55 protein-coding genes, 1 tRNA gene and 1 pseudogene (1 of these 57 running past the window's edge) are annotated in these 57671 nt (G+C 46.7%); 27 read left to right on the top strand and 30 right to left on the bottom strand.

The window, feature by feature from the left end; translation table 11 throughout:
* Positions 1-168: 168 nt before the first annotated feature.
* The 4 genes from treP to Q0757_RS13485 all read left to right on the top strand — a co-directional run bounded on the left by treP (position 169) and on the right by Q0757_RS13485 (position 5094).
* Positions 169-1620 (top strand): PTS system trehalose-specific EIIBC component, encoded by a 1452-nt coding sequence (gene treP, locus Q0757_RS13470; RefSeq protein ID WP_298788204.1) that lies wholly within the window; start codon positions 169-171, stop codon positions 1618-1620.
* Between the two features lie 80 nt (positions 1621-1700).
* Positions 1701-3380, top strand: coding sequence for an alpha,alpha-phosphotrehalase (gene treC / locus Q0757_RS13475; protein WP_298788205.1), 1680 nt, complete (start codon positions 1701-1703; stop codon positions 3378-3380).
* Positions 3381-3385: 5 nt separating this feature from the next.
* Complete coding sequence (gene treR / locus Q0757_RS13480; RefSeq protein WP_298788207.1) at positions 3386-4105, top strand: trehalose operon repressor; 720 nt, start codon at positions 3386-3388, stop codon at positions 4103-4105.
* 86 nt (positions 4106-4191) lie between these two features.
* Positions 4192-5094, top strand: coding sequence for a PD-(D/E)XK nuclease family protein (locus Q0757_RS13485; protein ID WP_298788466.1), 903 nt, complete (start codon positions 4192-4194; stop codon positions 5092-5094).
* Positions 5095-5162: 68 nt separating this feature from the next.
* On the opposite strand, the gene Q0757_RS13490 is transcribed toward Q0757_RS13485, so the two are convergent.
* On the bottom strand, positions 5163-5930 hold the full coding sequence (locus Q0757_RS13490; protein ID WP_298788209.1) for a 3-hydroxyacyl-CoA dehydrogenase: 768 nt from the start codon (positions 5928-5930) through the stop codon (positions 5163-5165).
* 209 nt (positions 5931-6139) lie between these two features.
* On the opposite strand from Q0757_RS13490, the gene ytvI reads away from it, so the two are divergent.
* The 3 genes from ytvI to Q0757_RS13505 all read left to right on the top strand — a co-directional run bounded on the left by ytvI (position 6140) and on the right by Q0757_RS13505 (position 9345).
* Positions 6140-7252 carry a sporulation integral membrane protein YtvI gene (gene ytvI / locus Q0757_RS13495; protein WP_298788211.1) on the top strand — a complete coding sequence of 371 codons (1113 nt, stop codon included), beginning with the start codon at positions 6140-6142 and terminating at the stop codon, positions 7250-7252.
* Positions 7253-7391: 139 nt separating this feature from the next.
* Positions 7392-8879 (top strand): aldehyde dehydrogenase family protein, encoded by a 1488-nt coding sequence (locus Q0757_RS13500; protein ID WP_298788213.1) that lies wholly within the window; start codon positions 7392-7394, stop codon positions 8877-8879.
* Between the two features lie 37 nt (positions 8880-8916).
* Entirely contained in the window at positions 8917-9345 is a 429-nt protein-coding gene (locus Q0757_RS13505; protein WP_298788215.1) for a hypothetical protein, read from the top strand.
* Between the two features lie 10 nt (positions 9346-9355).
* On the opposite strand, the gene Q0757_RS13510 is transcribed toward Q0757_RS13505, so the two are convergent.
* Both Q0757_RS13510 and Q0757_RS13515 read right to left on the bottom strand, forming a co-directional pair.
* Entirely contained in the window at positions 9356-9775 is a 420-nt protein-coding gene (locus tag Q0757_RS13510) for a nucleoside deaminase (RefSeq protein WP_298788218.1), read from the bottom strand.
* An 11-nt stretch (positions 9776-9786) separates the two neighbouring features.
* Positions 9787-10458, bottom strand: a complete 672-nt coding sequence (locus Q0757_RS13515) for an MBL fold metallo-hydrolase (RefSeq protein ID WP_298788220.1) — start codon at positions 10456-10458, stop codon at positions 9787-9789.
* 163 nt (positions 10459-10621) lie between these two features.
* On the opposite strand from Q0757_RS13515, the gene Q0757_RS13520 reads away from it, so the two are divergent.
* The 3 genes from Q0757_RS13520 to Q0757_RS13530 all read left to right on the top strand — a co-directional run bounded on the left by Q0757_RS13520 (position 10622) and on the right by Q0757_RS13530 (position 14138).
* Positions 10622-10981: a DUF1499 domain-containing protein gene (locus Q0757_RS13520; protein ID WP_298788469.1), complete on the top strand. Its 360-nt coding sequence runs from the start codon at positions 10622-10624 to the stop codon at positions 10979-10981.
* A gap of 101 nt (positions 10982-11082) precedes the next feature.
* The gene (locus Q0757_RS13525) at positions 11083-12105 is read left to right on the top strand and encodes an ABC transporter substrate-binding protein (RefSeq protein WP_298788222.1); all 1023 of its coding nucleotides are present in this window, start codon (positions 11083-11085) and stop codon (positions 12103-12105) included.
* 2 nt (positions 12106-12107) lie between these two features.
* Entirely contained in the window at positions 12108-14138 is a 2031-nt protein-coding gene (locus tag Q0757_RS13530) for an iron ABC transporter permease (RefSeq protein WP_298788225.1), read from the top strand.
* Positions 14139-14196: 58 nt separating this feature from the next.
* Here the strand turns inward: Q0757_RS13530 and Q0757_RS13535 are convergent, their stop codons facing one another.
* Positions 14197-15021, bottom strand: coding sequence for an ABC transporter ATP-binding protein (locus tag Q0757_RS13535; RefSeq protein WP_298788227.1), 825 nt, complete (start codon positions 15019-15021; stop codon positions 14197-14199).
* Between the two features lie 112 nt (positions 15022-15133).
* Between Q0757_RS13535 and Q0757_RS13540 the strand changes: the two genes are divergently transcribed.
* Positions 15134-15349 carry an SE1832 family protein gene (locus Q0757_RS13540; protein ID WP_298788229.1) on the top strand — a complete coding sequence of 72 codons (216 nt, stop codon included), beginning with the start codon at positions 15134-15136 and terminating at the stop codon, positions 15347-15349.
* Between the two features lie 37 nt (positions 15350-15386).
* Here the strand turns inward: Q0757_RS13540 and Q0757_RS13545 are convergent.
* A pseudogene (locus Q0757_RS13545) lies at positions 15387-15527 on the bottom strand (NlpC/P60 family protein); the annotation flags it as partial.
* Between the two features lie 119 nt (positions 15528-15646).
* On the opposite strand from Q0757_RS13545, the gene Q0757_RS13550 reads away from it, so the two are divergent.
* Complete coding sequence (locus Q0757_RS13550) at positions 15647-16765, top strand: NADH:flavin oxidoreductase (protein ID WP_298788231.1); 1119 nt, start codon at positions 15647-15649, stop codon at positions 16763-16765.
* A gap of 27 nt (positions 16766-16792) precedes the next feature.
* Here Q0757_RS13550 and Q0757_RS13555 read toward each other — a convergent pair whose 3' ends face one another.
* The 3 genes from Q0757_RS13555 to Q0757_RS13565 form a co-directional block, all read right to left on the bottom strand.
* Positions 16793-17692, bottom strand: a complete 900-nt coding sequence (locus Q0757_RS13555; protein WP_298788233.1) for a diacylglycerol kinase family protein — start codon at positions 17690-17692, stop codon at positions 16793-16795.
* A gap of 101 nt (positions 17693-17793) precedes the next feature.
* Positions 17794-18246 carry a hypothetical protein gene (locus Q0757_RS13560; RefSeq protein WP_298788235.1) on the bottom strand — a complete coding sequence of 151 codons (453 nt, stop codon included), beginning with the start codon at positions 18244-18246 and terminating at the stop codon, positions 17794-17796.
* Between the two features lie 18 nt (positions 18247-18264).
* Positions 18265-18585: a DUF2325 domain-containing protein gene (locus Q0757_RS13565; protein WP_298788237.1), complete on the bottom strand. Its 321-nt coding sequence runs from the start codon at positions 18583-18585 to the stop codon at positions 18265-18267.
* Positions 18586-18754: 169 nt separating this feature from the next.
* Between Q0757_RS13565 and Q0757_RS13570 the strand changes: the two genes are divergently transcribed.
* Both Q0757_RS13570 and Q0757_RS13575 read left to right on the top strand, forming a co-directional pair.
* A complete protein-coding gene (locus tag Q0757_RS13570; protein ID WP_298788239.1) occupies positions 18755-19270 on the top strand; it encodes a cupin domain-containing protein in 516 nt (171 codons plus the stop codon).
* 22 nt (positions 19271-19292) lie between these two features.
* On the top strand, positions 19293-20294 hold the full coding sequence (locus Q0757_RS13575) for an NADP-dependent oxidoreductase (RefSeq protein WP_298788241.1): 1002 nt from the start codon (positions 19293-19295) through the stop codon (positions 20292-20294).
* 74 nt (positions 20295-20368) lie between these two features.
* Here Q0757_RS13575 and Q0757_RS13580 read toward each other — a convergent pair whose 3' ends face one another.
* From Q0757_RS13580 to Q0757_RS13600, 5 genes are all read right to left on the bottom strand, one after another.
* Positions 20369-22249 carry a sodium:proton antiporter gene (locus Q0757_RS13580; RefSeq protein WP_298788243.1) on the bottom strand — a complete coding sequence of 627 codons (1881 nt, stop codon included), beginning with the start codon at positions 22247-22249 and terminating at the stop codon, positions 20369-20371.
* Between the two features lie 193 nt (positions 22250-22442).
* Complete coding sequence (locus Q0757_RS13585) at positions 22443-22997, bottom strand: 3-dehydroquinate synthase II (protein WP_298788245.1); 555 nt, start codon at positions 22995-22997, stop codon at positions 22443-22445.
* On the bottom strand, positions 22997-23350 hold the full coding sequence (locus Q0757_RS13590; RefSeq protein WP_298788247.1) for a helix-turn-helix domain-containing protein: 354 nt from the start codon (positions 23348-23350) through the stop codon (positions 22997-22999). Before Q0757_RS13590 ends, Q0757_RS13585 begins: the two co-directional genes overlap by 1 nt.
* Positions 23351-23514: 164 nt before the next feature.
* Entirely contained in the window at positions 23515-25404 is a 1890-nt protein-coding gene (locus Q0757_RS13595) for an ABC-F family ATP-binding cassette domain-containing protein (RefSeq protein WP_298788249.1), read from the bottom strand.
* Between the two features lie 142 nt (positions 25405-25546).
* Complete coding sequence (locus tag Q0757_RS13600) at positions 25547-26998, bottom strand: DEAD/DEAH box helicase (RefSeq protein WP_298788251.1); 1452 nt, start codon at positions 26996-26998, stop codon at positions 25547-25549.
* A gap of 247 nt (positions 26999-27245) precedes the next feature.
* Here Q0757_RS13600 and Q0757_RS13605 point away from each other — a divergent pair, with 247 nt between their 5' ends.
* Positions 27246-27470, top strand: a complete 225-nt coding sequence (locus Q0757_RS13605) for a hypothetical protein (RefSeq protein ID WP_298788253.1) — start codon at positions 27246-27248, stop codon at positions 27468-27470.
* A 79-nt stretch (positions 27471-27549) separates the two neighbouring features.
* On the opposite strand, the gene Q0757_RS13610 is transcribed toward Q0757_RS13605, so the two are convergent.
* Positions 27550-27969, bottom strand: coding sequence for an organic hydroperoxide resistance protein (locus Q0757_RS13610; RefSeq protein ID WP_298788255.1), 420 nt, complete (start codon positions 27967-27969; stop codon positions 27550-27552).
* Between the two features lie 251 nt (positions 27970-28220).
* Between Q0757_RS13610 and Q0757_RS13615 the strand changes: the two genes are divergently transcribed.
* The 3 genes from Q0757_RS13615 (at position 28221) to Q0757_RS13625 (ending at position 29843) form a co-directional block, all read left to right on the top strand.
* Positions 28221-29012 (top strand): PAS domain-containing protein, encoded by a 792-nt coding sequence (locus Q0757_RS13615; protein WP_298788256.1) that lies wholly within the window; start codon positions 28221-28223, stop codon positions 29010-29012.
* A 185-nt stretch (positions 29013-29197) separates the two neighbouring features.
* Positions 29198-29398, top strand: coding sequence for a cold-shock protein (locus Q0757_RS13620; protein ID WP_027847408.1), 201 nt, complete (start codon positions 29198-29200; stop codon positions 29396-29398).
* A 244-nt stretch (positions 29399-29642) separates the two neighbouring features.
* Complete coding sequence (locus Q0757_RS13625) at positions 29643-29843, top strand: cold-shock protein (protein WP_027847408.1); 201 nt, start codon at positions 29643-29645, stop codon at positions 29841-29843.
* 123 nt (positions 29844-29966) lie between these two features.
* Here the strand turns inward: Q0757_RS13625 and Q0757_RS13630 are convergent, their stop codons facing one another.
* Together Q0757_RS13630 and Q0757_RS13635 are read right to left on the bottom strand one after the other, a co-directional pair.
* Positions 29967-30101 carry a hypothetical protein gene (locus Q0757_RS13630; RefSeq protein ID WP_298788261.1) on the bottom strand — a complete coding sequence of 45 codons (135 nt, stop codon included), beginning with the start codon at positions 30099-30101 and terminating at the stop codon, positions 29967-29969.
* A gap of 130 nt (positions 30102-30231) precedes the next feature.
* Positions 30232-30870, bottom strand: coding sequence for a hypothetical protein (locus tag Q0757_RS13635; RefSeq protein ID WP_298788262.1), 639 nt, complete (start codon positions 30868-30870; stop codon positions 30232-30234).
* 113 nt (positions 30871-30983) lie between these two features.
* On the opposite strand from Q0757_RS13635, the gene Q0757_RS13640 reads away from it, so the two are divergent.
* The 3 genes from Q0757_RS13640 to Q0757_RS13650 all read left to right on the top strand — a co-directional run bounded on the left by Q0757_RS13640 (position 30984) and on the right by Q0757_RS13650 (position 32706).
* A tRNA-Leu gene (locus tag Q0757_RS13640) sits at positions 30984-31070 on the top strand.
* A 180-nt stretch (positions 31071-31250) separates the two neighbouring features.
* Positions 31251-31970 carry an NAD-dependent deacylase gene (locus Q0757_RS13645; RefSeq protein WP_298788264.1) on the top strand — a complete coding sequence of 240 codons (720 nt, stop codon included), beginning with the start codon at positions 31251-31253 and terminating at the stop codon, positions 31968-31970.
* Between the two features lie 175 nt (positions 31971-32145).
* A complete protein-coding gene (locus tag Q0757_RS13650) occupies positions 32146-32706 on the top strand; it encodes a nitroreductase (protein WP_298788266.1) in 561 nt (186 codons plus the stop codon).
* 54 nt (positions 32707-32760) lie between these two features.
* Here the strand turns inward: Q0757_RS13650 and Q0757_RS13655 are convergent, their stop codons facing one another.
* Positions 32761-34011, bottom strand: a complete 1251-nt coding sequence (locus Q0757_RS13655; RefSeq protein WP_298788268.1) for a YeeE/YedE family protein — start codon at positions 34009-34011, stop codon at positions 32761-32763.
* A gap of 165 nt (positions 34012-34176) precedes the next feature.
* Between Q0757_RS13655 and Q0757_RS13660 the strand changes: the two genes are divergently transcribed.
* The 4 genes from Q0757_RS13660 to Q0757_RS13675 all read left to right on the top strand — a co-directional run bounded on the left by Q0757_RS13660 (position 34177) and on the right by Q0757_RS13675 (position 39728).
* Positions 34177-35052, top strand: a complete 876-nt coding sequence (locus Q0757_RS13660; RefSeq protein WP_298788270.1) for a TetR/AcrR family transcriptional regulator — start codon at positions 34177-34179, stop codon at positions 35050-35052.
* 247 nt (positions 35053-35299) lie between these two features.
* The gene (locus Q0757_RS13665) at positions 35300-36775 is read left to right on the top strand and encodes an MDR family MFS transporter (RefSeq protein WP_298788272.1); all 1476 of its coding nucleotides are present in this window, start codon (positions 35300-35302) and stop codon (positions 36773-36775) included.
* Positions 36776-36966: 191 nt separating this feature from the next.
* Entirely contained in the window at positions 36967-39243 is a 2277-nt protein-coding gene (gene metE, locus Q0757_RS13670; protein WP_298788274.1) for a 5-methyltetrahydropteroyltriglutamate--homocysteine S-methyltransferase, read from the top strand.
* 65 nt (positions 39244-39308) lie between these two features.
* On the top strand, positions 39309-39728 hold the full coding sequence (locus tag Q0757_RS13675; RefSeq protein ID WP_298788276.1) for a GNAT family N-acetyltransferase: 420 nt from the start codon (positions 39309-39311) through the stop codon (positions 39726-39728).
* Between the two features lie 40 nt (positions 39729-39768).
* Here Q0757_RS13675 and Q0757_RS13680 read toward each other — a convergent pair whose 3' ends face one another.
* From Q0757_RS13680 to Q0757_RS13690, 3 genes are all read right to left on the bottom strand, one after another.
* Complete coding sequence (locus Q0757_RS13680; RefSeq protein ID WP_298788278.1) at positions 39769-42432, bottom strand: MMPL family transporter; 2664 nt, start codon at positions 42430-42432, stop codon at positions 39769-39771.
* Positions 42429-42881 (bottom strand): MarR family winged helix-turn-helix transcriptional regulator, encoded by a 453-nt coding sequence (locus Q0757_RS13685; RefSeq protein ID WP_298788280.1) that lies wholly within the window; start codon positions 42879-42881, stop codon positions 42429-42431. Before Q0757_RS13685 ends, Q0757_RS13680 begins: the two co-directional genes overlap by 4 nt.
* Before the next feature lie 117 nt (positions 42882-42998).
* Complete coding sequence (locus Q0757_RS13690) at positions 42999-43772, bottom strand: FadR/GntR family transcriptional regulator (protein ID WP_366139539.1); 774 nt, start codon at positions 43770-43772, stop codon at positions 42999-43001.
* A gap of 210 nt (positions 43773-43982) precedes the next feature.
* Between Q0757_RS13690 and Q0757_RS13695 the strand changes: the two genes are divergently transcribed.
* Together Q0757_RS13695 and Q0757_RS13700 are read left to right on the top strand one after the other, a co-directional pair.
* Complete coding sequence (locus Q0757_RS13695) at positions 43983-45419, top strand: carbon starvation protein A (protein WP_298788282.1); 1437 nt, start codon at positions 43983-43985, stop codon at positions 45417-45419.
* Positions 45420-45542: 123 nt separating this feature from the next.
* A complete protein-coding gene (locus Q0757_RS13700; protein ID WP_298788285.1) occupies positions 45543-46616 on the top strand; it encodes an aromatic acid exporter family protein in 1074 nt (357 codons plus the stop codon).
* Positions 46617-46648: 32 nt separating this feature from the next.
* Here the strand turns inward: Q0757_RS13700 and Q0757_RS13705 are convergent, their stop codons facing one another.
* The 10 genes from Q0757_RS13705 to Q0757_RS13750 form a co-directional block, all read right to left on the bottom strand.
* Positions 46649-48289: a thiamine pyrophosphate-binding protein gene (locus Q0757_RS13705; RefSeq protein WP_298788287.1), complete on the bottom strand. Its 1641-nt coding sequence runs from the start codon at positions 48287-48289 to the stop codon at positions 46649-46651.
* Positions 48290-48317: 28 nt separating this feature from the next.
* On the bottom strand, positions 48318-51122 hold the full coding sequence (locus Q0757_RS13710) for an EAL domain-containing protein (RefSeq protein WP_298788288.1): 2805 nt from the start codon (positions 51120-51122) through the stop codon (positions 48318-48320).
* A gap of 170 nt (positions 51123-51292) precedes the next feature.
* On the bottom strand, positions 51293-52228 hold the full coding sequence (locus Q0757_RS13715; protein WP_298788290.1) for an NADP-dependent oxidoreductase: 936 nt from the start codon (positions 52226-52228) through the stop codon (positions 51293-51295).
* Positions 52229-52343: 115 nt separating this feature from the next.
* Complete coding sequence (locus tag Q0757_RS13720) at positions 52344-52868, bottom strand: excalibur calcium-binding domain-containing protein (protein ID WP_298788292.1); 525 nt, start codon at positions 52866-52868, stop codon at positions 52344-52346.
* 170 nt (positions 52869-53038) lie between these two features.
* Positions 53039-53974 (bottom strand): alpha/beta hydrolase, encoded by a 936-nt coding sequence (locus Q0757_RS13725; RefSeq protein ID WP_298788294.1) that lies wholly within the window; start codon positions 53972-53974, stop codon positions 53039-53041.
* Between the two features lie 14 nt (positions 53975-53988).
* Complete coding sequence (locus Q0757_RS13730) at positions 53989-54420, bottom strand: UPF0158 family protein (RefSeq protein ID WP_298788296.1); 432 nt, start codon at positions 54418-54420, stop codon at positions 53989-53991.
* 1 nt (position 54421) lies between these two features.
* Complete coding sequence (locus tag Q0757_RS13735) at positions 54422-55009, bottom strand: GNAT family N-acetyltransferase (RefSeq protein ID WP_298788299.1); 588 nt, start codon at positions 55007-55009, stop codon at positions 54422-54424.
* Positions 55010-55101: 92 nt separating this feature from the next.
* A complete protein-coding gene (tagH, locus tag Q0757_RS13740; protein WP_298788301.1) occupies positions 55102-55908 on the bottom strand; it encodes a teichoic acids export ABC transporter ATP-binding subunit TagH in 807 nt (268 codons plus the stop codon).
* Positions 55909-55967: 59 nt separating this feature from the next.
* Positions 55968-56777 (bottom strand): ABC transporter permease, encoded by an 810-nt coding sequence (locus Q0757_RS13745; RefSeq protein ID WP_298788303.1) that lies wholly within the window; start codon positions 56775-56777, stop codon positions 55968-55970.
* A 33-nt stretch (positions 56778-56810) separates the two neighbouring features.
* Positions 56811-57671 carry the 3' portion of a CDP-glycerol glycerophosphotransferase family protein gene (locus Q0757_RS13750; protein WP_298788305.1) on the bottom strand. 402 nt of this gene lie beyond the right edge of the window, so 861 of the gene's 1263 nt are visible here — the last part of the coding sequence; its start codon lies beyond the right edge, outside the window; it ends in the stop codon at positions 56811-56813.

A 57671-nucleotide genomic window follows, 5' to 3' on the forward strand; every position in this document is an offset into this window, starting at 1 on the left:
AAGATATGTTTCAACGGCAGGGTTAACTTCAAGGCTGGAAGAGGACAGCCGTTTACACAAAATTATTGACGGTCCCGATAATTATATTGACTAATTTGTATATACAAGTTAAAGTAAATTTATAAATTGGTATCGTTTTCAAATGCATTCATTTAAGGAGGAACCATAATGGCGAAAATTACAAAGGAAGCCGTGGAGACGATTGTAGAAGCCGTGGGAGGCAACGAAAACATAGAAACAGTCACCCACTGCGTGACAAGGCTGCGATTTGTTTTATACGATGAAGAAAAAGTAGACAAAGAAAAGCTTACCAGCCTCGATCTTGTCCGGGGAGCCTTTGCTTCCGGCGGCCAGTACCAGGTTGTAATCGGCCAGGGCACTGTGGACAAGGTTTATAAAGAGCTAATGAGCGTCACGGGTCGTTCCGAAGAAACCGGTGGGCGTGCAGGTGAGGAAGATTCTGAAAGCGATACCAGCGAAAAGCAGAAATCCACTAAAAAGCAGAATGGGTTTCAACGGTTTATCCGTCTGCTCGCTGACATTTTTATTCCGATTCTCCCTGCCATTATCACAGCAGGTCTCCTGCTTGGTTTAAACAACCTGTTAACCGGCCCCGGCATATTTTTCGACGGCGCTGTAATAGAAGTATATCCACAGTGGACCAGCTTTTCTGAAATTATTTTCATCATTGCAAACGCTTCATTTAACTTTCTGCCTGTTCTCATAGGGTGGTCGGCGGTCAGACGGTTTGGCGGCAGCCCCCTCCTCGGCATTGTGCTTGGGCTGATTTTTGTGCACCCGCAGCTTTTAAGCGCATATGCTTACGGCGATGCAAGTGCAAATAACGAAGTGCCAACCTGGGATCTATTCGGATGGAACGTTGAGCAGGTCGGCTATCAGGGGCAGGTGCTTCCAGTGCTTGTAGCCTCCTATGTTTTAGCGCAGATTGAAATTTTCCTCCGTAAACGTATTGCAGATTCCATTCAGGTGCTGCTGGTTGCACCGATTGCTCTGCTTGTTACCGGGTTCTTCACCTTTATTATTATCGGACCGGTTACCTTTGGCCTTGGGAACGCAATTACCGACTTCTTCCTTTGGACATTCGATCAATATGCATGGCTCGGCGGCCTGCTTTATGGCCTCCTTTATGCACCGCTCGTTATTACCGGGCTCCACCATACATTCCTGGCGGTGGACCTGCAGCTTACCGCTTCGACCGATGGCACCTTTTTATGGCCGATTCTCGCTCTTTCCAACATTGCTCAGGGCTCTGCTGCAGTCGGCATAATGATTTTAGCCTGGAGAGATCAGAACATGCGTGGGCTCGCTGGTTCAGCCGGTCTTTCTGCTTATCTTGGTGTTACCGAGCCGGCATTGTTCGGGGTGAACCTGCAGTACCGGTTCCCGTTCTTTTGTGCCCTCATCAGCTCTGCCATCGCAGCAACGTTTATCAGTATTAATAACGTGCTGGCCTTTGCTGTCGGCGTCGGCGGTATCCCCGGCATCTTTTCTATCCGTCCACCGGACTGGGGAGCATTCTTTATCGGAATGCTGATTGTCATTATCCTCCCGATTGTATTAACCTATCTCTATGGGCGTATTCGTAAAGTAGAACTTTAACCAATGAATTACAGGCGTCTGCTGGGATTGTCAGCAGGCGCCTTTGCTCCATACAGCATATATGCGAAAGGATGATCACCATGGAACCTTGGTGGAAACGGGCAGTTATTTACCAGATTTACCCTAAAAGCTTTAAGGATACGACCGGCAACGGAGTCGGCGATATTCCCGGTATTATCGAAAAGCTTGATTACCTGCAGGATCTCGGAATCGATGTTTTGTGGCTCAATCCTGTGTACCCTTCTCCTCAAAAGGATAACGGATACGATATCAGCGATTATTATAATATTTATGATGTCTACGGAACGATGGAGGACTTCGAACGTCTGCTGACGGAGGCCCATGCAAGGGGTATGAAAATTATTATGGATATCGTTATTAATCATACCTCCACCGATCATGCCTGGTTTCAGGCTGCTTCGTCAGATGTCTCCAGTCCTTACCGCGACTACTATATCTGGAGGGATCCCGTGAACGGCGCTGAACCAAATAATTGGGTGTCTAAATTTGGGGGCTCCGCCTGGCAGTGGCACAAACCAACAAACCAGTACTACCTGCATCTATTTGATGTGAGCCAGGCGGATTTAAACTGGGAAAACGAAGAACTGCGCCGACAGCTGTACGACATGATGCATTACTGGTTTGATAAGGGCATCGATGGGTTCCGGCTCGATGTTATCAATTTAATTTCAAAGGACCAGCGGTTTCCAAATGACGATATCGGCGACGGCCGCCGGTTTTATACTGACGGGCCGAGAGTGCACGAGTGGATGCATGAAATGAATCAAAACGTATTTGGCCCGCACGGAGCTATGACAGTAGGGGAAATGTCCTCCACGACGATCGACCACTGCATTAAATATACCCGCCCGGACCGGGAAGAACTGAGCATGACCTTTAATTTTCATCATCTAAAAGCAGATTACCCCGGAGGAGAAAAATGGACCCTGCCAGAATTCGATTTTGTGCAGCTAAAAGAAACGCTATCAGACTGGCAGAGCGGTATGTATGAAGGCGGCGGCTGGAACGCGCTGTTCTGGTGCAACCATGACCAGCCCCGCATTGTAAGCAGATATGCCGATGACGGTAAGTACCGCGCAGAATCAGCGAAGATGCTTGCAGCAACCATGCACTGCATGCGCGGCACTCCCTATATTTATCAGGGTGAAGAGCTCGGCATGACGAACCCTTCCTACAGCTCCATCAACGACTACCGTGACGTGGAAACCATCAATTATTATGATATTATGCAAAAGCAGGGAAAAAGTCCGGAGGAAGCATTCGCTGTCATTCAGGCCCGCTCCCGGGACAACGCCCGTACACCGATGCAGTGGGACAGTTCGAAAAATGCCGGCTTCAGTGAAGCCGAGCCATGGCTGCCGGTTCCGGAAAATCATACGTCTATTAATGCCAAAGAAGCGGTAAGCGATCCGGCATCTGTGTATCATTTTTACAAACAATTAATTCAGCTTCGCAAGGATTATAAAATCCTGACAACTGGAGATTATCAGCTTTATCTCCCGGACCATCCTTCTCTTTTCGTCTACACACGCGAGGACGAAGATGAAGCCTTACTCATCATAAGTAATTTCTCGTCTGATATAATTAAAGCCGGCAGTCTGGATCTTCCGCGGAAAGAAGACGCAGGCAATGTCTTTGTCACCAACTACAGCCGGGAAAGCTTTTCTCTCGAAGCTGACAGCCTGCAGCCGTACGAAACAATCGTTCTGCATTACCAAAAACAGCTCCCTGGGGTGTAACGAGCATGAGTACAAAAAGAAAATATTTAGACATCTATGAAGAAATAGCGCGCGGTATCCGCAATGAGCAGTTTCAGCCTCATGCTCTGCTTCCTTCGGAGCATGAGCTCACTTCTATGTACGAAACGTCACGGGAAACCATCCGCAAAGCGCTGAATCTTCTCTCCGAACACGGATACATTCAAAAAATTCAGGGTAAAGGCTCCGTCGTGCTTGAAACCGGCCGGTTTGATTTTCCCGTTTCCGGGCTCGTCAGCTTCAAAGAGCTCGCGGAGCAGACCGGCAGCAACAGTAAAACCCATGTGCATTCCTTAATCCTCTCTCCTGTGCCCCCAGCCCTTCAGCATGCGCTCGAGGTCCAGGAAACGGAACAGGTCTGGGAAGTAAAACGGCAGCGGAAAATGGACGGCGAAAACATTGTGCTCGACATCGACTACCTGCTTGAGCGCTGGGTGCCCGGTCTCACCGAAGACATTTGTGCTGATTCCATTTATGACTACGTGGAGAATAAACTGAAGCTTGTAATCAGCTTTGCGCGCAAAGAAATTACTATTGAAAAGCCGACGGAAGAAGATAAGCAGCTTCTTGACCTTTATCCGGATTCGAGTATTGCAGTTGTCCGAAACTATGTGTATCTCGATAATGCAGAATTATTTCAATACACTGAGTCCAGACACCGTTCGGATAAGTTTCGTTTCATCGACTTTGCCCGCCGTCACCGTTAAAATGGTATCAGAAGCAAGGTAAAGACAAATCGAAGGAGTGATTTCTCCTGTTTACTATACGGGACTATCCGGAGTTTTCCTGGTCACTGTCGAGACATAAAACGCTGCTTCAATGCGAGCGGCAGTATGCCCACCAGTACTACTCCTCACACAACGGCTGGCTGCGGAACGCAGACCCTTTTCCGCGCCACGTCTACCGGTTGAAAAATTTGACCAATCTTGAAATGCTGTTTGGGTCTATTGTGCACGATCTAGTAGAGGAAACGCTGAAAAAATATTTAAATGATGGCAATCTCCCGACAAAAGATACGCTGAAAGAAACGATCCGAACCCGTCTGAATGCAGGCTTTATCGATTCTACGCAAAACGTGGAACAGTGGCGCAAAAAACCGAAACATACGACCATGCTCCATGAAATTTACTACGGCGAAGAGAAAAAGCTTCCCGCAGAGAAAATTAAAAAGATCCAGGACCGGCTTGAGGCCGTAGTGGAACATATTCTGACCTGTGATACCGTTTCGGAGCTTACTTCGGAACGGCCGACGTATTATCTCGAATCAGAGGAACTCCGCACGATGAACCTTGAAAACACCAAGGTGTTTGCCGTGCTCGACTTTCTTTATAAAGACGAAGAAAACAATAAATGGGTCATCGTGGACTGGAAAACCGGCCTGCAGACAGAGGAGGATCCGTACCAGCTGGCTTTGTATGCGCAGTATGTCCTTGACTACTACCCGGAAGCATCGCTCGAGGACATCGTCGTGCGGAATGAATATCTGCTCGAAGGTAAAAGTGTCGAACACAAGCTTGATCACTCCACCCTCCGGGAAGTCAGAGATCTGCTCGTCCAGAGCGTGGAACGTATGGCAGGCTTTCTCGAGGATAAGGAAACCAACAAGCCTCTTCCACTCGAATATTTCAAAAAAACGACCAACACCTTCGCCTGTAAGCGGTGCAACTTTTATGAGCTCTGCTTCCCGCAGCAGTAAATAAGCTTTGCACTGATGCTAAACATAAAAAAAGTACCAGAGTCCACAATACAGACTCTGGTGCTTTTTTATTTGGGAGGCATACGGAGCGCGCCGTCCAAACGAATCGTTTCCCCGTTTAACATTGTGTTATGGATAATTTCTTTTACAAGCGAGGCATACTCATTCGGAAATCCGAGCCTTCTTGGAAAAGGAACGTTCTGTCCCAGCGTCTGCCTTGCTTTTTCCGGAAAGGACATATAAAAAGGAGTTTCGAATAAACCCGGAGCGATAGCCATAACGCGTATACCAAAGTCCGAAAGCTCCCTGGCGGCCGGTGCCGTAAGGCTCCAGATGCCCCCTTTAGAAGCGCTGTAGGCAGCCTGGCCGACCTGGCCTTCATAGGCAGCAATCGAAGATGTATTAATAATGATTCCTCTTTCTCCCTGTTCGTTTGGTTCATTATGTCTCATCGCATCTGCACCGAGCCGGAGCATGTTAAACGTTCCAACCAGATTCGTCTGGATAACACGAGTGAAATGCTCGAGGGAGTGCGAATCCTTTTTATTCAGAATCTTCTCTGCAAGCCCGAGTGCCGCGCAGTTGACCACCCCGTCGATACGCCCGAACGTTTCTATTGTTTTATCAATAGTTGCTTTTCCTTTTTCGTCCGAAGTGACGTCCATTTCAATAAAAATGGCACTGTCTCCAAGCTCTTTTGCTCTTTTTCTTCCGGGTCTCACCTCAAAATCGGCGATAACCACCTTCGCACCGTTTTCTACAAGCATATTCGCCGTAGCACCACCAAGTCCGGATGCACCGCCTGGCAGTAAAAAAACTTTTCCGTTGATATCCATACTGCTTCCTCCCCTGTCTGTTCCTAAAGTATAAGCCACTACTGCCATTCTACCTTATAATTACCCTAAAGAACTATTCATAAAAAGTATATATCCCCCTGTTTTCGGGAATATTTAAAAAAAACGTGTAGATTCTTTTTTACAGCGGGAAGGTTATAATAAGAAAAGATGGATAGCATGTCCGCCAAAGGAAAGGAATGGAATGGACCATGAAACAAACAACCGGCTGGATGATTCTGCGGTTTGTTATCGTTATAATAGCCACTTTCGCTCTTGCATGGGCGCTTGGCAAGATTTTTTCCTATACGTATCCGTTTTGGATCGCCGCTTTTTTCGCGTGGATGCTTATGCCGCTTACGAAGTGGCTTCATTATAAACTGCGTATGCCAAATGGGATCGCAGCTCTTGTTGGCCTTCTGCTTACTTTAAGTATCATTGGAGGCATTATTACCGGCCTGATCTTTCTTTCAATTGAATTATTCAATGTGATCGCTGAGAAGGGGCCGGCCTGGATGGAGAGCACCTTTTTGCAAATGCAGAATTTTTACAATGAAAATATCCTTCCCTTCTGGGAAAGAGCTACAGGAGCCGCCTCCGGGATTGGCGGTCAGTCCTCTGTAGATCAGGGGATAGCTCAGCTTGGAAGTCAGCTTGGCTCCGGGCTTGGCTCAGTCGCTCAGACTACTGCCGACGCTTTAACCCAATTAATTTTAGGCATTCCGACGCTTTTGATCGTCCTGTTATTCATTGTATTAGCCATTTATTTTATCGGAAAAGACTGGAACCGATATGCCGGGAAAATGAAATTGGCTCTCCCCCCCTTTGTCATCGAGCGGTTAAAGGCTTTTTACCAGGCCATGTGGGCAAGAGTTTTCGGCTACATTCGGGCGCAGCTGATCCTTATGCTTGTGACAGGCGTTATTGTGTTAATCGGCCTGCTTATCATGAGGGTCGAAGGAGCCTACTGGCTTGCAGCCGTCGTTGGTGTCGCTGAATTTCTTCCTTACCTGGGCACCGGCACTATTTTAATTCCGTGGGGAGTGTATCTGATCATTACAGGCAACTTCGGCCTTGGACTTGGCCTTTTGATCCTTTATACGATTACCATGATTGTCCGGCAGATTATCGAGCCAAAGGTGCTCTCTTCGAGCATGAATCTGAACCCGCTCGCCGTGCTGATTTCCCTGTTTGCCGGCCTGCAGATGTTTGGAGCCGTCGGTCTGTTGGCGGGGCCCGCCATTTTGGTTCTATTTATTATTCTTTGGGATATCGGTGTTGCGAAAGATATCTCCCGTTTTATCCGGTACGGCTTCGATAAATAAAGTAGCCTTCACTACGGAAAAGACGCCTGGCGCCTTTTGGAACTGCCGCGGTTTCTTTTCCGTAACTTCTGTTATGATTACTTCCAATTAGGGAACGGAGTACTATACTTATTATTATGATTCAGAAAGGGTGTCAATATTGGAATCAACAACCGTTCATTCATCTAATGAAGAAGAAATACAGGCTGCCTGGCAAAAGGCCGATGATGCTTTCACTCCCTGGGCTTCTCTGCCCATAGAGAAACGGCTTAGCTACATACAGCTGCTTCGCTTTACTATCAGCGAGCTCCGGGAAGAAATTGCGGACATTATTTCCTCCGCTACAGGAAAACCTCCTATTGAAGCGCTGGGGTCTGAGGTCATCCCGGTTCTTGAAGCTCTGCGCCACATTGAAAAAGAAGCTCCCGGTCTTTTTAACCGGGAGCGTGTCAGAACTCCAATGATCTTTATGGGAAAAAATTCGTCAATCATTCGCAAACCACGCGGAAAAATTGCTGTTATCTCTCCCTGGAATTTTCCTTTTCAGCTTTCTCTTATCCCTGTTGTTGAAGCGCTGACTGCAGGAAACTGCGTGCTTTTAAAGCCTTCCGCAGAGACGCCGCTCGCCAGTCTTCTTCTTGAAAAAATTTCGGGACTTTTTCCTGACGGTGTGTTTCAGGTTCTTCATGGCGGAGCTGAAACCGGACGCTTACTAGTTGAACAGCAGCCGGACTATATTCATTTTACGGGATCAGTCGCAACAGGAAAGGTTATTCAGAAGCAGGCCGCCGAGCATCTGATTCCCACCACCCTCGAACTGGGCGGAAAGGATGCTATGGTCGTTCACAAAGATGCGAACGTCGAACGGGCGGCGAATGCTGCTTCCTGGGGAGCCTTCATGAACAGCGGCCAGGTCTGTTTATCTGTCGAGCGCGTAATTGTGCATGAAGAGGTTCAGGAGGAATTTTTGAATAGTGTACGCAGAACCATCGCCGGTCTGCGCCGGGATGGCGAAAAAGAATATGAAATCGGTCGGATGACGACGAAAAAGCAGTGGGATACGGTTTACAATCAGGTTCAGGAGGCGATTGACCAGGGCGCCGAACAGATAGCCGGAAAACCACCCGAACGCTGGGACGATCAAACTCTGTCAATCGAACCGGTTGTTTTGACTGGAGTAACCGGAGAAATGCGGGTATGGAAGGAAGAGACTTTCGGTCCTGTATTTTCAGTACGGACTTATTCTACAATAGACGGGGCGCTCGAGTTGTTCAACGATACAATTTACGGTCTGAGCGGATCTATTTTCACTGCCGATCAGGAGCTTGCGGCAAACTTTACTGCAAAGGTCCGCACGGGCAACTTCATGATCAATGATGTAATCTCCCACGCTGCCAATCACTACCTTCCTTATGGAGGCACTAAACAGAGCGGCATTGGATCCTATCACTCCACCGCAGGCATGCGTTCATTCAGTATTGAAACATCCGTTATGAGCGCAAGGGGGAGTATGAACAGCGAAATTTTATGGTATCCTTATGAAGGAAAGTTCGAATCACTTTCGCAGATCATCGACTATTACTATGGCAGAAACCGTAACTGGAAATCATTTTTGCAAACGTTTATGGGCCTCACACGCCGGCCGTAATGCTGATGTTTTCCGCCTGCCTTTAGGAGCATGAAAAATGGGAAGTTCATCAAATTGGAACCGATTCTCCCCGAAGCAGCTGTGGGACCGTGTTAAGCAGACACTGCAGCCTGCTTCCGCGAACGGGGAAAAATCAAACAGCAGGCTGGACCGGCGGCGGCAGCATAAAGAGCGTCAAAAGGACACACGCCTGTATAAAACATCGCTTTATGCGTTTTATACAATGTGTGTACTTCTGATGCTTATGCCCTTTGTTTATTTTCTTCCGTGGCCGTCCATTGCCACCTGGCTGGTGGTGCTGATTCTGCTTACGCTCGGAACAACAACGACCCTCGCTGCAATTACAATAAAAAAGCAGTCACATCACGTGCCGCTTTTATACATGTGGTTTATTCTGCTCATGTCTGCAGTATTATTAATTATCTACCTGGGCATACTTATTTATTTCCGTTTTTTTCTGCTTTAACCATTCCGGTCTACTGTTCATCAAGGTATGGATCGAGTGTTTTGTCCCGAAGTGGTTTATACTGCAGCTCGTAGGTTGTTTCGGGCACTGGAAGGAGGCCGGCATTTTCGGCCTCCTTTGCTGTTTTCGCCGTGTATACTACCGGAATACCGCTCCAATTGATGGCAGCTTCACACATCGGACAGGGCTCACCGCTCGTATACAGCTCACAGTCACTTAAGTCCTGGGTTTTTAAGAACCGTGAAGCGGTCCTTACTGCTTCCAGTTCGGCATGAGTCGTCGGGTCAAAGGTTTTAAAACCTTTATTCCCCTCCTCTGCCACTACTTCACCGTTCCGGACAATGATACACCCAAAAGGATCCCCTTCTCCTTCTTTTTTTACCTTCTGTGCCAGCTGAACCGCCCGTTTCATCAAAGCTTCATTATACATAACCGTGCTCCTTATACTTTAGACTGGTATTCATTTACGAAGGCGCTGTACAGATGCTGCGAATACTCCAGATCCTCTCCATGACAGATGGATAGTTTCCCGGGAGCTACTTTCTGTATGGTTTTCGTGCTTCGCATCGCCCGGTCCATATTAGCAGTAAACTGTTTCATCGGAGGAGCTATACGCCCGTTTTTAGAAGTAATCATGTCGCCAGTGATCAGAACGTCATCTTTTTTATGATAATAAGCGGTATGACCCGGCGAATGACCCGGCGTAAAATACGGGTCCAGTCCCATCATAGAATGAAAAACGCCACGGCTGTCTCCCGGCAGCTGCTTTACAGAAAATCCTTTAGTATAATTTGTCGGTTTTTTTCGGTTAGGATAAGGTTTTTCCCCCGTTATGTAAGGAATCTCGAGCCCATGGATGTAAACAGGTGCATTTACTTTGTCTTGAATATAAGCGAGTCCGCCTACATGATCCGGATGACCGTGGGTTAATAAAATCATTTGAACCCGTCCAAAACGCGCTGCTTCTTTTAAAATTCTAGGCGCCATTGGCCGGATGCCCGTATCAATAATAATAGCCCCGTTCTCATGCTTGACGACCCAGGCACTAATAGTAATGCCTACCTTCATGTGCACCTTAATAATATTTTCACTCACCTGGCTGACTTTCACCATCTGCGATCCACTCCTTTCTTCCTTTCCCTTTCCCCTTCCCTTCCTGCTTCCGGTTAACGCTTTATTTTTTCGGGAAAGAGAGTAACGCTGATATAATTCTAATCATCTGCTTACAGTGTACACAATATTGTATATAAAATTCTACCGCGAAAGGATGTTATTTATGCTTTCTCCCTGCCCTAACAGCCCAAATTGTGTTTCTACCATGAGTTCCCCCGAAGATAAACGTCATTACATGGAGCCCATACAATACTCAGGCAGCCCGGAAACAGCGAAAAGTACTATCCGTCATATCATTCAGCAGCAGAAGCATGCGGAAATCGTTCATGAAGATGATAACTATATTTCAACTGTGTTTACGACACCGTTGCTTAAATTCAAGGATGACGTTGTTTTTTATTTCGGTGATCATGGGCACGTTCATTTTCGATCGGCTTCAAGGATCGGCAAGGGGGATATGGGAAAGAACAAAAACAGAATGAAAGAAATTACTGCCCATTTTTATGACCAGTATAACGAATAATAAATAAGAAAAATTTTTATATTTATTGAATTGTCCCCCTTTTTATAGTAAAGTCGGATTTGTTGATATTGATAATCTTTTTCAATTAGGGGGATATACATATGCGTAAAAGGATTTTTTTAACATTTTTAACGGTACCCGCTTTATCACTTTCACTTGCTGCATGCAGTTCTTCAGAAGACAGCGGCAGTTCGGAGGAGTCCGGCAGCAATGAGGGATCTTCTGAAAACAGCGAATCTGTAACGGTAACAGACGGGTATGACAATGAAGTAACCCTTGAGGAAACACCCGAAAACGTCGTCGCTCTCGAATGGGTGTATGCTGAAGATCTTCTTGCATTAGGCATGCAGCCTGCCGGTATCGCTGATCTCGATGGATATAACGATTATCTTGCTGATATCGAACCGGCCCCTTCTGAAGACGTCCAGGACGTTGGCACGAGACAGGAGCCAAGCCTCGAACGTATTGCCGAGCTGGAGCCCGATTTAATCATTACCGCTGGCTACCGCCATGAAGACATTAAAGAAGAGCTTGAAGAAATTGCCCCGACGCTGATGTATAATCCATACCCTGCCGAGGGCGAGGGCAATCAGTACGAAGAAATGGAGTCCACCTTCGAAAGCATTGCTACGGCTGTAGGCGAAGAAGACCAGGCGGAGCAGGTTTTAAATGATCTGGATGACACCTACAATGAACTGTCGACTGAAATCGAAGATGCCGGACGCACTGACGAGGAAGTGCTGCTTTCACTTTCCTATCTCGCTAATGAAAATGTAGCCTTCCGGCTGTTTGCCGACAATTCTCTTGCCGCCCAGACGATGGAACAGATCGGTGTCGATAATGCGTATGAGTCTGAGCAGTTTGAAGAGTACGGCTATACAGAAACGAGCGTCGATGCACTGGAAAATTATCAGGACCAGACATTTATAGATATCCCCACACCGGAAGGCGATCGTGATACGATTGAACAAACACTGAATAACAATGAAGTATGGAATAGCTTATCCTTTGTTCAAAACGATAATGTTCATCGTCTTCCGAGCTCTACATGGCCATACGGCGGCCCGCTTTCATCTGAGGTGTTCGCCGAAGAGGTGGCTGACACTTTAACAAATGAGGAGTAACTATGAATTCATTCCCGTTCGTTTCAAGAGCTGTTCTGCTGTATACTGGCGGAGCAGCTCTTCTCTTGGTGCTGATATATCTGCATCTTGTGCAGAGCACCGGTACTTTTTCGGTGCGCTCCTGGTGGGAGCTTATGCAGCATACCGACTCTACGGAAAGCAGTATTTTCCGGACTGTATATCTCCCGAGAATTGTTATTGGTATTCTCTCAGGTATAGCTTTGGCTGCTTCCGGGGTTATTTTTCAAACGATCACAAAAAATCCGCTGGCAGCCCCTAGCACATTAGGAGTTCATGCCGGTGCCTATTTCTTTATTGTAGCTTTTGCCACCATACTGCCGGACTGGCTGGGTCTGAGCGGGTTTATCGCTGCGTTTGTCGGCGGATGCCTGGCCGCCTTAATGGTGTTTACAATGGCCGGCGGCCTTGAAGCTACGCCAGTGCGGATGGCTTTGGCCGGTCTCGTACTGTCTATTGCTTTTTCATCATTTACAGCTGTTCTTCAGATATTTTTTGAAGTACAGACCGCCGGCTTGTTTCTATGGGGTAACGGCACCCTTGTACAGCAGGATTGGAGCGGTGTCCGCTTTGTCTTCCCTGTACTGATCGTGCTTTTGTTCCTCGTGTTCTTTTACGCTCCCCGTCTCGATATTCTTTTGCTTGGCAAAAATCAGGCAGCTACACTTGGAGAAAACGTACGGGCTACGCAGGCATTTATGTTTTTCCTTGCCGTAGGTCTGACTGCCATCGTTGTAAGCGTTGTTGGCCCCATCGGCTTTATTGGCCTGGTGGCCCCCCATTTGACACGCTTAATGGGCTATCAGCTTCACTCCACTCTTTTGTTTGGGTCCATGCTTTGGGGTGCTGTGCTTCTGATCGGGGCGGACGTACTGGGAAGGGCCGTCGACCCTTCCCTCAGTGAGCTTCCTGTCGGCGCTGTCACATCGATAGTCGGCGCTCCGTTTCTTGTATGGCTCATTTTAAAGCACCGGGGCTCTTTTTTTGGCACAGAGCAGCAAAGTGCTATTGGAGGTGGACGTAAAAGACGTGAACTGAAGTATCCTGTTGTTTTAACAGGTGCTGTTATGTTTACGGCCCTCGTGTTCTTTGTGGGGCTTGCCGGTGGGTCCACAGGCTTCAGCTTTGTTGACACCTGGCAGGCCCTGTTTACAGAGGAAAGCAGCGGCCAGCGGTTTATCATATTCGATTTGAGGCTCGGGCGGCTTTTGACGGCGCTTACAGCTGGAATGCTGCTTGCACTAAGCGGCATGCTGTATCAGGGCATTCTGCGAAATCCCCTCGCAGATCCTTCAGTGCTCGGGGTGACCTCAGGAGCAGGCGCGGGCGCCCTGTTTGTACTGTTTCTTTTCAGGGATATTCCCACGGCCTTTATTCCAATTGGAGCCATTGCCGGAGCTTTTGCAGCGGTAGGCGTAATTCTGTTTTTCTCCTGGAAAACTAAATTTCATCCCGCTGTCCTGGCCCTTCTCGGAATCGCCCTGTCAGCTGTAGGCGGCGCTCTGTCACAAATTATGATCACCCGTTTTAACTTAAATGCTGCCGCCGCATTAACCTGGCTGTCCGGCAGCACATATGCCACCGGCTACGAAGAGCTTCAGCAGTTTCTGCTCCTCCCGCTTGCTATAAGTATACCGCTTGCCTGGTTTTTAGCCCCTTCCTTAAACGTGCTTTCGCTTGGCGACCAGACAGCGATCGCTCTTGGAGAGCGGTTAACCTTTGCCCGCTGGGCCGCAGTGCTGCTTGCCACCTTTTGTGCTGCCATGGCAGTAGCCGCCGTGGGCACGATTGGCTTTATCGGGCTTGTCGCACCTCACTTAGCCCGTATGCTTGTGGGACAGGACTACATGCGCATTTTTCCTGTAGCCCTATTTATCGGCGGCTCTCTTCTCGTGTTTTCCGATACGATCGGACGCACCGTACTAGCCCCTGACGAAATCCCCTCGGGGCTGGTGGCTGCTGTAATTGGCACACCCTTCTTTTTATGGCTGATGCACAGAAGCTCTAAATCATAGTAATTCTTCAGAAAGAAAGCCAGGAGCCCCTTCACGGAGTTCCTGGCTTTCCTTATTTTTAATTTGTTTGTGATATATCCGTTGCAGAAGCAGGCGTGCGATCAATTAAATCATATGTCATGCAGAGCGGTTTGCCGCTCTTTGGATCAGTTACGACGTGGGCATCAATGCCAAACACCTGCCGGAGAACATTTTTACAAATGACATCATTGGGGCACCCTATACATTGTACTTCTCCACTGCACATAGCGATTAAATGGTCAGAAAAACGGGCAGCATGATTTAAGTCATGAAGCACCATGACAATCGTACGGCTTTCTTTCTCATTCAGCTCCTGAAGAAGCTCCAACACTTCAAGCTGATGGGCCATATCAAGGTAAGTCGTCGGCTCATCCAGAAGCAGAAGGTCCGTATCCTGTGCCAGTGCCATAGCAATCCAGGCCCGCTGGCGCTGTCCGCCGGAAAGGGAGTCCAGCGTCCGGGAGGCAAATTCGGAGACTCCAGTATCCGTCATAGCCTTTTGAATAGCCTCGTGGTCCTCCGCAGTTAATTTTCGTGTACGTTTGCGGTGGGGATGCCGGCCGAATGACACCAGCTGCTCCACCGTCAACGTAAGCGGAATATCCGGAGTCTGGGCAAGCATTGCCATGTTTTTAGCCACTTCTTTTGTTTTCATTTCATGAATAGATTTGCCGTCTAGGTACACACCGCCTTCTTCAGGGGTCAGTATACGGGACAGTGATTTAAGAATCGTGGATTTCCCACATCCATTTGGCCCGATAATAGACGTAATTTTTCCTTCTGGTATGTCAACGCTGATATTTTTCAGGACTTGTTTATTTTCGTAAGAAACGTCTACCTGCTCTGCTTGAAGTCTTGCCACCGTCGCAAGCCCCTTTCTTTTCTGCAATCTCAGTCTTGTCCTACACCGTCCATAAAATTGATAATGATTTTCATTTAAAATTATAACGATTTTGCGTTAAAATAGCAAACAGATGCACAAATTTATTATGGAGGCGGATCCTGCTATGACTCTTCGCGAACTAGACCACCAGCTCGCCATGTTAAAATCAGATTATGTACGCATCCAGGGAGATCTGGAAAAACTCGAATCTTTCGGAGGCAACACTGATGGTATTATGCGCGAGCTCGACATTCTTGAAAAGGAAATGCACGACATTAATACACAAATCCGGGAATACAATAAATAAGCGGGCAAGTCGCGGCCCGCTTTCCTGTTACGATGAATTATTCCTCCAAATATCTCCTCGCACCTGCATACTCATCTGCATACCCGGAATCCTCCAGATTAACGATTTCAACCGTGCTCCGGGAATTCGGCGAATGCATCATGTCACCGCCACCGATGTACATACTGACGTGGTGCACCCTTCTTTTTAAACAGCCAAGCAATTATTATTTTCCACTTTTATGAATTCAGTCAGTTTCCCAATGCTGAAAACGGGAATGACATGGAGAGAAAAAGATGAAGCTATAGGAGGAGTAGTATGACACAAGCAGAAGAAACCTTGTTTAACCAACAGCATATAAGCAATCATATCTTTAAAAATAAGCTGATCGTTGCTCCGATGACACGGATTAGCGCAGATGACGATGGCACGCCAAACGACCGGATGCGCAGATACTATGAACGTTATGCCCTCGGCGGGTTTTCCGCTGTTATTTCGGAGGGGATATACACCGATGAAATCTACAGCCAGGGCTACGCCAACCAGCCCGGACTCGCCAATGAAAAGCATCAGGAAGGATGGGAGCCGATCACAAAAGCAGTCAAAGAGCATGGAAGCAAAATGATCGCCCAGCTTATGCATGCCGGCGCACAGTCCCAGTACAATCAGTACACAAGTGAAACAGCTTCCGCTTCTTCAGTGCAGCCTCCTGCTGAAAAAGTATCTTCCTACGGCGGCCAGGGAGCTTTCCCAGTCCCGAAAGCCATGAACGATGATGATATGGAGACTGCTAAGCAGGGTTTTATTCAGGCTGCTCTTCACGCATTAGAAGCGGGATTCGACGGTGTAGAGCTTCACGGAGCGAACGGGTATCTGCTTGATCAGTTTTTATCCGCTTCCACCAACAAGCGTACAGACCAGTACGGAGGTCCCGCAGAAAACCGTGTACGCTTTCTTACCGAAGTAATCGAAGCCGTGCGCGAGGCCATCGGCCGTGTTCCTATTCTTGGTATCCGTATTTCGCAGGCCAAAGTCACAGACGGCTCTTACCGCTGGCCGGGCGGGGAAGCAGACGCTGCAGTCATTTTCTCCGAGCTCGGGAAGACGCCACTTGATTATATTCATACTACGGACGGCGACGGTCTTGGCGAAGGCTTTGGAAATGATACGCTCAGCATGGCCCAGGCGGCTAAAGAATACAGCGGCCTGTCCGTTATTGCCAACGGAGACCTTGGAGACACGGGAAAATCCTCCTATGCTATCAATGAAGGTGCTGCTGATTTTGTCTCTCTCGGCAGAACAGCCCTGGCCAATCCCGATGCCCCCCATCGCATTCTCCGCGGCCACCCGATGAACAGCTTCGATCCTTCTCTTATTATGCAGCCACTTGCTAATGTGAAGGATGCAGAGCTTGAACAAAATATCTTCAAGGAATAAAAAGAGGAGAGGCCGGCGTGGCCTCTCCTATTCTGCAGGGGTACCGGAAACAAGAAACCGTACTTTTTTCTCCCCTAATTTAATGCTCACAGGCGTTTCCGTATAAACTTCTCCATCCGTGTCTGCCTGTTTTACCGGATCGGTAGTCAGTTCGATGTTTTTGCCGAGCACGTGCTCAATGGGACTGTTTTCCTTATCAATTTCTTTGGTGCCCATCGTGGCAAAGAATTCCCTCATCAAGCTGTTTCCGCCCTCTGGAACAATGAAAATTTCAAATTGCTCATCCTGCATCGAAGTGTCGCCTACCGGGACCTGGTTGGTACCGATAGAGTGGCCATTCATGATCAATATCATTACCGCTTCCCCGGTGTAGTTTTCTCCATCAATTTTCATTTGATAAGAAAATACTTCCGGATTCTGAACCGTTTGCAGCGTGCTGATAAAATAACTTAACTTTCCGATTGCACCTTTTAGGTTTTCATCAATGTTTTCCGAGGTTTCCACAATCAAACCGATTCCGTAAAAGTTAGCGAAGAAGCGCTCGTTCATGGAACCGATATCGATTTCTTTCGTATTTTTTTCGAGCATATCTGTCATCGCCCGTTTGGGATTCTGTGCCAAACCGAGAGATCTTGAGAAATCATTACAGGTACCGTACGGGAGCACTCCTACATCAGGGGCGTACGGTGACTCCATCAGCCCATTGATGCTTTCATGAATTGTTCCGTCGCCGCCGGCAATAAATACCGCCTCTACCTGTTCATCAATCGAAGCGCACGTTTCACGTACATCGTCTTTGGACTGGGTCTGTCTGATGACCAGCTCTACAATAGAAGTTCCCCATACCTGGATAAATGTATTTAACTGCTTTTGTTTTTCATTAACGTCTTTGTTTCCGTTAATAATAAGTAAAGCTTTTTGATACATATGAACGTCTCCCCTATCCTGTCAAATACACGGCTTCTTGTTTAGAAGACGCTAACCGTATATTCCCATTTCCTTAGAGGAAAAAACAAGGGAGAAGCTTTCTACCTGCAGTGCAGAATCATTCTTTTGGAGCCATTGTATAAATTAGACCAGTACATACGATCTGCGCCGGGCGGGCAAGTATCGCGCCTCCATACTGATTTCATGCTTGTGCTTTGCGTATACGTTAAAACGTGCACTTCCTTCGGGTTTTTTCCGGCAACCCAGGCCCCGCCTTTTTCAAGAGAAATAAATTGTGCTCCCCGCAGTGTTTTTATGTTCCGGTAGGCCTTCAGGCTTTCATCCATTAGGGCGGCATACAGCACAACCTTTTTCGATTCCTGTTCCGGAGAGGAGATACCGGTTTTTTTCCAATGTTTTTTGACACACTTTACTACGTCCAGCTGACTCTCCATATTTGCTCCTGTCAGTTCTTTCATTACATTCTGAATAATAGAAATAAACAAATCATCAATTTCAGGCGCTATTCTTTTCGTATGATGCTGTTTTTTCATCTTTATACCGCTCCTTCATTAATCGCAATTTTGAAGCATTGGGCATTTCGCACACACTTCCTCACTGCTGCTCAATGCTTTATAAATCGAACACCAGGACCGTTTCGCATAACAGATCGGTACATTTTGATTTTTGGCCCGTTCCTTTAATTTGGCGGAAACATTGTGATTGATGAAATCAGTCAGCACAAGCACCAGATCAATATTTGGCGGAATTTCCTTTTGCACCATTTTTACTTTTCGCCCGCTGACATGCTTGATATCCTGAAAGCCTAATTCTTTTAACCGGTCGGGAATGGCCCCCAGTCTGTCTGCTCCAATGATCATCAATCCGTCCATGCTTATCCTCCTATTTGAAAATAATTCTCATTTGTTATATACAGTTTATTGAAAACGATTCTCAATGTCAATGTTTATTCCTGAGCCTGAAGTTTTTATTCTTTCTCTATGTGGAATATACTTGATAGAGTATGCTGTCAGTCAGTTAAAAAGAAAGGGAGGCACTTGTATGAAAAGCCGCGAAGAAGTTCATATAGAAACATTTACCGCGGGAGACGACGGTACAATACCTAATCATCCGAGTTTTCCTGCGCTCGTTTATAGACAGACTGTAACCGGCTCTGAGGATGTTAAAGAACTTTTTAATACAAATAACTGGCTGGGAGCATGGAAAGGAAGTGTATTTAAATACCATCATTATCACAGTAATTCGCATGAGGTGCTTGGATGCGTAAGTGGTTCCGCCCTTTTGCACATAGGCGGCGAACAGGGCCCACAGCTTAATGTAAAACACGGCGACGTATTGATTCTTCCGGCTGGATACGGCCATAAACTCATTGAGCAGAGTGAAGACTTTGCGGTTATTGGTGCTTATCCAGGCGGATCGGATTATGATATGTGTACCGGGGACCCTTCCGAGCGCCCGGAAAAGGTAAACAATATTTACGGCGTTCCTCTTCCCGATTACGATCCCGTTTTCGGTTCAGATGGACCACTTTTTACTTATTGGACAAATTTTTCATAAACGAAAGGAAGCAGCATATAAAATGGCAACGAAAACAAGACAAATACTTCTGCACGAAAGACCAAAAGGCCTGCCCGATAAAAACACCTTCGCATTTAAGCACGTGGAAATCGACGAACCAGCAGAGGGAGAAGCTCTTCTGCAAATGATCTATATCTCTGTTGACCCGTATATGAGAGGACGAATGGATGACCGCGAATCGTACGTCCCGCCTTTTCCGCTTCATAAACCAATTGCCGGCGGGGGAATCGCGAAGGTCCTTAAAAGCCGCGATGATTCTTTAAACGAAGGCGATTATGTGACCGGCAATCTGCCGTGGCAGCAATACGTTAACGTGAGCGCTTCGGATGTACGCAAGGTCCAGGCGGAAGCAGCTCCGGTTTCTGCTTATTTAAGCGCTGTCGGCATGCCTGGCCTCACCGCCTATTTCGGCACCCTCAGCATCGGTCAGCCTAAAGAGGGAGAAACATTCGTCATCTCCGGCGGAGCCGGCGCTGTCGGTTCACTTACGGGGCAGATTGCTAAAATGCAGGGAGCGCGTGTAGTCGGCATTGCAGGCACCGATGAAAAGCTGGATTACATGAAAAGTATTGGCTTTGATGAAGTAATTAATTACAAAACTGAGGATTTAACTAAAGCCATTAAACGGACGTGCCCGGACAAAGTAGACGTGTACTTTGACAACGTCGGGGGCGAAATGAGCGATATTGTGTTAGATCATTTAAATAAATTTGCCCGTGTGGTTCAGTGCGGGGCGATTTCTACTTATAATGATCCGGACAATTACGGGCCAAGAGTCCAATTCAAGCTCATTAAATCAAGCGCATTGATGAAGGGCTTCATTGTAGGCGATTATGCCGATGAATTTGAAGAAGCAACCAAACAGCTTGCAGCCTGGGTGGCTTCCGGGGACCTGAAATATGAAGAAACAATTCTCACCGGATTCGACCGTATTCCAGAAGCATTTATCGGCTTGTTCACCGGCCGGAACACGGGCAAACTGCTCGTGGATGTTTCCCAATAACACCAGAATTTCGTTGTGCACTACAAAAAGCCGCCTGACCAATTTTATGGACAGGCGGCTTTTTTATACTTTCATTAATTCAGGGACGGACCCGAAGGCTTTGGAGCCATCTGTTTTTCTCTTGACTGCTCCTTTAATTCCTCTTTCTTTTTTACTTCCTGGTTACTTGGGGGACTCAGGCTGAGAATTTTGTCTCCAGCCTCAGGCTTTATTGCATTATCAAGAGCGAAGAACTCCAGGCGTCCGGTCGGTTTTTGGATGCCAATCAGCACTACATCCTCCGCCCGGTCATTTAAATATGACTGGTACGGATATTCTTTTGTTAAAGATGTTAATTTAAATACGTAACCTGCATCTACTTTCCAGTTCAGTTCTTCAAACGTCGCTCCTTTTTCAAACAGGACACGGCCTCCGACTTTTCTCATCAGCTCATCGGGCTCATTCCGGTCTGACTGATGCCAGCTGAGCTGAAACAAATCCTTCCTTCCGAATTCAGGGACAAAGGTCGTGCACACCAGCGAATTATAAGAATCCCGGTCAGTAGCTGCGATAATCTTATTGTAGGGTGTCATGTCCAGTGAATACTCCGACTGCTCGGAGAGAATCTCTCCCCGGTAGTAAGCGATCCCCGCTTTACGGGCGTTGAACAAATGCTCAAACGAAGAGTCGGCAATCAGAACCGGCACATTCATTTCCTTCAGCTTTTGGGCAAGGCTTGTAGTAAAGGAGCTTCCCCCTACGAACAAAACTCCGGGAAGCCCTTCTTTTGAAAGGTTTAACCTTCTGGCAAGCGGCCCGATAGTAAACCCGTGGATACATACCGTAGCAAACACGAGCGCAAATGTAAGCGGGGTAATAATGGAAGCCCCGGCATAGTTGTATTCTTCAAGCACATTTGCAAAATACCCTGCTACCGTCAAAGCCACGATCCCCCGGGGAGCGATCCAGCCAACCAGAGCTTTTTCCCCAAATGTTAAATCGGTTCCTATGGTTGACAGCCATATCGAAAGCGGACGAACTAAAAACAGCATTAAAAGAACATACGCGATAATCTGCGGATCAAAAATCTGCATCAGCGTGGCCCGGTCGAGTGATGCGGTCAGCATAATAAATATCCCCGAAATCAGCAGTACAGAAATATTTTCTTTAAAATGCTGCATATCACTGATGGAGCTGATATGAAGGTTTGCAATCGTCATTCCCATTGCAGTAACGGCCAACAGTCCCGTTTCATGCATGACTACGTCCGAAATGACAAAGCTTGCAATCACCATCGACAGGACGACCGGAGATTTCAGAAACTCCGGCACATGCCCACGTTCAAAGGTCCATCCGATAATTCTGCCAAAAAGAATTCCAAGAAAGACAGCAAACAACGAAGCCATAAAGAAATTAACGAGTGATACGAAGGCTGACTCTTCAGACGTAAAGGTGCGGATAATTTCAAACGCAAATACTGCCAGAAGAGCGCCAAACGGATCCACGACAATTCCTTCCCATTTAAGTATTCTGGCCGGCCTTGGCTTCAGCTTTGCCTGCCGGAGAAGCGGCAGAATGACGGTAGGTCCTGTGACGATCAGCAAACCGCCGATAATAAAGGATACTTCCCACGATAAGCCTGCCACGAAGTGGGCTGTTAATGAACCCAGTACCCAGGCCAGAAGAGCTCCTATCGTAATGATACGGTACACTGGCTTTTGAAGTCCCTGAATTCCTCTAAAATCAAGATTCAGACTTCCTTCAAATAAAATTATGGCCACGGCAATCGATACAATGGGGCCATACAGATCGCCAAATGCTTCGGAAGGATTAATCAGTCCAAATATCGGCCCAATCAGAAGCCCGGCAACAGACATAACGACTATGGCCGGAAGCCTCGAGAACCAGGCAATCCACTGGGAGCCGATCCCGACGGCACCGATCAGCATCAATTGAAACAATAGAGAGTCCAGCATACTATTTTCCCTTCTTTCCACTCCCATTTTTTTATCTTTGGGTTTAATCTTGTATGTAATTCGTATTCCTTTCATTTTTTAATCACTTGAAATAAAAAGATACTATACTAAACCCTATCGTTTCAATCAAAGCAGTTTATAAATATATATTTCTTCATAAAAAAGCACGCTTTTAGAAAAAGCATGCTTTTCATTACCTCTCCTCTATTTCTTCCTGTACAGCCTGTCCTAGATGACGTCCAGGCTCATCGGTTCTGCAGTAGATCCGGTCCCCGGGCCGGCAGTCTTTTAAGGCCATCGGCTCGTATTGATCCGTCATTAAATAAACGCTGTCCGCCCACTGCAGAGTAGCCGACAAATTCACGTCCCCTGCGCGGACCTTTACTCTCACAAGCTCGCGTTTTTCAATTTTCACCCTGCCTACCGGCACCTGGCGCGAAGCTGTTGCTTCGTATACGGTCACCGGCTCATCCTGCTCTATTTCTGCAAGATATCTCGTCTTTCCCTCTTCAAAAATGTACTGGTGCACTGCGCCTGCGTTGATGCGAAACACACGGGCTGGATATGTGCTCGTCGTACGATTTTCCGAAAGCGTATAAATATATCCGTGCCCTGTGTCTCCGACGAGCAGGCCTTCCGCTGGAGATAAAACATCTGCTGCGTCTATACAAACACGCGACCCTTCCCCCATCGGCTCTATTGCTTCCACAATGCCCAGTTTCCATACGTCATTTTCCATCATACTCATCAGCAGCCACTGCTTCCGGAAGAGCTTTTTCCTTCTTCTTCCATTTTTATTTTGTGTTCTCTCCCCCATTTTTCCAGCTCCCGCAGGAGTGATTCGAGTGACTCCCCGTAGCTTGTCAGAGAATATTCCACCTTTGGCGGGACCACCGCGTAAGCGTGACGCAATACTAAGCCGTCATGTTCAAGCTCCTTGAGCTGCTTGATTAACGTCTGATGATTGATCTGCTGCAGCTGCTGTTTAATCTCACTGAAACGCAGCGTTTTTCCGACCAGCTCCATAAGAATGACTGCCTTCCACTTCCCGCATACTTTGTCGAGCGTAATTTTTATATTTTCTCTTTCTTCTATTGTCATTCTTTCACTCCTTTAATCTAAAAAAAGACACTACTATATATTCGGATATAAGTATGCGCAAATATATTACATGTAGGTATTATAGCCTTAAAGTCACGTGAATAAACGTATAAAGCCTTTTTCTTCAAAAAAAGCAGCAGCCTCTATTAAGAGACTGCTGGGTTTTACTGTTCTTCTGCTATTTCCGAGAGCTCGGCCCAGCGTGTCATCGCCTGGTCCAGCTTTTCATTGGTTTCCTTCTGGATGCTGGACCATTTTTCGATGGCAGCGAGGTCACTGCCGCTCTGCTCCATCTGTTGCTCTGCTTCTGCCAGTTCATCTTCAAGATGGGCGATGCGCTCTTCGATCTGGTCCCATTCCTGCTTTTCTTTATAGGACATTTTTTTCTTTTCACCAGCCGCGCTGCTCACAGCTGCCGGCTCCGGCTTTTTCTCTTTACTGAGGGCCGGCCGGGAATCGTCCTTTTCTGAACTCATAAATTCTGAATAGTTCCCTTCGAATAAGGTGACCTGGGATGATTCATTAAACACAAACAGCTTTTCAGCTACCCGGTCAAGAAAATAGCGGTCGTGGGAAACGGTGACGACTACGCCCGGGAACTGCTGCAGGTATTCTTCGAGTACGCTGAGCGTCTGTACATCCAGATCGTTCGTCGGCTCATCCATAAACAATACGTTCGGCTCGGTCATTAAAATACTGAGCAGATACACTCTCTTTTTCTCACCGCCGGACAACCGGGAAATATATGTCCACTGGTCCTCGCGCTCGAACAAAAAGCGTTCAAGCATCTGCTCTGCCGAAATACTTTCCCCGTTAACAGTGTATATAACTTCGGCAATATCACGAATATATTCGAGCACACGTTTGGATTCATCCAATTCTTCCTGCTGCTGCGAGTAGTAGCCAAGCTTTACAGTCGGACCGTAAACGACATCTCCGGCATCCGGCTCGATGCGGTTGGCAAGAATGTTTAAAAGCGTCGTTTTTCCAGTACCGTTTGGACCGACAATTCCTATTTTTTCTCCAGGAGTAAACATATAGTTAAACTGGGAAAACATATTCTTCTCTCCGTAGGACTTTTCCAGATCCTCCGCTTCTATTACTTTCTTTCCAAGCCTCGTAGAACCCACCGGAACCTGCAGTTCTTCTTTCTTTGGCGGCCCCTCCTGCTGTTTTAAAGATTCTGCCCGTTCTTTCCGGGCTTTCTGTTTTGTACCGCGAGCCTTCGGCTGCTTCTGAAGCCAGGCCAGCTCACGCTTTAATGTGTTCTGCCGTTTGGCTTCGGCATGCGCTTCATTTGCTTCGCGCTCTGCCCGTTTTTCCAGAAAGAGTTCATAGTTGCCGTCATACTCATAGAGCCGGCCTCGTTCCAATTCAAAAATTTTATTTGTAACCCGGTTTAAGAAATAACGGTCGTGCGTGACTAATATTAAAGCTCCGTTGTAGTTGGACAAATATTTTTCAAGCCAGTTAATCGACTCATCGTCGAGATGGTTCGTCGGCTCGTCAAGAATAAGAATATCGCAGTCCTGAATAAGTGCCCGGGCAATGGAAGCTCTTTTACGCTGGCCGCCGGAGAGTTCATTAATTTTTTGGTTATAGACTGTCAGGCCCAGTCTGTTTAACACCTGCTGGGCTACAGTGCCTGCTTCCCATGCTCCGAGCTGGTCCATCTTCTGCTGGGCCTTCATCCACTGTTCCTGTGCAGCTTCACTTTCAGGCTCCTGCTCTAAACGTGCCTGGGCTTTTTCATAGTCTTTCACTGCTCTCATAATATCGGAAGAGCCTTCATACAAATAATCAATCAGGTTTTCTTCCTCCGGCAGCTCCGGATCCTGTGGCAGGTATTCAATCCTCAGCTGTTTGGAATGCTGAAGCTTTCCCTTCTCCGAGGAATCAATTTCAGAAATCACGCGTAGAAGCGAAGATTTCCCTGTCCCGTTAACGCCGATCAGCCCGATACGGTCTCCAGGCTCGATCGCAAATGAAATATGGTCAAAAAGCACCTTCGTGCCGGTTGTCTGGTATAGATTTTCTGCTACAAGCAGACTCATGTTCTCACCGTTCCTTTCTCGTCCTTTCCTATCTTAGCATACTTGCTCGCGCTCCTGAAAAACCCAGGGCTGATTAAAGCCCGGAAAACAAAAAAGCACTTCCCATCAGGCTGGGAAAGTGCTCTTATGCGAAAAATTAGACTTAGGAAAGATCCATTCTTTTCTTTTTGTTTCTTGGCGGCCGGCTGTTTTTACTGGAGCCGTGACCCTGCCCCTGAGGACGCTTTTGCTTATATTTCGAGGAAGACTTGCCCTGGCCTTTAGAGCCCTTATTACGAAGCGGTGCTTCCGAAGTAAGTTTTACCGGCTCTTCTTTTACCTCGCGTGCGTTCATTTTAAGCGCTGCTGCTACGATTTCTTTTGCCTCGTATTCATTCAGCAGCTCTTCTGCTGTACGCTCCCAGTATTCGTTATCGTCGACTTCCATCGATCCGACCAGTTTTTGTACGGCCTGCTGGGCACGTCCTTCAACTGCATCGTTTCTCGTCGGCTTTGGCGCTTTTTTCAATTTGGCCTGAACCGTTTTTTCGATAAGACGCAGATGCGTCATTTCTCTCGACGGTACGAAGCTGTATGCCACGCCTTCGTTTCCTGCCCGTCCTGTACGGCCGATCCGGTGCACATAGCTTTCCGGATCCTGCGGAAGGTCAAAGTTGTATACGTGTGTGACACCGCTCACGTCAATGCCGCGGGCAGCTACGTCAGTAGCGATCAATAGCTCAATCGTACCTTTTTTGAATTTCTGAAGTACTTTATCTCTTTGAGCCTGCTTCATGTCGCCATGAATGCCTTCTGCTGCATAACCGCGTCTTGATAATGCTTCTGCGAGTTCATCCACGCGGCGCTTCGTGCGTCCGAAAACAATCGCAAGCTCCGGCGGAGTATAATCGAGCATATTACAAAGCGTTTCGAACTTTTCCTGTTCGTTCACTTCGATATAATACTGATCGATCTTCGCTACTGTCATGCTTTTATTTTTCACTTGAACCTGTTCAGGGTTAGTCATGAATTTATCTGCTACACGCTTCAGCTTTGGAGGCATTGTAGCTGAGAATAAAAGCATCTGTCTTGGCTCTGGGATATCCTTTAAGATTTCTTCAATGTCATCCACGAATCCCATGCTGAGCATCTCGTCTGCTTCATCAAGCACCACTGTATTCATTTTTCCGAGGTCGATCGTTTTTCTCCGCACGTGATCCATTAAACGCCCCGGTGTTGCTACAATGATTTGTGGTTTTCTTTTCAGCGCTTTAATTTGGCGCTGAATATCCTGTCCTCCGTAAACGGCTACTGCTGTAACACGTTTATGCTTTCCGAGGCGGTTTAATTCTTCGGATACCTGCACAGCAAGCTCTCTAGTAGGTGCAAGTACAATGCCCTGCGGAGCGTTTGCTGTTTTATCGGCTGCTTCAAGAAGCGGTATGCCGAAAGCTGCAGTTTTTCCTGTGCCAGTTTGTGCCTGGCCAATAATATCTGTTCCGTTCTTCGCTTTTGGAATAACTTCCGATTGTATGGGTGTTGCTTCTTCAAATCCCATTTCTTCAATAGCTTGAAGAATAGGTGATTCCAATCTTAGTTCTGAAAATAAAGTCAAGTATATATTCCCCTTTTATGCTTATTCGATCATTATCGTATGAACTAATTAACATTACCATATTCATGAAAAGAAATCCATCTAATTTTCATATTCCATAGAAATTAACTACAAATTCACACTGATCATTTAATTGTAATGAAAACGTAACATAAACCGCATTGAACAGTGTATGGAAATGACGATATAATTAAATTACAAAATTTTCATTTAATTGTGCATATAATTATGTAAGGAGGACGGGCAAATGGCTGTGGAGAATAAATTTGCTTATTTTGTTGACCGTTCCGGAAGGCAAGTCACGGTGGGAACACTTAAAGATATCGAGCAAATGGACTTAGGCCGTGGACAGATTTATTATTGCGATTCTGAGCAGGCACTCCTCCAGGGTGTTAAAGAGTACTATCATAAAGAGTGTATCATCACTCTCCGTTCTCCGATGTATGATTTTAAAGAAAACCTTTCACGTTAATCTCTGCCCTGCTTTCTCCGAAAGCAGCGGTATACATATAAAGAGGGTCCGCTTTTCACTGCGGACCCTCTTTACGTCTTTATTTCACTTCAGATTGAACCTTTACTTCAATGTTGTTTCTTGTCGCTTTGGAATAAGGGCAGTACTGGTGGGCAAGATCCACTAATTCGTCTGCTTCCTCTTTTGAAACACCGCTGATTTCTACCGTGAGTTCAGCAGCCAATTGAAACATGCCGTCGGATTCGTCTTTTTGCAGACTGACAGCTGCAGTTGTTTTAGAAGAAACGTCTTTATTCTTCTTGCTTGCCTGCAGGTTCAGCATACCGTCAAAGCAGGCTGCATAGCCCGATGCAAAAAGCTGCTCCGGATTGGATCCTGATTTGGAAGAACCTGAACCCGGCTGTTCCAGATTCACATCAATCATTCCATCTTCAGAACGAACATGACCTTCACGTCCGCCTTCTACAGTAGCTTTTGAAGTAAATATTGTTTCTGCCATACATAACTCCTCCATTCAACTTAATAACGATTGATTCCAATAGTTACTATACACGTTTACTCCACTTTTTAAACATTCATCGCACCAATGTAATTGATTGGACCGCCTTTCACATAAGCTGAAGAAATAGTAAATACGGCAGTTGCCCGCGGTGAAAAGCTGTTATAAAATCATTGAAGATTAAGTGAAAATGACTGCCTGGAGGCCTTTTACTTTGAAAACAATTCCACGATTAAGGAGTGGCCGAAATCATGAATCAGGACTTCCCATTAAAAACCCCAACTAATTCTTTACTGCTCACAGCCGTTGATCATACCCGGGTCGGAGTAATCATTACTGACCCTGATATAGAAGACAATCCTATCATCTATACAAACAGTGGCTTTTGCAATTTAACCGGCTATTCCGCAGAAGAGATTCTTGGAAGCAACTGCCGTTTTCTCCAGGGACCGGAAAGCGACGTTCATACTATCGGACGTATGAGAGAAGCGCTGAAAACATACGAACCCATTTCGATTGAAATTATTAACTACCGGAAAGACGGCACTATGTTTTGGAACGAGCTTCACATTGACCCTGTATACGAATCGGAAGAAGATAAATATTATTTTATTGGAGTGCAAAAAGATATTACAAAACAAAAGAATGCTGAAAAAGATGCTTTAGAGTATTTCAATGAAATCAGTCTTTTATCCACTCCCATCGTTCCTATCATTAATAGTGTATACGCGATGCCACTAATCGGTAACGTCGATGAGCAGAGACTAAAGATTATTTTCACAAATATTACTGACGTAATTCACCACTCCAAAGTGGAAACGCTCATCGTCGACCTTTCCGGTCTTTCGACATTGAATGACGATATTATGAAAGGAATCTTCACTCTAAATGATCTTCTGAAGCTGCTTGGCACAGAATTGATTGTAACCGGGATTTCTCCAAGTCTTGCGGTAAGGTCCAAAGATATGGACTTTGATTTTTCCGCTTTTCAGACCTTTGGGACAGTAAAAGATGCAATTCGTTTCAAGCAGCGGAACACTTGATATTAATGTCTTTAAAATTCGTTCGCAAAATGTGTTGCTATTGTTTGGAGCACATGATAAGATGAGATTACTATTTTGATCCGTTAGTCAGAACAAGGTTAGGGTTTTAGCTTCTGAACTTGGTACTACGCGGTTTGCAAGATAAGTAACATTTGTGCCATGAGGCACGCAGGAGGATTATTTTTATGGAACAAGGTACAGTTAAGTGGTTTAACGCAGAAAAAGGTTTTGGCTTCATCGAACGCGAAGGTGCAGACGACGTTTTCGTTCACTTCTCCGCTATCCAGGAAGAAGGCTTTAAAACCTTAGAAGAAGGACAAACGGTAGAATTCGAAATAGTAGAAGGCGACCGCGGCCCACAAGCTGCAAACGTCACTAAAAACTAATTAAACCATATAAAGCCGCTCTCATTTGAGAGAGTGGCTTTTTTCTTTTCAAAAAAAATTACTCATTCTTTAATATTTAAATAATAAAGTCTGTTGCTATAATTTGGTTAACATGATACAATTAGATTACTATTTTGATCCGTTAGTTTGAACAAGGTTAGGGTTTTAGCTTCTGAACTTGGAACTATGCGGTTTGCAAGATAAGTATTATTTGTGCCACAGGGCACGCAGGAGGATTATTTTTATGGAACAAGGTACAGTTAAGTGGTTTAACGCAGAAAAAGGTTTTGGCTTCATCGAACGCGAAGGTGCAGACGACGTTTTCGTTCACTTCTCCGCTATCCAGGAAGAAGGCTTTAAAACCTTAGAAGAAGGACAAACGGTAGAATTCGAAATAGTAGAAGGCGACCGTGGCCCACAAGCTGCAAACGTCACTAAAAACTAATTAAGCCATATATGAGCCTCTCTCCTTGTTGGAGAGAGGTTTTTTCTTGCTGATTTCAACAGACGAATATACAAAAAAGAATACCCGGCAGCCAGGTATTTCTGCTGCATGGTATTCTTTTTATTAGCGGCGTCTAAACGTTTCAAGAAACGCGTGAACAATCTCTACCGACTGAAAAGCAAAAATGCTGAGTGCCGAAAGGGATAAGAGCCCCATTACAACAAAGCGCATATTCTGAACCAAATGCAAAGCCCACATGTTTACCCCTCCTTTGATATATTTCTATCATACTCTCCTGTCACATGTTTGCAACAATTTTATGTTATTTTCTAACATATTTCCTACTATACTGCGGTTCAACGAAGCTCCATTGAATGCTGACCTGATTTTAATTAAAAGGAAACCATTTTTTCACTTTATTTTTCCAATACCTTACGGAAATATATTCAAACACATAGGTTAAAATTAAACCATATAAAATAACCCCAAACAAACTAAGCACTACCATCGTTCCCTGACCAAGTACTGTAACCGGCTCAATGTTGGAGCGTCCAAACATCACGAGTGCCATAAGTACGCTTATAGCAGATGTCCACAGCGAATCTGCCGGAGGTTCGATGCCCCACACCCAAAGAACAAAACAAATATACAATATTGAAATACCGCCCCAAACGTAATATTGATGCTGGCGGCTTAAATAACGAATAAGCGGCATCGTATAAAATTTGGTGATTGTTTTAAGACGGAAAAGGTGAATGATTCTTGCCAGGCGTGCGAATTGAAAAATAGCATCTGCCGGTATAATAGCTATTAATAAAAACGGGTGGGATTTTACAAATTCCCATTTCTTCTCTGCACGAAAAAAACGGAAAGCATAATCAAGCGTAAATAACGCCCAGGTTGTCCAAATAATATAACCGGAAGCTTCTGTTTCATACCAAAGCGTTCCTACAGAGAGAATGGCAAGTATCACCATAATCGCTTCGTATAATCGCTGCCCGAATCCCTGGTCTCTCTTTTCACTCATTGTCGACGACTCACTTTCCTGTCCATTTAGCTTTAATCGTACTATTCTAATAAAAAAACAGCAAATTTTCTATTGCACAATTCGCTGCTACTGGTTATAATAGAATTTGTCTTGCGGATGTGGCGGAACTGGCAGACGCGCACGGTTCAGGTCCGTGTGAGCTTACGCTCTTGGAGGTTCGAATCCTCTCATCCGCACCATTCTTATACAACGAACACACCAGGCTTTCCAGGCTGGTGTTTTTTTATGCTTTTATCTTTTTATTTTAGCACGTTGCTCTCCTCAGGAGCATCTTTCTTTTATTATTAGTGTAAGTGGCAGACAAAGACGGGTATTAGGATTACAGCTTTAATCCATAACTATATGACAGGAGGATCAAGGTGAGCAGACAATTAGCGGAATGGCTTCAAGGCTCTAATTACAGTGTCGTCATGACCGGTGCCGGAATGTCCACGGATAGCGGACTCCCCGATTTCCGGTCATCCTCAGGGCTTTGGAGCAATCATGATCCGAAACAGCTGGCGACAGTGGAAGCACTTGAACATCAAAATGAAGCTTTCACAAAGTTCTACCAATGGCGACTGCAGTCGCTGCTCGGTGCATCACCAAATAAAGGGCACGAAATTCTGGCTCAATGGGAACAACAAGATCTGCTGCAGCACGTAATCACCCAAAATGTTGATGGCTTTCATCAGGCGGCCGGCCAGCAGCATGTTTCTGCTTTGCACGGCAGTCTGCGGGAGATTAACTGCCATATTTGCGGCCGGCAGGCATCACAGAAAGACTTTTTAAACGGATCTTCCCACTGTCCACACTGCGGAGGCAAGCTCCGGCCGGGCATCGTTTTGTTTGGGGAAATGCTTCCGGAGCAGGCTATCCAGCAGGCACAGGAGGCCACCGCAGCCTGTGATTTATTTATTGTTCTCGGGTCAAGCCTCCAGGTAGCCCCTGCTTCCCTTTTTCCGATAGAAGCAAAAGAAAGCGGAGCCAGGCTCGTTATTGTAAATCAGGAAGAAACAGAACTCGATTCCTGGGCGGATTTAACCTTTCCCGGGGCTTCTATTCAAAACGTGCTCACTGAAGCAAATAAGCATCTATAACTAATAGAGCGTCCTGCCGCAGCGGGACGCTCTATTTTACAAACAGGTTTAGCTTTTATTTTAATATCCCGCATTACTATACCCATCTCATTTTAAATTACAGCTTTTCCTATTTCATTCGCCTATATGTTAAAATATTAAATGATAATCATTTTCAATCTAGGAGGCACTTCTTATGACTGATATAGCCGATACTCCACTCGCCCAGACCATTCAATCCCGCCGGAGCATCAAAAAATTCACGGACCAGCCGGTGCATAAAGAAACCATCCTTGAACTGCTCGAAATATCCAAATGGGCACCTGATCATGGTGTGCGTGAGCCGTGGCGTTTTCTGCTGTTTCTTGGCAGCGGCACGGAAAAGCTTGCAGAAGCCCTCGCTGACTATCAGGAGCATGAAGGTTCAAAAAAGCCTGAAAAAGTACGGGCTCAAATTTCTGAGCTTCCCGGGGCCCTGCTTGTCGTTAATCAGGCAGAGCAAAAAACGGAAAAATGGGAAGAGGATTTTGGCGCAGCCTCTACCCTTATCCAAAATTTTCAGCTGTTAAGCTGGGAGCAAAATATCGGTATGATTTGGAAAACCGGTGACTATATCTATTCAAACCGCTTCAAGCAGTCGCTTGGCATCGATCCGGAAGAAACAATTGTTGGCATGCTGCAGCTCGGCTATTTTGAGAAAATACCAAAAGCCAAGCCAAGAACGTCCATTGAGGAAAAAATTAATATTTTTGAGTAAAATGCTCAATTTCCATTAAAAAACCTTCCTGAACGCCAGGAAGGTTTTTTCGTATTAACAGAACGTATCTTTTGGCTTTGGTACAGACAGTCCGAATAACGGCCGCAGAAACAGAGCCAGAAATGTGCCTGCCAATGCAAATACTGCCCATACATAACCGTGTACACTAAACGAGGCAATGCCGCCAAAGTAAGCACCGATGTTACATCCAAAAGCGAGCCTCGCTCCGTATCCCATCAAAAGACCACCAATAATAGAAGCAGAAGCGTTGCCCACCGTTACTTTCGTAAACTTAAACAGGCCGCCCGCAGCTGAAGCAATAAAGGCGCCTAAAATAACACCAAAGTTCAGCACGGTAGTGGAGTCCGCAAAAATTGTCGTCTGCAGCGCCTGGGCGCTTTCTCCGCTCCAGTAATCCCAGCCCGAAGCATTGATACCTACAGCTTCAGCAGCTTTGGATCCCCAGAGTGCAAACGCCGAGGTAATACCCCACGGCTGGCCGCGTGTAAGCAGGGTTAACGCATTTAATACAGCAAGCACTACTGCTGCAATCATCATTGGCCAGGAGCCGCGGAAAATGCGTTTCCAGCCGCTTGCTGTCGGCAGAGTAGCCATTGCCGGAGGATTTTTCTTTTTATCAACAATTAATGTTATTGCAATTACAGCGGCAAAAATGAGTAAAGATACTATCCATGCCCCTGTATACCCGAGACCGGTCGACGTAGCAAGCGAAATCGAGCCAAAGGAAGGTGTTTCATCTGTCCAGAAGGAAAGGTGATACGCCCCAACGGTAGATCCAACGATGAAAAAGAGCAGTGTAATGAACATGTTTGTCCGGCCACCGCCTACCGCATATAATGTCCCGGAAGCGCAGCCCCCTCCGAGCTGCATGCCAAGCCCGAACATAAACGATCCAACGACTACACTCACACCGACTGGGCTGACATATCCGGCCACGTCACCACCAAAAAAGGTCGAGCCAACAGCAAGAATAGGTGCAAACAAAGTCACCGCTGCTGCAAGCATTACCATGTGTGCCCGCAGCGCCTGACCGTTACCTACGGACATTAAGCGGCGAAATGCCGAAGTAAATCCAAACCTGGCATGAAAAAGTGTATATCCCAGAAGAAGGCCGATCGTAAGCAGGAGCGGCTGCACGATTGCCTGGGTTAAAGCCAAATATAACGTTAAAATAGCAAATACAATTAAACCGCCGGTAACCAGCTTATTCTGCGGGGCCCCTAGTTTCTTGGAAGCCCTTTCGGCAGTTTCCTGCTGGGAAACGGGCTGTACTGTTACTGCCATTATAATCCCCCATTCCTATCTTTTTAGTCAGTTTTACGTTCTTTATCTTAAATATTTTTTTAAAGATAGTCAAAGATGTTGCTTTTATTGTGAAAATCTACTATCATTAAACAGTTGAAACTTAAAGGTACTCAAAAAACTTGATCGTTTTAAGGTGGTGTGTTCATGGATGAAAAGAAAGTATACATTCAGCAGACCGCTATGCAGCTGTTCTCCAGCCAGGGCTTTTTTCACACCTCAGTTCAGGATATTGCTGAAGCATGCCGAATGTCTAAAGCTTCAATCTATAAAATCTTTCAGTCCAAGGAAGATATCCTTGCCCAAATTGTAAGAGACAATTTAAATCATATTATTCACCGTGCCAATTACGCCCGCAATGAGCAGTCTAAGCAGCCGAGGGATCAGCTTATTGCCAAGCTCTCGAGAGAAATCGAGGGGCTTGTTGAGCACCGGGAATACGTATGGATGCTTTATCAATCTGCTTCTATTAACAAGCAGTCTGATGATATCAAGGCTCTTTTAAAGCAAGGCCAGCTCATTATGGTGAACTGGCATAAGGATACACTTCTTGAGACATTTGGAGCCGATATAGAACCGTTCGTGTGGGATCTTGCGATATGCATGCAGGGAATGAGCAGAGAAATGATCGCCTTTGCTGAGAAAGTTGACCGTTACAACTTTGATTTCGATCAGCTCGCTGAAGTATTGGTTACTAATATAGAAAGTATTATCAAACACAAAACCTCCTTTACTTCTGTATTTTCGAGCGAAGATATGGAGCCATTTAATCTTCAGGGGCATTACGGAGAGATCGATCAGAACGAGCTCTGGGACCGGACCATTCAGCAGGTGCGGGCCTTTATTCATTACCGCTTCCCTTCCTATGAAAAAAAACAGTGGGTGGAGGCGGTAGACCGCCTAAACCAGGAATTCTACGAATCTGAGCCTGAAATGATTGTTATGGAGTCGCTGTTTTGTTTTCTTGAGAAAAAGGAAGATTTACAGATTAATATTAATATTCTGCGGGAGATTATTCAGTAGCTCCTGGATCCGGTATTGTTCATTTATTACGGTTTTCTTGCTATACCGGTTCTTAAAATTGTACAGTCAAGCTTCAAACCGTCAGCACAAAAAGTCAGATGTTTGTTTTCTTCAAAACAGCTTTCTTGATTTTTCCTGTAGCTGGCGTTATTATATGCTGATGAAAACTAATAAGTACTTTAAAAACCATTTCGTTTTATAATTGATTTTTGAACGTGAAATGCATTATATCGAAGGAGGGCTTTTCATGCCTGAAGAAGAAGCAGCTACACAAATACCTGCGAAAACAAGAAATTTAATCATCGCAGTCTTTCTTACCGGAGCGTTTATCGCTATTTTGAATCAGACCCTGCTTGCTGTGGCCATTCCGAGCATTATGGCTGATTTGAACGTGAGTGCCAACACAGCCCAGTGGGTGACAACCGTTTTTATGCTCGTTAACGGGATTATGATTCCGATCACCGCCTTTCTTATTGAAAAATTCACCACCCGGGGACTGTTTTTGTTTGCAATGTGTTCCTTTGCACTTGGGACGCTGTTTGCCGCCCTTTCCCCAACCTTTGGGCTGCTCATGGCCGGCCGGGTTATTCAGGGCGTTGGCGCCGGTATCATGATTCCGTTGATGCAGACGTCCATTATGACCATGTTCCCTATTTCCAAGCGCGGCCAGGCTATGGGTCTCGCCGGACTAGCCATTGCTTTTGCACCGGCATTCGGTCCAACCCTTTCCGGCTGGGTTGTGGATTCGTATTCCTGGAATACGCTCTTCTACATTATTCTTCCGATCGCCATTGTAGATATTATTCTGGCTTACTTTTTGCTGAAAAATGTAACCGAGCTTAAACATCCAAAGCTCGATTTGTTATCGATTATGCTGTCAACTGCCGGGTTCGGCGGCTTGCTGTATGGATTCAGCGCTGCCGGAAACAACGGCTGGGGAAGTACCACAGTGCTCACCACTCTTGCCGTAGGCGCAGTTGCCCTGTTCCTGTTTATATGGAGACAGCTTCATGTGGAACGGCCGATACTTGAGTTTCGTGTGCTGAAAAACCCTATCTTTACACTGACGGTTGTAGTGGCCATGGCCTGCTTTGTCTCCATGGTCGGCTCCCAGACGCTTATCCCGCTGTATGTTCAGAATGCACGTGGCTTTTCCGCACTGGACTCCGGGCTGATGCTTTTACCGGGCGCTCTAATAATGGGGCTGATGAGTCCTATCACCGGCCGGATTTTCGACAAAGTCGGCGGCCGGGGCCTTGCCATCACTGGTCTCTCTTTGTTAACCGTCGGCACCATTCCGTATATGTTTTTAACAGAGGACTCCTCCATCGCCTTTTTGACCACTATGTTTGCTCTTCGTATGCTCGGTGTCGCAATGGTTATGATGCCGATGACAACCGCGGGACTTAATCAGCTTCCTAATTCTTTAATTGCCCACGGAACGGCGATGACGAATACGCTCCGCCAGGTAGCGGGCTCGATTGGTACGGCCGTACTGATTACCGTCATGTCCCAGAGCGCTTCCGGCGCAGCACAGGCAGGCGAAGTCTCGAGCCAGACCGGCGCTTTGATTCACGGAATTAATGTAGCTTTCTTTGTAGCATTAATTGCTGCCGTAGTCGGTCTTGTGCTTTCCTTCTTTCTTAAAAACACTAGGCCGGATACAATGGAAAAACGCGAGGTTCGCGGAAGCAAAACCAGCACGAAAGAAAGCAAAGCGTAAGCATTATTATTTTCAGTATAAACACTCTCAGCAATGTCTGAGGGTGTTTTTTACTGTACTAAACGTGAAAATATTCTGTGAAATACCTTGACACTTTAACACAGAAAAAGATATAGTTTGGCTACATGAATGCCTCTCACATAAAGAATAGGAGGACACTCGAGTATTACTGGAAAGGAGCAAATAATTTAATGACGACATGGACCAGCAGCAACCTGGGCTATCCACGCTTAGGAGAAAAACGTGAATGGAAAAAAGCATTGGAATCATACTGGAAAGGCAAACTCGATGAGGACTCTTTTCAACAACAAATCCGAGAACTCCGATTGGATTTCTTGAAAAAGCAACAGGAGCGCGGAGTAGATTCAATTCCTGTCGGTGATTTTTCACTCTACGATCACGTACTCGATACGTCCGTGATGTTCGGGCTTGTACCGGAGCGCTTTGATGCTTCCGAAGGCTACTCTTCCCTATCTACATATTTCGCTGTAGCCCGGGGCACGAAGGCATCGCCGGCGAGTGAGATGACAAAATGGTTTAATACCAACTATCACTACATCGTGCCGGAGCTTCAAAATGCAAAGCCCCGCCTGGTAGATAACTATCCGTTAAAAGCCTATCAGGAGGCGGCATCTGAGTTAGGCATTGAAGGGCGCCCATACTTAATCGGTCCCTACACTTTTCTGAAGCTTTCTAAAGGCTATGAAGACCATCAATTTGAACAGCTGTTCAACGATCTTCTGCCGCTGTATCAAAAAGTGCTGCAGCAGCTGCAGGATGCAGGAGCGAAAAGTGTCCAAATCGATGAGCCGGCTTTTGTTCAGTCTTTTCCTGAAACAGATATTCCGTTAATCCGGAAGGCGTATGAATTATTCAACCGCGAAGTACCTGAACTGGATCTGTTTGTGCAAACGTATTTCGACAGCGTTTCTCATTATAAAGATATTATTGCTCTTCCGATCGCAGGACTTGGCCTTGACTTCGTTCACGGCAGGGATGGCAACTGGGCGAACGTGCAAAACCACGGCTTCCCTTCAGACAAAGTGCTGGGTGCAGGTGTTATTGACGGACGTAACATCTGGAAAGCAGATGTAAATGCCACTGTCGCTTTTGCCAGGGATATTCAGGCAGAAACAGGCAGTGAAAATATTGAAATTCAGCCATCCTGCAGTCTTCTGCATACACCGGTTACGACTAAACACGAAACGCAGCTTGATCCGCTTTTACTGGATGCACTTTCTTTTGCTGACCAGAAGCTTGAAGAAATCAACCTCGTAACACGCACATTGAACGGGGAAGATACGAACACCGAACTCGAGCAGAATACTGCTCAGCTTGATCGCGTCAAAAGTGCTCCTTGGCGTCAGGAAGCAGCTGGCAGCACTGCTGCAGACATCCCTTCCTCCCGTCCGCTTTCGTTCGAAGAAAGAAGTCCGCTTCAGCAGGAGAAGTTTCAGCTGCCGAAGCTTCCAACCACTACAATCGGAAGCTTTCCGCAGACGCGTGAAGTCCGGGTCGAACGCCGCCGGGTAAGAAAGGGCGAAATTTCCACAGAAGGATACGAAACGTACATTCAAAATAAAATGCAGGAATGGGTCGATATCCAGGAGGAAATTGGTCTCGACGTTCTTGTGCACGGAGAGTTTGAACGTACCGATATGGTAGAGTTCTTCGGAGAAAAACTGGGCGGTTTTGCATTCACCTCCAACGGCTGGGTGCAGTCCTACGGTTCCCGCTGCGTCAAACCACCGGTTATTTACGGAAATGTAGAGTTCAAGGAACCAATGACTGTGAAAGAAACCAAGTACGCACAGACCCTGACCGACAAACCAATGAAAGGGATGCTTACCGGCCCGGTAACGATTCTGAACTGGAGCTTTGAACGTAATGACATTCCGAAAAAAGAAGTAGCGTTCCAGATTGCCCGGGCTCTTAATGATGAAGTGCTTGCGCTTGAAAACGAAGGCATTGAAATGATCCAGGTGGACGAGCCGGCAATTCGTGAAGGCCTGCCGCTTAAAAGAGCAGAATGGGACGAGTACCTGGAATGGACCGTGCATGCCTTCCGTCTCTCCACTTCTTCTGTCAAGGATACCACCCAGATTCATACGCATATGTGCTACAGTGAATTTCAGGATATGATTGAGTCAATCCGTGCGCTTGACGCCGATGTTATTTCGATTGAAACGTCCCGGAGCCACGGGGAGCTCATTGAAACGTTTGAAACGGCTGTTTATGATAAAGGCATCGGCCTTGGCGTTTATGATATTCACAGCCCGCGTGTACCAGACGTGGAAGAAATGACTCAAATGATCGACCGGGCCCTGCGCGTGCTGCCGAGCAGCCTGTTCTGGGTAAATCCGGACTGCGGACTCAAAACACGTGATGTACCCGAAACGATTGAAGCTCTTAAAAATATGGTCCGTGCAGCAGAAGAAGCCAGAAAAAACTTAGAACAGCACGCATAATTAACACTACGTAATAAGGCCCGGCCTTCCGGGCCTTATTTTCGCATGGAAAGGATATCTCATTTATGGCTGTTACCACTACATTTTTAAACAAACGATCCGATTACAAAAAAGCATATGAAGTTATTCAATCCCTGCGGCCTTCTCTCACCTGGGAAGCCTTTAACGATTATCTCTCCCGTCACCCTTCCTATCAGCTGCTTGCTCTAAAAGAAGACGGTGCGGTAATCTCAGTAGCCGGGTTGGAGATTCTGGAAAGCCTCGCCTGGGGCAGACACGCATGGGTTCATGAACTGGTGACGGCAGAAAGTGCCCGGTCGAGCGGCCACGGCGAGACTCTGCTCCGGGCTGTTCATCAGCACGCAGAAAAACACGGATGCACAGAAGTGATATTATCCTCCGGCCTGCAGCGCACTGACGCCCATCGCTTTTATGAACGACTCAATTATCAGGCCTCGAGCTACGTTTTCCGCCATACTTTATAACGCAAAAAACTCTGCCCCGTTTAAGGGCAGAGCTTCTTTTTTATCGCTGCTGCTTTTGTTTTTTCTTAGGATTCTTTTCTTCCGAATTAAAGCTGATCAGCGCCGGTATTAACAACGGCAGTACAATCAGGCCAAACAGCAGCAGTCCGGTAATGACAACCGTCGCTACTTCGAGAAGCGTAAGCACTCCCGACGGAAGCATTGCCGCGAATGTTCCTGACAAAATGATCGCTGCTGTAATAATTACAGTGCCCATTTTAATCATTGCCGTCTGCATGCCTGTACGCACGCCGGCTTTCGCTTCTTCATTGTATCTGCTTAACAGGAAGATGGAATAATCCACTCCCAGAGCTACAAGCATAACAAATCCGAAGAACGGCACTGGCCAGGCAATACCCGGATAGCCAAATCCGTTCACAAAAATCAATTCTGTCACAGCCATTGCGGTGAAATACGCGAGCACAAGCCCGCCGATAATATAAAGCGGCTGAATAATATTACGAAGCAGAATGATGAGTATCGCAAAAATGCCGATAAGCACGATTAGCACGGTCCGGTCAAAATCACTGGAGCTGACCGACTGCAGATCGCTGTTCACACTCGGTACCCCTCCGTATTCGATCGTCGAATCTTCAAGCGGCGTGCCCTGCGTATTCATTTCTACAACCTCTTTAACCTCTTCTGCGCTTTGGATTGCTTTTTTGGAATAAGGGTCTGCGTTCAATCCAACTTCAATAGTCATGCCATTTTCATTGTCGAATACATAATTGGAGGCGCCGTCCTGAAAGTCTTCATTCTCGATGGTATCCTCCGGAAGGTACACGCCGGTGCCTTCAACGTAATTGGCTTCAGATACTTCTCCAGTAAAGGTTTCCGCGCTTTCAAGGCCGTCACTGATTTCCGTGAGCCCGTCGCGGGAATCAGAAACCCCGTTTTCGAGTTCCCCGAGCGTCTCAGTCAGCTGCTCCAGCTCTTCTGTCTGCTGATCAAGCTCCTGCTGCCCTTCTTCAAGACCACCTTGAATCTCTGTAATCTGCTGGCTGATTCCGGTCAGCTGCTCCGAAGCTGCTGCCGCCTCCTGAGGGGAAGAAGCATTCGCCAGCTGGGTGCTCACCTGTTCAAGTGCTGTATTTACCTCGCCAAGGCCGTCAGCTGCGTCCTGCAATGAGGAGTTTTCTGTATCGTTGCTTCCCAGCTGCTCCTGAATGGAGCCCAAACCTTCTTCGACATCCTGCAGTCCATTTGCAGTCTCTTCAATGCCGTCGCGGGCATCACTGATACCAGTGCTCACATCCTCCAGCTGATTGTTTACATAAATGTCGTCAATAACATCTCCTGCAGGCCTCGTGGCGCTGCGCACCGCCTCCACCTCTTCAAGATTGGAAATCGAACGGCTTAAGTCCTCTACATATGCAAGTGTCTCCGGCTCCATTACCGACTCATCCGATTCAATCACGATCTGCATTGGAAGCGCCTGCCCGGAGCCAAGCCCTTCTTCAATTAAGTTAAGTCCGGTAACTTCTTCAGTGTCCTGGTCAATTTCATCAATCGTATCGTAAGACCGCGAATTATCAAATGTTAATAACAGCGGCACCGTCACGACAGCCACAATAAGAATGGCAAGCAGCGGCCGGAACACGGACACGCGGCTCAGCCATTTCCATATTTTACTGTCAGCATGGCCATTGTGAAGCTTCGAGGGCCAAAATAAAGCTTTTTTCAGGGTCAGCATAAAGAACGGCAGAACCGTCCAAAGAATGCCCGTTAACACGACAATACCGACCGCCACTCCGACGCCGGACTGAAAGACGGAGAAGTTGGCGAATCCGATCGCCGTAAAGCCGACAAGCACAGCGAGCGCGCTGTAGAACATCGTCTTGCCGGCTGTTTTGTACGTCTGTATGATGGCTTTTTTATAGTCAAGGCCGGCAGCCAATTCCTCCCGGTACCTGCTTAAAAGAAGAATACAGTAATCGGTGCCGATCCCAAACAGCACAGCTACCAGAAAAATCTGTGTATAGTTGGAGACCGGAAAGTTAAACCAGTCTACCAAATACGCGATAATCGACTGGCTGATCAGGTACGTAAGGCCGACTGCCACAAGCGGTACAAATGGAGTAATAACCGCACGGAAAACAACAAACAGCAGCGCTAAAATTAACACTACGGTAATCACTTCCGTACGCTCCAGTCCTTCCTGGCTCGCTTCATTTACCTGCTGGTTTAAAAGCGATTCCCCGGTGACGTACATTTCCATATCCGAAGCTTCATTGAGATCACGGATTTCTTCGGCAGCATTAACCGCTGTATCATTGTCTCCTTCTATAGAGATGGGAATAACAACAACATTTTCTTCTGAGGCCACCAGCTGTTCTTCTGTTTCCTCACTGCCAAAGGGATCCGTCACCTCTGAGACCCCTTCAATGTTTTCTTCTTCAATAGCAGTAATCAGCGATTGAATATTTTCCTGTTCTTGTTCATCAGCCTGATTTTCTGTTTGGATCACAGCGCTGATGGTATTGCCGCCCTCACCATTTTCGTCCAATATTTCCTGGGCCTGGGATGACGTTTCTTCCTCCGGTATTTGCAGTGTCTCTTTATCAGCGGCCAAATTGGATAAACTCGGGGAAACGACGGTAAGTACTACGGTGAAAATAACTATTAATGCAGCTATCCACCAGCGAAACTGTAGTATTGTTTTCATCTTTGCTGTCCACCTTTTTGCAGTATGCTTCGTATTTTATGAAAGGTCTGGATAAACTGCTCTACTTCTTCCTCGTTTATGTCCTGAAGCAGCTCGGACACATACTCATTGACGAGACGGGTATGCCGCTCATGAGATGCTTTGCCTTCAGCGGTAATTTCCACGTATTTCACCCGCTGATCTTCACTGCTGGGCACAAATTTTACATAGCCGTTGTTTTCCATTTTTTTCAGACGATTGGACAAGGCGCTCTTTCCGACGATCATCATGTTCTGGATTTCTGTCGATGTCATTGGTCCGTATTTCATTAAAAAATCCAAAAGCTCCACCTGTTCCGGAGAAATTTGATTTAATAAATTATCCGGTATTTCGTTTGTTATACGATTCCTGCCGAGAATCATTACTTCTGCGAACAGTTCCACCGCTTCTTCCATTTTTTGATCCTTCATTAGTACACCCCCTGAACTATATAGTAGTTTACCCCCTGAACTTCTATACGTCAAGCATTTGCAGATAATGAACCAAAAATTAATTTTCTACAAAAAAAACGCCCGAAGCCGGACGTATTAATCATTCATATGCTCAATACCTTTAGACAGCACCTTTTCCACGTTCGTTAAATGAGCACTCATTGCTTCTCCGGCTGCTTCCGGTTCCTGCTCATCGATAGCAGTATAAATCCGTTGGTGTTCGTCAAGAAGCCGGCGGAACGAACGTTTTTCTGAAAAGAGCCAGGCCCTTCTCGTTTCATACATTGTTTTCTGCATCGTGTCGGAGAGCCGGCCCATCATCTGTGTTAATAAAGTATTTCCGGAAGCCTCCACGATCGCAAGATGAAAGCGGACATCCCCCTGCTCCCCGAGATCATCGGTCCCGCCTGCTGCATGCATCATCTGCTCCAGCGCAGTACGCATCTGCTCGAGATCTTCCTCCGAACGACGGACTGCCGCGAGCTCGGAAGCCCCTTTTTCAAGCACATGCCGGACTTCAAAAAGCTCTTTCATTTCCTGTTTTGAAATGAGGGTGCGGCTGTTCATCATTTCTGTAATAGTGGAAAAATCATACTGATTCACAAATGTGCCTTCGCCCTGCTTTATGGTTACAATTCCCACGGCACGCAGGGCGCTTAATGCTTCCCGGACGGCTGAACGGCTGACGTCAAATTTTTCCGAGAGAGCGACGACAGAGTCCAGCTTTTCGCCGGGCTTCACTTCGCCCCGCTTGATCATGTCCTCAATCTTTTCCCGGATGACTTCAGCTATTTTTTTAGTTTCAATACGGTCCATGGTCATCACCCGCTCTTCCTTCCGTTCATTATTTACCGCTATTGTACCACCCACGGAACACTTATACTACGGTTTACCTCTATGATAGATAAGGTCATCACATGGGTAAGACTCGCTTCATTTGAGCGTGGTTAAAATCGCTTTTCATTGCTATGTGAAAAAGTTTTGTTTTTTCCATGTAGACGATTGTCATTTTGGAAGGAACAAGTTAGAATTTATAACAATGGTTTTCTCCAGTACATTGCAGCAAAGGTGGAACGTTTTATGTTTTCTTTCTTTATCGCTATTATCCTGCTAATTGCCGGCTACATCGTTTACGGATCCTTCGTGGAGAAAACGTTCGGCATCAATGACCGCAACAAAACGCCTGCGTACCATAATGAAGGGCATATCGACTACTCTCCTCTCAGCTGGTGGCGCGGCAGCCTTATCCAGCTGTTAAATATTGCTGGCCTCGGGCCCATTTTCGGCGCGCTGCTTGGAGCACTGTATGGGCCGATCGTATTTTTCTGGATCGTACTGGGCACCATTTTCGCCGGTGCCGTACACGACTATTTTTCCGGCATGCTTTCTCTTCGCCATAACGGAGCCCAGTTTCCAGGACTCGTAGGAAAGTATCTCGGGCGTCCAATGCAGAGCTTCATCAATATCGTCAGCATTTGCTTAATGATCCTTGTGGCTGCCGCCTTTATTGCTGGACCGGCCGAATTAATTGCAAGCCTGACTCCGCTCAGCTTTCTCACCGCCATTTTTGCTATTTTTGCATATTTTTTATTGGCTGCTCTGCTTCCAATTCAACGGGTCATTGGAAAAATTTATCCTCTTTTCGGCGCAGTGCTTATTTTTATGGCGGTCAGTATTGCCGGTGCCCTGGTGTTTTCAGACGTAACGATTCCAAACGTTACGCTCGCCAATCTTCATCCCGATGAACTGCCGGTATGGCCGATGGTGATGGTGACTATTTCCTGCGGGGCCATTTCCGGATTTCACAGCACCCAGAGTCCAATCATCGCCCGCACGCTGAAAAAAGAGTCAGAAGGGCGCAAGGTGTTTTACGGGGCTATGATTGCCGAAGGCATCATTACCCTCATATGGGCCGCAGCCGGCATGGCCTTCTTCGGAGGCACTGGCGGGCTTCAGGCAGCCATAGCCGCCGGAGGCCCGGCCGGCGCTGTCAACGAAATTTCTACGAGCCTTCTTGGCACACTCGGCGGGGTGCTTGCCGTTCTTGGTGTTATTTTGCTTCCTATTACGACAGGCGACACTGCCCTTCGTTCTTCACGGATGATGCTTGCAGAGCTCGTGGCAAACGCTGTATCCCTAAAAGGAAGGCCGCTTTTAATTCTTACTATTATTCCGGTCGTTATCCCGGCTTTGTTTTTATCCATGATCGATTATTCGTTTTTGTGGAGATATGTAGGGTGGACCAACCAGCTCGTCGCTACCGTGATGCTTTGGACCGGCTGCATGTACCTGCTTTATGCCGGCAAAAACCATTTCATCTGCGGCGTGCCGGCGATGTTTATGACAGCTGTCGTCTGCTCCTATATCTTTTACGCCCCGGAAGGATTAGGTCTTCCGTACGGCCTTTCCATGACGATTGGGGCCGTCCTGACTGTATTCGTGCTGGCCTGGTACGTCTTTAAAATAATCTCCGTCAAACGGCAGGCAGCCTACGAACAGGTCGAAAAATCTATATAAATGGTTTTAGCTGCCTGCTGTTGTGGGCAGCTTTTTTTAGTGCAGGAGAGGCTGATGAAAACGCTGCACGTTCATGCTACACTAAATACAGATATGAAATTTTTATAAAGAAGGCGGCTTACCATGCACTACTGGAGAAAAATTAAGCGGCGGTTCATCGGAGGCAGACTGATCAAAACCGGGATAGCTGTTCTGCTCACTGCCTTTATATGCGGCATTTTTGACCTCCCGCAGGCCTTCGCCGTTATCACAGCCATCGTAACCCTTGAACCGACGGCAGCAGCTTCCATACGTAAAGGCGCCCAGCGTCTTCCTGCCACCGTCATTGGGGCAGCCCTCGCCATGCTCACCGTTTATTTATTCGGTCCAACCCCGATAACGTATATGATTGCTTCTGTGTTAACACTTTATTTCTGTAACATGCTGCGTCTCCGGGACGGGATGCTCGTTGCAACGATTACGGCAGTGGCAATGATCCCCACAGCGAGCGACCATTATTTTTTAACTTTCGTAGAACGAGTCGGCACGACGTTTATCGGCCTTGCGATCTCTACAGTTATTAATTTAACGATTCTTCCTCCAAAATTTTCTTCCTTGCTTGCAGAACAGAATCGGAAAATGTTCGTGGAGACCGCTGAAATTTTTGAACTTCGTCTTGAGGAAGTAATGAATGGCCGGCGTCCGTCTGCACAGGTCATGGATAAATACTATCAGCTGGAAAATGATCTGGAGCGGGCCATCCAACTCTCTTATTACCAGCAGGAAGAATGGAAATATCATAAAAAAAAGGATACAGAGGCAAAAAGATTTACCCGGGAGCAGCGCCAGCTCCATTTTTTAGAACGCATAAGCTATCATATTAACCGTTTATTTAATTTCGAGACAGATGACTGTACGTTTACGAAAGAAGAGGTCCAGCTGATTGGTGATATTATTCCTGCGATGTCACAAACGATTCATCACTTCGGGGAACGTATCTCCGATGAGCAGTTCAGGCTGATTGAACGTCTCGACCGGTGCTTCTGGAAAAAACGCCAGCATGCCTCGCGGCCGAACATAAAAAAATATCATCATCATTTTTCTACAGACGTCATTATTATCTTTGCCCTCCTGTCCATTCACGATGTCCTCGAAGAGCTCGAAGAACTTCATTTCCCCGAACAGCCCGAACAACAGCAAACGCCCCGGCCTTCCTAAGGCACGGGGCATTTATTTATCAGTTTTTCTTTTTAGGATTTACTGAAGGAGGATAAAAATTTCACTCTGTCTCCCATTGGAGGAGTCTGTTCATCAATAAGCTGAATTTCCAGCACAGCCGGAGAATTGTCTGAACAGAGGCTTTGATAAAGCTCAGGGGTAATATCATCCATGGAACGGACCGTGGCATACCTTACCCCCATCTGTTCTGCAATAGCTGCCACCGGTACCATCGACTGTTCAAAACGGTCATGCATTCTTCCATATTGAAGCCGGTGCCCGTGATACACCATTCCGAGCCTGGCGTTATTCATCACAATGAAAAGAATAGGCAGCTGATATTCTTTGGCTGTCAGCACTTCCATCCCATGCATAAAAAAGCATCCATCCCCCGTAATACTTGTAACAGGGCGGTGTGGTTCAGCGAGCTTTGCTCCAAGCGCATTGGAAATTCCCGAACCCATAGCACCAAAATGGACATTGATGTCATACGTATCCGGTTTTTTCACGTCCATGTAATGAATCACATAGCTCATAAACTCCCCGATATCCACCGTAAAAAGCGTATCCTCCGGCATCTGGGACTGGAGCTGCTGAAGCACGTTCTGGGTTTCAAACTTTTCGTTTACAGCTTTCGGCTGAACACCTGTCCACTGACGCCCCGCCTCTCCTTCTGCCGGAAGACGAAGCCGCCTGTTTATTTCTCCGATTGTCATGCGCACATCCCCAAGCAGGGAAATATCCACTTTATACTTGCGGTCAAATACCGTCGGATCATGGTCGAGCTGAATCACAAAACGATCAGCGGCCAAAGCCGGGTTCCAGTTGTTTGTAGCCGTTTCCCCGAGACTTGAGCCGATGACAAAAATAATGGAATGATCGCTGTTTTCCATTACTTCCGTAGCTGATTCGTGCCCGGCAAAGCCATACACGCCACGCGCGTTTGGGTGGTCCGACGGTATAAGCCCTTTCGCCTGAGGCGTAGTAACGACCGGCCAGTCCAGGTAATCCACCAGGTTCATAACCCCGGGTAAGGCATCTTTTGCTCCCTGTCCAAGGAAAATGATTCCCTGACGGTTACCGGAGAGTATGCGGGTGGCTTCCTCCACATTGCTTTCCACCGGGGACAAACGGCGTTTCACCGGATATTCGGGCAGCTCAGTGCTGCCTTCGAGCATAGATAATTGAATATTGATCGGGACCGCTACATGCACGGGACCGGGTATGCCGGCGAATGCTTTACATACCGCCTCCTTGAATACTTCACGCACTTCATGGATGCTTTCCACCCGACGGCTGTATTTGGTCACCGGAGTAAACATTGGAACAACATCAAGCTCCTGGGAAGCATTCAGGCCAACCGTCGATGTCGGCACAGAGCCGGTAATAAAAAGCACAGGAGTCTGCTCCCGCATTGCATTAGCCGCTCCAGAAAGAAGGTTTGTCGCCCCGGGTCCGCTGCTTGCTATACATACACCCAGATTACCCGAGCGCTTCGCGTAGGCGGAAGCCATATAGCCGGCCGCGCCTTCATGCTTTGTAACAACCGGCGTAATTTCGTTATGCTCATACATTTTATCAAAAAGAGCATTCACCGATCCCGCCGGTATACCGAAAACATAGTCCAGGCCATCCTGCCGCAAATAATCAATTATCCACTGAGCTGCTTTCATTCTGTTTTATTCCCCCTACTAATTTTTACTAGTTATTACAAAATCCAGGGATTTTACCCGCCTGTACTGGTTTACTATACAGGAAACCCTGAACTAAATCACAATTGTTCGCCTGCAAAAACTTCTGTTGTTCAAGCGTTTCCACCCCTTCGGCGATCACGTGAAGGTTCAGACTGTGAGCAAGAGCAATAATCGTAGTTGTAATAGGGGCGGAGCTGTTTTCTGATTTAATATCATCAATAAATACTTTATCAATCTTCAGTGTATCAATTGGGAATTCTCTGAGATACTGCAGGGAACAGTAGCCGGTGCCAAAATCGTCTATTGAAATACGGACTCCGATACTTTTTAGTCTTTTCATGGTCGTGACCGTTTCTTCAGTGTTTAACAGCAGTGTATTTTCCGTAATCTCAATTTCTAAAAATTCTGGTGCAAGTCCCGTCCGGGCAAGTACCTCTTTCACGGTATCAACCAGCCCCTCCCGCTGAAACTGCTGTGCGGAAATATTTACCGCTACACGCAGGCTGCAGTGGCTCTGCTCCTGCCAGTTTTTCGCCTGGGAGCAGGCCTCCTCTAAAATCCATTCGCCGATGGATGTAATTAAGCCGGTGTCTTCAGCGATTGGAATGAAATCTGAAGGAGCTATTTTTCCGTGAAGCGGATGATTCCAGCGCACCAGTGCTTCCACGCCGATAACAATATTTTTACTTAAACGCACCTGCGGCTGGTAGAACAATTCAAGCTCATTGTTTTCGAGCGCCCGGTATAAATCATTTTCAAGCCGGATTTTTTTCATGTCCGGCCCCATCTGTTCGGACGAAAACGCCCGGTACGTATTGCCGTTCATTTCCTTCGCTTTATGCATGGCCGAGTTGGCATTCTGGATCAAATCATCCGCCAAATGACCATCCAGCGGGAAGAAGCTGATACCGATACTCGGTTTTACATATACTTCTTCCCCCTCGAGATAAAACGGATTGCGGAACACACGCAGAATCTGTTCTGCAGTGGATGTAGCCTGCGCCATGCTATCAAGCCTTGGAAGAATTAAAATAAATTCGTCTCCTCCCTGGCGGGCCACAGTCGCTGCCCCGCTTACCATTTCCTGAAGCCGGTAGGCAACTTCAGTTAATAATTCGTCTCCTCCAGCATGGCCGAAACGGTCATTGATTTGCTTAAAACGGTCCAGGTCGAGAAATAGTACAGCAATTTCCTGATCATGCTCCTTGGCTTCCCGAAGCGTCTGACTCAGCCGATCATGCACAAGCATCCGGTTCGGGAGACCGGTCGTTCCATCATAGTACGCGTAGTATTCAATCCGCTGCTCCATTTCTTTTCGTACCGTAACGTCTCTGACCGTTAATACGTACCCGACCACTATACCTTCTTCAATCTGGCTTGAAAGAGTATACTCAAGCGTTACCAGTCCCTTTTCAGGATGGCTCATATACGCTTCCCCGCTTACCGGCTGCACAGCATCCGATGCCAGATAAGACGCAAATATATCAGAAAGTGCGCCCTCTTCATTTTCTACATGCTCAAGAATTTCATCGTAGGACTGAATGCTGTGGAACAGCTGGGTGTCCGTTTCAAGCATATGCTCAGCTGCTTCGTTGGAAAACATGACGGTGCCTTCCAGCGAAAATCCGATAATACCTTCATCCACCGTGTTCATAATCAGCTCTTTTTCCGTATTGATTTTGCGCATCTCCAAAATCAGCCGCTGAAGCTCTTCATTCTTGCTTTGTATTTCCTCGGTCCGCCGCGCAATAATGCTTTCCTGGCTTTCAAGGTTGTATAAATGAATCAGAACAGGCGCAGTGGCATTAACAATGGATTCCACCCGGCGCTGCTGGGCTTTGGTATATTCGGCCGGCTGTTCCCCGAGATGAGCGACTACGATCACGCCAAGAACACGGCCAACAGAAATCATCGGCACCATAAAAATACTCTTGATATTAAACACATCGCAGATTTCCTGGAATATCCTGTTTTCTTTTGCAACATCCTCGACAAAAAGCGGTTGTTTTGTTTGAACGACCTGCTGAAAAAGCTTATCGTTCGTCTGGTCCATCTGCATTCGCTCGTGAATGTTTAACCATTCATTCTGTTCAAAATCACTTCTTCGGCTGAGCTTTGAAGGCATGACTGTTTCTTTGGAAACAGGATCAATGATATGAAGACTAACATTATGATTGTTCAGCTCGTCCCCGACATGATTAAAGCAGACATCAATCGCCGAGTCGGATGTCTGTGAATGGGCAAGCTGTTCCATCACTTCGATAAGGGTCTGCTTTTCATGCAGAAGCTCCTCAATGTTGTGCATCGCCTGGCTGTTACGAATGGCTACAGCAGCCATGTGTACATAGGCTTCCACTGTTTCAATTTCAGAATCGGTTAAATTCATCGGCACTCCGTAATCAAACAAATATACGAGTCCGAATAATTCGTCCCCCTGGGAGATTGGAACTGTAAGCACCGACCGGATCTGGAAGAAATCAATCGTTCTGGCATCCGGCCTGTTATCTTTAGATGTATCAGCAATATAGATGGACTGCCGGGAGTCAATCACTTCCCGGGCCAGATGGTCCACCTGCGGGTCGACCACATGCTGGTCTATAGTCATACCGCTCAGCACTTCCGGCTTGCTGACGTAGCCTCTGTAACGCTCCCTGTCCTCTGGGAGATAAATACCAACCGCATCGCATTGGATAATTTCTTCTGATATAGCTGTTACGACGTGTTCAAGAAGTGTTTTAATGTCCAAATTGGCATTAATCAGTCGTGTAATCCTAGCAAGACGCGTATAACGATTATGTTGTCCGTTTGACATCGAATCGCCCCTGTCTGTCGATGATTCCAAAGCTTTTATCTATATTATGCACTAATATTTCAATAGCAGGAAAATTTTTTCTTTATTAAAGTCCTATTTTTCTCTGCTATCCCCCTGTTATGTAGAGGACAATCCGTCTCCCTCCGGAAACAGAAAGCCCCATTATATCTCTAGCGGACCTTAATGACTATTTTACCACGGGCACGTCCTTCTTCGCTCTCTCTATGTGCTGCCCGCAAACCTTTTTCTGAAAATTTGTGTTGGCTGTTGATTTCCACACGCAAAGCACCCTTATTATACAGTGACGTTAAACGTTGAAGTTTTTCGCCTTCTTCCTGCAGCCATACAAACTGGGCAGCCACACCAGCTTCTTCTGCTTTTTCCTGGGAAGGCGGGGCAGCAACCGATGCAAATCTTCCGCCGGTACGGAGCACGCGGAAGCTTTCCTCATGGACACTTTCTCCCACTGTATCTAATACCATATCATAGTCTGAAAGTATATCCACTACATTTTCTTCCTCGTAATTGATCGCCACATCAGCGCCCATCTGCTTCAAAAATTCCTGATTTCTGCCGCTTGCTGTAGCCGCTACATAGGCACCCATATCTTTAGCTACCTGTATCGCAAAATGGCCAACACCGCCAGAACCGCCCTGAATAAGCACTTTACTGCCTTCAGTGATTTCTCCAAATTCGAGCAGGCACTGCTGCGCGGTCATTCCAGCGAGTGGGATCCCGGCGGCCTCCTCGTAGGACATAGGCTCCGGAATAGCTACTAATAGGTCTTCATCTACCAATGTCTGTTCTGCATAAGTACCGCGTCCCGTTAATTTTGGCCGCGCAAACACTCTGTCCCCCGGCCCGAAGGCAGTGACGTCTTTTCCGGCTGTGCGTACGACGCCTGCTACGTCCCATCCTAAAATAATAGGAAATTCGAAAGGGATGTCATCTTTCATGTACCCTGCCCGCAGTTTCCAGTCGATCGGATTGATGGAGGTTGCATACACATCTACGAGCACCTGTCTGTCCCCGGGAGCTTCCGCTTCCATTTCTCTTTCCACCAGTTCATCGGCGCTGCCGTACTGTTCGATTACAATTGCTTTCATTATGAGCCTCCTCTCCTACATTCCTCATACCTTTTACTCCTTTAAATGAAACACGCAATAAAGAACCGCCGCACCTCGAGGCGCAGCGGTCAGGGAACAGGATATGCGATAGTAATTAGTGGGACGTTACCCGTCTGCGTACAAGCAAAAGAGCTCCCAGTCCGGCGACAGCTGTTCCCGCCAGAGCCCAGGCCGGTTGATTTGTAGCTGTTTCCGGCATTTCTCCGCCTTCTTCTGCAGATTCTTCAGTCATATTTTCATCGGAAGCTTCTGTGGAAGCAGCTTCTTCTTCAGTAGCTGTATCTTCTGTAGTGCCTTCGTCGGAGGAAGAGGATTCTTCTCCTGTCACGTCTTCTTCCGTAGTGGAAGTCGTATCTTCTGAAGTGTCATCATTGCTGGTTGTAGCTGAAGTATCGTCGCCTTCTGGTAATGATTCACATGCTAGACCATCTTCATCGTAACCATCCAACCGCTCCGGATCATTCTCTGCAGTATAACCCTGATCCTCAAAATACTGTTGCGCTTCTTCATGTGTTTCAAAGTCTTCACAATCTTTGTCCGTATCCGCCGATACCGGCGCGGAAATCCCCAATGAAATTACCCCTGCGCTGAATAGACTCACTAGCCATTTTTTTGACACACAAATTCCTCCTCATTTAAGTACATATACCTATTCCCCTACTATTATCTTAGGCAATTATTTGTGAAATAACAATATTTTTTTGTATTATATGTAAATTAAATTTACATATAATACAAAAATCCCCCTGTATGCTTTTTATACAGGAGGAATTTCTTATTATTTTTCAATTATTCCGCCAGCACGTCTTTCACAGGCTCTAACGCCGCGAGAAGCTCTTCATCCACCTCGGGGAATGCCCTTGTCCAGTGCAGGAAGCCGTGAATCATGCCTTCTGCCCGGCGAAGGCTGACCTGTCCGCCATTTTGATCAATAGCTTTGGCAAACGCCTCTCCTTCATCCCGCAGTACATCATTTTCTGCAGTAACGATATGTGTGGGCGGCAATTCACCAAGGCGTGTAAAGGCAAGCGGGGCAAGATATGGATTATCCTCGTCTTCACCATCAGCATACTGTTCCATAAACCATTCCAGATCCCGCAACGACAAACCATACCCACCGGCAAACATATCGACCGAAGGAAAATCATGCTCTCCGCTGACGCTTGGGTAAAAGAGCAGCAGGGAGGCAATCTTCGGACCGTTTTCCTGCAGCGCACGTATAGCGGTCACGGCCGCCAGGTTGCCACCGGCACTGTCTCCGGCCAGAGCGATTCTTTCTACATCCAGATTATGCGGATCAGCGTTTTCCACCAGCCATAATAATGCATTGTACGCATCATCCGGAGCTGCCGGAAACGGATGCTCCGGAGCCAGCCGGTAATCCACGCTCACCACTGCGCAGTCCGATTCTTTGGCGATAGCCCGGCAGATATGATCATGGGTACCGATATTTCCAATGACAAATCCGCCTCCGTGATAATAGACGATAGTCGGGTAGCGGTCCATCTCAGTATCCGGGTAATAAATACGAAGCGGTATTTCCCCGTATTCCCCCGTAGTCATTACATCCCGAAGGCCGCCTGCTTCATCGACGTTAACATGGGAGGTGATAACGTCAATACTGTCGTTGAACTGTCCCCGGGCTTCGACCGGTGTCAGCTCGTGCATCTGCATCATGCTTTCCTGCTCTTCTAAAATTGCCTCCAATTCTTCGTGCACAGCCATATTATCTGCCCCGCTTACTCATCTGCTGCATGGATCGCGTGCTTTTCATTCAGTTCATTGTAATCGAGCTGAAGCAGCTGCAGCCAATCCTGCACGTATTTTTTGGCATTGTCCCGTTCGAACTGCTCCCATTCATTTTCGAGTCCGAATTCCTCCACCTGTTTTTCGAAGGATAAGAAACGATCCTCTTCTTCCAATGCTTTTTGAAGGGACTCCTCTTTATCCTCCGGCTGCTTCGAGGCAAAATCCTGCATCAGCCGTGTACTTTCCGCTTTTGTAATCGTCGGGATAGCCACAAGATTCGCGCTTTCCTCCGAACTCCAGGAAAGCGGCGTATCCTCTGATACTGTTTCGACAAATACCAGCCCGAGCTTTTTATCCAGAACGAACATAAACTCATCAAACTGCTGCAGGTATGCTTCTACTAAATCATCCATCAATGCCATATTATTCGTGCCCCTTTTTCTTGATTTCAATTCTTTCCGTTAATTTCGCTTTTACCTCCGGCCATTCCTCTTTTATAATGCTGTAGACAGCCGCATTGCGTACACGTCCGTCCGGTAGTTTGCGCTCATTGCGCAGAATGCCTTCCTCAAAAGCACCCAGTTTTTGAATAGCTTTTCTGGCGGCCTTGTTCTGTTCATCTGTTTTAAACTGTACACGAACAACCCCCAGTGTTTCAAACGCATATGTGAGAAGTAAATATTTGCACTCCGTATTTACGCCGGTAGAGCGCACGCTTTCGCTGTAGTACGTAGATCCAATCTCTGCCGTTTTCCGCTGCGGGGAAATATCATAGAGTCTGGTCGATCCAACGATTGCCCCGTCCTTCCTTCTTTTCACAATAAACGGCATCGTATCTCCCTGCTGTTGCAGCTTTAGAGCTTCTTCGACAATCAGCCTCATATCATGTTTATTATGCATCTTTCTTGTCATATATGTCCAATTGGACGGCTCTGAAGCGATTTCAAACAATGAATCTGTATGTTCTTCCTCCAGCAATTCCAAATCAAACTGCTCTCCTGTTAACCGCAATGTATTAGCTCCATTCCTTTTAATCGGATGTATTTATCATATCATTCCAGACCCTGCGCCAAAAGTAAAAAGCAGCATCACCCGGATGCTGCTTACTGTGATACCGCCCGGACAGCGCTCTGCTTTTCAAAGCCCCGGTTCCGGAATGCTTTTTTCTCTTTCGGGGTAAAAGCATTATATTCTTTCAGGAAAGCTTCATACTGTTTTAATATTTCGGAGGCTTCTCCTTCAGCTCTTACTTCGCCAAATTCCAGCCAGAGTATTTTATTGCAGAATTCTTTCATCTGCGTCAATGAATGGCTGACAAAAAACATCGTTTTCCCGCGCTGCTTAAATTCGTGCATTTTATCCAGACATTTTTGCGCAAAGGCTTTGTCCCCCACTGATAAAGCTTCGTCTACGATAAAAATATCCGGATTGACTGTGATCGAAATAGCGAAGCCGAGCCTTGACTTCATCCCGCTCGAATACGATTTTACCGGTTGGTCAATGAACTGCTCAAGCTCGGAAAACTCGATAATGTCCGGCTCCATCTCCCGGATTTTCCGCTTGGAAAAACCGAGCATCAGGCATTTCAGCTCGATGTTTTCCCGGCCGGAGAGCTTTGCGTTCAGTCCGGTGGAAACGGAAATCATCGCAGCTTCCCCATTTGTCTTTACGGAGCCCTTCGTTGGCGGGATGGTCCCGGCAATAATATTGGAAAGAGTTGATTTTCCGGAGCCGTTGACTCCTACGAGCCCTATGATATCCCCTTTGTCTGCTTTAAACGAAACATTGTGCAGCGCGTAAAACTCTTCCCCGTAGCTTTTTGGCAGAAGCAGGTCCTTCAGCCGCTCGGCATGCGTATCATACAGCTTATATTTTTTTGAAACGTTTTTGACTACGACGGATTTTTTCATTTGTTCTCCCCCGTCTCTATCCTCATTGTGTGATTTATTAAACTATCCGTACTGCTGGTCTACAGAAAATCCACAAAGTGCCGGCGGAAGCGCACGTGCAGTACGGCTCCAATACTGAAAAGCACAAAAACCAAGGCCCAAAAATAAAGGGTGTAGCTGGCGTTTGTGATGAAGTACCATTCCCCGTAAAAGAAGCTTGCCCGGTACCCCTCCACCAGGTAGTACATCGGGTTGATCTTCATCACAGGAATCAGCCAGTCAGGCAGCCGGTTATCCATCGGCCACAGTATCGGGGTTAAATATAAAAACACCCGGATTGAAGATTGTATAAATACTTGAAAATCCCGGACGATCACTGTGAGCGTGGAGGTGATCATTACCACGCTGATTACAAGCAGAATGGCCGCCAGAAGAAAATACGGAATTTGAATATAATACACGCTGATCGGATGCCCGGCAAACTGCATGTAAACGATTGTGATCGCAAGCAGCGCCAAATGCGGGAAAAGTCTTGAGATCACCACATAGGCCGGAATGATGCTTGTTGGAAAATTCATTTTGGAAATCATTTTTATCTTTGAAAAAATAGCTTTTGAGCCATTGGTTACTCCCGGCTGGATAAAAAACCACAGAATAATGCCTGCAAGCATCCAGGTAAGAAAAGGAATACCATCCACGTCGCTCCGCTGGCGGATGCCATATCCAAAAGCAAACCAATAGATGGCGATAAACAGAAGCGGACTGATAATTTCCCAGAAGGAACCAAGGTAATTGCTTTTGTTTTTTATTTTTGTTTCATACACCGCCAGCCGGTTGATCAGCGGAATGCTCGTCCATAATTCTTTCGCTACGGTTCGTACTGCATTCATATTGTTTCCCTCTTTTATCCTCTGCCCAACTAATTAATTTGCGTTGAACACTTTTTCAACCACACGCTTGGCCGCATAGCCATCTTCCCACTGATTGAACTGCTCTTCAAAATCGGCTACTTCTTTATGGTAGCGTTCACGGATAGTTCCGCTGTTTTCTACTTCTTCGATGATTTCTTCAGTATTCATGACCAGCGGCCCCGGAGCTTCCTGCTCAAAGTCAAAATAGAAGCCGCGCAGCTTGTCCCGGTAGCTGTCGATGTCATACGTATAAAATATCATCGGGCGTTTTAAAATGCCATAATCAAACATCACAGAGGAATAATCTGTAATCAGCACATCGCTGACCACGTAAAGATCCCGGATGTCCTCATACGCAGAAGCATCAATCGCAAAATCTTCATACCCTGTAACGTCCAGATGATCAGACACGAGATAATGCAGACGCAGAAGCAGGACATACTCGCCTCCGAGGCGACGGCGCATTTCCTCAAGATCCATCGAAAGGGTGAATTTGTATTTTCCAATAAAATAATATTCGTTGTCCCGCCATGTCGGAGCATACAGGATCACTTTTTTATCTTCCGGAATGCCGAGGTTTTCCTTGATCTGCTCCACGTCCGAGCCTGAATAATGATGAAGGTAGTCGTTTCTTGGATACCCGGTTTCAAGCAGATTATGCCTGAACTCAAACGCCCTCCGGAAAATCTGGGCGGAATAAGGGTTCGGGGCTACAAGATAGTCCCAGCGTCCGGCTTCAAACAGGAAGTTTCTTTTGTATTTTTCCGTCGTCGTGCCCGGCATCGTTACTTCATTCATGTCTTTGGCAAGTTTTTTGAGTGGTGTGCCGTGCCATGTTTGAATATAAACCGTTTTGTCCGGCTTTGGAATCCA

It is taken from the genome of uncultured Marinococcus sp. (genome assembly GCF_947493875.1).
Classification (GTDB): Bacteria; Bacillota; Bacilli; order Bacillales; family Marinococcaceae; genus Marinococcus.

Excerpts from the sequence above, each read along its gene's own strand:
- treP (WP_298788204.1), top strand. The coding sequence starts at position 169 with ATGGCGAAAATTACAAAGGAAGCCGTGGAGACGATTGTAGAAGCCGTG.
- treC (WP_298788205.1), top strand. The coding sequence starts at position 1,701 with ATGGAACCTTGGTGGAAACGGGCAGTTATTTACCAGATTTACCCTAAA.
- treR (WP_298788207.1), top strand. The coding sequence starts at position 3,386 with ATGAGTACAAAAAGAAAATATTTAGACATCTATGAAGAAATAGCGCGC.
- Q0757_RS13490 (WP_298788209.1), bottom strand. The coding sequence starts at position 5,930 with ATGGATATCAACGGAAAAGTTTTTTTACTGCCAGGCGGTGCATCCGGA.
- ytvI (WP_298788211.1), top strand. The coding sequence starts at position 6,140 with ATGAAACAAACAACCGGCTGGATGATTCTGCGGTTTGTTATCGTTATA.
- Q0757_RS13505 (WP_298788215.1), top strand. The coding sequence starts at position 8,917 with ATGGGAAGTTCATCAAATTGGAACCGATTCTCCCCGAAGCAGCTGTGG.
- Q0757_RS13510 (WP_298788218.1), bottom strand. The coding sequence starts at position 9,775 with ATGTATAATGAAGCTTTGATGAAACGGGCGGTTCAGCTGGCACAGAAG.
- Q0757_RS13515 (WP_298788220.1), bottom strand. The coding sequence starts at position 10,458 with ATGGTGAAAGTCAGCCAGGTGAGTGAAAATATTATTAAGGTGCACATG.
- Q0757_RS13520 (WP_298788469.1), top strand. The coding sequence starts at position 10,622 with ATGCTTTCTCCCTGCCCTAACAGCCCAAATTGTGTTTCTACCATGAGT.
- Q0757_RS13525 (WP_298788222.1), top strand. The coding sequence starts at position 11,083 with ATGCGTAAAAGGATTTTTTTAACATTTTTAACGGTACCCGCTTTATCA.
- Q0757_RS13530 (WP_298788225.1), top strand. The coding sequence starts at position 12,108 with ATGAATTCATTCCCGTTCGTTTCAAGAGCTGTTCTGCTGTATACTGGC.
- Q0757_RS13540 (WP_298788229.1), top strand. The coding sequence starts at position 15,134 with ATGCACAAATTTATTATGGAGGCGGATCCTGCTATGACTCTTCGCGAA.
- Q0757_RS13550 (WP_298788231.1), top strand. The coding sequence starts at position 15,647 with ATGACACAAGCAGAAGAAACCTTGTTTAACCAACAGCATATAAGCAAT.
- Q0757_RS13555 (WP_298788233.1), bottom strand. The coding sequence starts at position 17,692 with ATGTATCAAAAAGCTTTACTTATTATTAACGGAAACAAAGACGTTAAT.
- Q0757_RS13560 (WP_298788235.1), bottom strand. The coding sequence starts at position 18,246 with ATGAAAAAACAGCATCATACGAAAAGAATAGCGCCTGAAATTGATGAT.
- Q0757_RS13565 (WP_298788237.1), bottom strand. The coding sequence starts at position 18,585 with ATGGACGGATTGATGATCATTGGAGCAGACAGACTGGGGGCCATTCCC.
- Q0757_RS13570 (WP_298788239.1), top strand. The coding sequence starts at position 18,755 with ATGAAAAGCCGCGAAGAAGTTCATATAGAAACATTTACCGCGGGAGAC.
- Q0757_RS13575 (WP_298788241.1), top strand. The coding sequence starts at position 19,293 with ATGGCAACGAAAACAAGACAAATACTTCTGCACGAAAGACCAAAAGGC.
- Q0757_RS13580 (WP_298788243.1), bottom strand. The coding sequence starts at position 22,249 with ATGCTGGACTCTCTATTGTTTCAATTGATGCTGATCGGTGCCGTCGGG.
- Q0757_RS13585 (WP_298788245.1), bottom strand. The coding sequence starts at position 22,997 with ATGAGTATGATGGAAAATGACGTATGGAAACTGGGCATTGTGGAAGCA.
- Q0757_RS13590 (WP_298788247.1), bottom strand. The coding sequence starts at position 23,350 with ATGACAATAGAAGAAAGAGAAAATATAAAAATTACGCTCGACAAAGTA.
- Q0757_RS13595 (WP_298788249.1), bottom strand. The coding sequence starts at position 25,404 with ATGAGTCTGCTTGTAGCAGAAAATCTATACCAGACAACCGGCACGAAG.
- Q0757_RS13605 (WP_298788253.1), top strand. The coding sequence starts at position 27,246 with ATGGCTGTGGAGAATAAATTTGCTTATTTTGTTGACCGTTCCGGAAGG.
- Q0757_RS13610 (WP_298788255.1), bottom strand. The coding sequence starts at position 27,969 with ATGGCAGAAACAATATTTACTTCAAAAGCTACTGTAGAAGGCGGACGT.
- Q0757_RS13615 (WP_298788256.1), top strand. The coding sequence starts at position 28,221 with ATGAATCAGGACTTCCCATTAAAAACCCCAACTAATTCTTTACTGCTC.
- Q0757_RS13620 (WP_027847408.1), top strand. The coding sequence starts at position 29,198 with ATGGAACAAGGTACAGTTAAGTGGTTTAACGCAGAAAAAGGTTTTGGC.
- Q0757_RS13625 (WP_027847408.1), top strand. The coding sequence starts at position 29,643 with ATGGAACAAGGTACAGTTAAGTGGTTTAACGCAGAAAAAGGTTTTGGC.
- Q0757_RS13630 (WP_298788261.1), bottom strand. The coding sequence starts at position 30,101 with ATGTGGGCTTTGCATTTGGTTCAGAATATGCGCTTTGTTGTAATGGGG.
- Q0757_RS13635 (WP_298788262.1), bottom strand. The coding sequence starts at position 30,870 with ATGAGTGAAAAGAGAGACCAGGGATTCGGGCAGCGATTATACGAAGCG.
- Q0757_RS13650 (WP_298788266.1), top strand. The coding sequence starts at position 32,146 with ATGACTGATATAGCCGATACTCCACTCGCCCAGACCATTCAATCCCGC.
- Q0757_RS13655 (WP_298788268.1), bottom strand. The coding sequence starts at position 34,011 with ATGGCAGTAACAGTACAGCCCGTTTCCCAGCAGGAAACTGCCGAAAGG.
- Q0757_RS13660 (WP_298788270.1), top strand. The coding sequence starts at position 34,177 with ATGGATGAAAAGAAAGTATACATTCAGCAGACCGCTATGCAGCTGTTC.
- Q0757_RS13665 (WP_298788272.1), top strand. The coding sequence starts at position 35,300 with ATGCCTGAAGAAGAAGCAGCTACACAAATACCTGCGAAAACAAGAAAT.
- metE (WP_298788274.1), top strand. The coding sequence starts at position 36,967 with ATGACGACATGGACCAGCAGCAACCTGGGCTATCCACGCTTAGGAGAA.
- Q0757_RS13675 (WP_298788276.1), top strand. The coding sequence starts at position 39,309 with ATGGCTGTTACCACTACATTTTTAAACAAACGATCCGATTACAAAAAA.
- Q0757_RS13680 (WP_298788278.1), bottom strand. The coding sequence starts at position 42,432 with ATGAAAACAATACTACAGTTTCGCTGGTGGATAGCTGCATTAATAGTT.
- Q0757_RS13685 (WP_298788280.1), bottom strand. The coding sequence starts at position 42,881 with ATGAAGGATCAAAAAATGGAAGAAGCGGTGGAACTGTTCGCAGAAGTA.
- Q0757_RS13695 (WP_298788282.1), top strand. The coding sequence starts at position 43,983 with ATGTTTTCTTTCTTTATCGCTATTATCCTGCTAATTGCCGGCTACATC.
- Q0757_RS13700 (WP_298788285.1), top strand. The coding sequence starts at position 45,543 with ATGCACTACTGGAGAAAAATTAAGCGGCGGTTCATCGGAGGCAGACTG.
- Q0757_RS13705 (WP_298788287.1), bottom strand. The coding sequence starts at position 48,289 with ATGAAAGCAGCTCAGTGGATAATTGATTATTTGCGGCAGGATGGCCTG.
- Q0757_RS13710 (WP_298788288.1), bottom strand. The coding sequence starts at position 51,122 with ATGTCAAACGGACAACATAATCGTTATACGCGTCTTGCTAGGATTACA.
- Q0757_RS13715 (WP_298788290.1), bottom strand. The coding sequence starts at position 52,228 with ATGAAAGCAATTGTAATCGAACAGTACGGCAGCGCCGATGAACTGGTG.
- Q0757_RS13725 (WP_298788294.1), bottom strand. The coding sequence starts at position 53,974 with ATGGCTGTGCACGAAGAATTGGAGGCAATTTTAGAAGAGCAGGAAAGC.
- Q0757_RS13730 (WP_298788296.1), bottom strand. The coding sequence starts at position 54,420 with ATGGCATTGATGGATGATTTAGTAGAAGCATACCTGCAGCAGTTTGAT.
- tagH (WP_298788301.1), bottom strand. The coding sequence starts at position 55,908 with ATGAAAAAATCCGTCGTAGTCAAAAACGTTTCAAAAAAATATAAGCTG.
- Q0757_RS13745 (WP_298788303.1), bottom strand. The coding sequence starts at position 56,777 with ATGAATGCAGTACGAACCGTAGCGAAAGAATTATGGACGAGCATTCCG.